A 55,382-nucleotide genomic window follows, 5' to 3' on the forward strand; every position below is an offset into this window, starting at 1 on the left:
GCGGCCGCGAAGCGGCGGGGTGTGGGTGTTGGTGAGACGGGGCCCGCGGTTTGCGCAGCAAAGCGTGGGAGCGGCAGCGCGAATGCGATGACGTGTACCCGCGCCATGGATGGCGCGAAACGAGGCCCGCAGGAGCGGCTCTTGCCGTCCCCCGACCAGCCCCACCGCCCGGCCCAAGCTCAGCTTCAAGCTTCAAAGCCACCCGCGAGGGGGGCCAAACCGTTCGCCCCACCCAACGGCTGCTTCACCCGTGCCGGATTAGGCTGGAAACCCGTATCCCCGTGGAGGAAGCCCCCATGGCCACCGGATGGGCACAGGACGGCGCCGTGCAGGACCAGATCGACGCCACCGTCGACGATGCCATCGCCCGCGCCCGCAGCCAGCTCAAGCAGGGCCCCGGCCTGGAACACTGTGAGGAATGCGACGCCCCGATCCCGCTGGCCCGGCGCAGGGCCGTACCCGGCGTCCGCCTGTGCGTGGCCTGCCAGCAGGCCCACGACGAAGACGAAAGCGCCCAGTCCGGCTACAACCGCCGCGGCAGCAAGGACAGCCAGCTGCGCTGAACCAGGGTCGCGTTACCGCTTTTTCCTTTTCACTTACGCGGCGGCCCCCGGCCTAGATCAAGGCTGTAGCTTGAAAGGCGCCCGCGAGGGGGTTCCTACCCGTTCGACAACCCCTCAACCGTCGCCCTGGATCCCACCCGGCGCCGTGGACGGATCCCGCCACCGCCGCACGGTGCGCTGGAAAAACAGGTTGTTCGGCAACTGCAGCACCGTGCCTTCGTGCCCCTCGCCGGTTTCCTGCAGGGTGGTGTAGATCAGGTTCACATCGATCACCCGGCCCTTCAGCCCCGGCTTCTCGCCGTTCTCCAGTACCTCGATGTAATCGTGCAGGCGGAACGGCCGCGTGGTGAAGATAAGCAGCGTGCAGAAGATGTTCGACAGCACGCTCCAGGCCGCGAAGAACGCCACCGCGCCTACCGCCGCAAAGCCGGTGAAGGCCGTCCACAGCACCGTCCCGGAGGTTCCCAGGATGCGCAGGATCACCAGCAGCGCACCAAAGTAGATGACGAAGGTCGTGATCCGGCGCGCGCCCATCACCATTTCCGGCGGCAGGGTGTAATGCGCAGCGAAGCGGCGGATCAGCCGTCGCAGCACCAGCTTCAGCAGCCACGCGGCCAGCAGCGTGGCCAGTACCAGCAGGACCATTTCTGCCTGTTCCAGCCAGGCATGGGCCCACGGCGGCAGGTACTTTTCCATCGAACAGACATCCGGTAACGCAGGGGGAGGTCGATGTTACCTGCGCCCGGCCCGGGGATCGACCATCGCCATGGCGCCGGGCAGGTCGGCACAGGCCGCCACTACGCCCTGTTGCAGCAGGCAGGCGCGGTTGCCCTGCAGGCGCACCTGCAGTTGCAGGGGATTGCCCTGCAGCAGGCCGCAGACGAGGATGGCAAGCAGGCCGCTGGCGGCGGGGGTGGACATGGGCCTTCTCCGTGGCCGGGGTGGCCGCTGGGTACCGGGCTTGGATGCAGGCGGGCGCCGAAAGGTTTAACGCCACTTCCCACTCAACCGCTTTAAACCTTTTCCGCAGGCGCCGCATCCAAGGGTCATGCTCGACACGCTCACCCCCACACTGGATACAAGCCTGCCTGCCTACGACGAACCGGCGGTGGTGCGGGCTGCCGCCGCAGGCGATGTGGCCGCCTACGAGCAGCTGTACCGGCGGCATGCGCCGCGGCTGTTCGCGGTGGTGTGGCGGTTGTGCGGCGGCCAGCGGGCACGTGCCGAAGACGCGCTGCAGGAAGCGTTCCTGCAGGCTTGGAAAGCGCTGCCGGCCTTCCGGATGGACAGCAGCATCGCCACCTGGCTGCATCGACTGGCGGTCAACGCCGCGTTGATGGAGCTGCGCGCACGCAGCAACCAGGCCCACGACAGCCTGGACGATGCGGGCCTGGACCTGCCGCAAATGCACGTGCATGACCGCTGCGCCGGGACCGAACGCGACCTGGAAAGGGTGCTGGCCACCTTGCCGCCGCGCGCGCGCGCCGTGCTGGTACTGCATGACATCGAAGGCTGGAAACACAGTGAGATCGCCGAACAGCTGCAGATGGCGGTCGGCAGTTCGAAGGCACAGTTGCATCGAGCACGCGGCCTGTTGCGCGCGCGCCTGGGAGACATGACATGAACCACGAAGACCCCCGTATGACCGACCCCACCGACCACACCGACGATGCGCTGCAGCAGCGCCTGCGCGCGCTGCCAAGGGAGCTGGCGCCGCCGGGTGACGGTTGGGCACGGGTGCAGGCTGCGCTGCCGCCGCGGCCGCCGATCGTGGCCGCCCCGCCGCGAATGCTGGGCCACGGCCCCTCCGTAAGGCGCCGCCTGCGCTGGGCAGTGCCAGCCGGCGCGGCATTGGCCGCCAGCGTTGCCTTGTACTGGGTAGCGCCGACGACGATGCAGCTGCCATCGCAGACGCCGGCTGCGCCCAGCGTGCTGCAGCAGCAGGCCAGCGCGATGAGCGCCGATTACCAGCAGGCCATCGCAGCGCTGCCGCGGGTCGATGCGCCGGAGTGGCGCCCGGCGCTGCGCGAGCTGGACGACAGTGCCCACCAGATCCATGCCGCGCTGGCGCAGAGCCCGCGTTCGCGCCACCTGCTTGAACAGCTGCAGCGCACCTATGCGCTGCGGCTTGAACTGACCCGGCAGGCGGCAACGTCTACCGGCCTGCCCAGCTGATCCGATCCATCAGGAGAATCACGACCATGAACGCTTGTTTCCTGCGCCGCCCGCTGCTTTTCGCCGCATTGGCGCTGCTGTCCCTGCCGGCGTGGGCGGACACCCGCGTCGATGAGCGCCATGCCATCGCCAGTGGCGGGCGGGTCGAACTGAGCAACATCGCCGGCAAGGTGATGGTACGCGGCTGGGACCGCAGTGACGTGCAGCTCACCGGCACGCTCGCCGAAGGATTGACGTTGAAGCAGGAAAAAAGCGCGAACCGGGTACGCTGGGAAGTGCAGTACCCGCGGCGCAACAACAGGGGCGGCGCCACGCTGGAACTGCGCGTGCCGCGTGCGGTGGAGCTGCAGCTGGGCACGGTCAGCGCCGACCTGGACATCAGTGCGATCGACGTCAAGCGCCTGCAGGCAAACACGGTCAGCGGTGACCTGCGCGCCGCCGGTCGCAGCGCTGAGAGCACGCTCAACACCGTCAGCGGTGATGTCGACGCGCAGTTGCAGACCCCCCGCATGGACGCGCGGACGGTGAGTGGCAGCATTCGGGCCGGTGGCGGGCTGTCCGGCGAAATCGGCGCCACCTCGGTGTCGGGCCGGGTTGGCGTGGAGGCCGGGCGCACCCAGCGCATGGTCGTGGAGACGGTATCGGGCACGGTCGAGCTGTCCGCGGCGGCCTTGGCGCCGGGCGGGCGGATCAGCGTGGAATCGGTCAGTGCGCCGATCTCCCTGCAGCTGCCGCGCAACGTGTCCGCGCAGCTGTCGGTGAACAGTTTCAGTGGCTCCATCCAGAGTGACGCCGGCAAGGTGGAACGGCCGCGTTACGGCCCTGGCAGCTCGCTGGATACCCGCTTGGGCAATGGAGATGGGGACATCAGCCTGGAATCGCATTCCGGTGGCGTGCGGGTGCGGCTGGATCGCTGACCCGTTGGCAGGGGCCAGCCTTGGCCGGCCGCGGCGGTGATGCCGCCGCGGTCGCCGACGCGGTCAGCTGGCTTTCTTCAGCGACCAGGTGTTGCCGAGGACTTCGATCTTGCCGCCAGCCTTGCGGAACGCGGCCAGGTCGGCGGCGATGCTGTTGCTGCTGGGCGTGGACGATGAACCGCCCTTGCGCTCGTTGCGGATGGTGTTGCTGGCCTTCGCGGGGGTCTTTGCCTTGCGGGGCATGGGTGCTCCTGTCAGGTGGAAGGGTGGGGAGGGTTCCAGGCAAGTGCCTGGTGCTGGTAATCCTGCCGTTCACGCTGGCAGTCATCGCCGCCCATCTCGAACTGGCGACAGATGGCGGGGCGCTGCGTATAGATGGAACAACGCAGGTGATACGGGTCGATGGCTGCGCACCAGCCTTCTTCGTTCTGCGCCATGCGGCGACCGCCGTGGCCGTCGCTTTCAACGAACCAGATGGGGACGTCATCGCCCGGCATCAACCACACCGGCATCCGGCAGCACACCGCGTCACAGCGACGACAGTCGATGGAGGCGGGGGTCTGCTCAGTTTGTAAGGCCTCGTGGGCCTTCGTAATGCCCAAGGATGGTCTCGATCGCGGCTCGGAGCGGGTGCGTGGTCATGGAAGCGCCAAGGCAAGCATGGCCACAGGGCCCGCAAGGGGCGGCTGCGCACTGAAGAGCGCGGCGTGCGCCACAAGGGCGGCACGTCAGCGGTAAGCGCAGGTGAATGTCAAGCCGGTCGAGTTTAACGCGGATCGTGCGAAGATATGTTAATGCGAACCCGCTGCGGCCAGCGCGAGCCCCTGGACGACGCCGAAAGAGGCATCGCCATGGACCTGGCGGGCTTCGGGGAAGGCATCGGCGGCGGCCTGCCGCAGGTAGCCGGCGCGGGACATGCCGCCGGTCATGAACACCGCATCCGGGGCCTGGCCGATGTCCTGGCGGACCTGGTCGAGCAGCTCGCGCAGCTGGCCAAGGTAGCCGTGCGCGGCCTGCCCCAGACCCTCGGCGGAAGTTTCCGTCTGCAGCCCCTTTTCGATGAACGGCAGCGGACTGGCATGTGCGGCAGCGCCACTCAGGCTGATCTTGGCGCGTTCCACCTCACGGTACAGGCGTGCGGTGTTGCCGGTGTCCTGCAGCGCCTGCAGGCGGCTGCCATACGGGTCTTCGACGTGGTCGTAGCGGTGCTGGCGGAAGTCGCGCTGGCGGGTCATGTCCTGCACCATCGCCGCTTCCACGTAGTGGTGGGTCGGCACCCGGGTGATGCCGCGGCCGAACAGTGGCATGTAGGCGGCCAGGCTGAGCGCCAGGTCGATATCGGTACCGCCGCGGGCTATGCCCCAGGCGCGGTGGATGCGCGGCGGCTCGCCCCCGCCCACGCGGGCATGGGCGATGTCGGTGGTGCCGCCGCCGATGTCCACGATGATCGCCTCGTGCGGCTGCCCACTGGTGGCGTGGTAGTGCATGGCGGCCGCGGCGGGCTCTTCCATGAAGGCCACTTCGTCGAAACCGGCGCCCAGCGCAGCTTCGCGCAGGATCGCCAGCGCCTGGTCGTTGCCGGCATCGCCGATGGAACTGCGGAACTGCACCGGCCTGCCCAACAGGGCTTCGCGCACCGGTGCGCCCAGCTGCGCGCTGGCGGTGAGCCGGATGTGTTCCAGGATGTGGGTGGCGATCCCGGTGATGGTCTGCCGCGCGCGCGGGTGCAGGTTGTAGCCGAGCATCGATTTCGGGCTCTGCACCAGGTTGCCTTCGTTCTCCTCGAAGTAGGCTTCCAGCGCGTCATCGCCATACACCGCGTTCTGCAGCAGCTGGCTGGAACTGCGCGGCTCGGCCATGCGCTTTTCCATCCACTGGCGGCGCAGCGACAGCAGTGCTTCGCGGCGCAGGGCTTCGGGCGGGCGCGCCTGACCGTTGGCACGCGCCTGGGCGGCGGCCGCTTCGATCAGCGCCTGCAGCTCATGTTCCTGGCCGGGTTCCAGCTTGAATTCACCGGGGTCCTGCATGATGCCGGGGAAGTACACCGAGGTGCGGAACTGGTCGGCGTCACCGAAGCGGATCGGCTGTACCTGGCCATCGCGGACGATGGCTGCGGCGGAGTTGCTGGTGCCGAAGTCGATGCCCAGGCGCATGGTGGGGTTCCGCTGTTTCGAGGGCCGCGCACTGTAGCGCGCCGGCCCGCCCAGCGGTAGGGCCGGTCCGCCAGGGCGGGCGGTTACAATGGCCGCTGTTGAACTACAGCCAGGTTTCGCCCGATGTCCGCCACCCCCGCCTGCCCGCAATGCACGCTTGAAAACACCTATGCCGATGGCGCCCTGATGATCTGCGCCGACTGCGGCTTCGAGTGGACCGCCGAGGAAGGTGTCGGTTCCGGCGTGGTGGTACGGGACAGCAACGGCAACGTGCTGGCTGCCGGTGACACGGTCACGGTGATCAAGGACCTGAAGGTCAAGGGCTCGTCGATCCCGCTCAAGCAGGGCACGGTGATCCGCAACATCCGCCTGGTGGAAGACGATGCCGAGCACATCGAAGGCAACTCGGACAAGATCAAGGGCCTGGTGCTGAAGACCTGCTTCCTCAAGAAGGCCTGATGCCTCAGCGGCCCAGCCGCGCGCTGGCCTGCTGCCGCCGCCAGCGCTGCAGGCTGTCCAGCTTGTCCTGGTAACGCGACTGCAGGGCTGCACCGCCCAACGCCTGTGCGCGCGCCAGTTCGCCATTGGCGCGCTCCAGCTGGCCGGCCATCAGATAGGCACGGGCCAGCGCGAAGTGGAACTGGTGTGCGCTGTCGTACAGACGCAGCGCACGCCGGTAATAGGTGATGGCTGCATTGGCATCACCGGCACGTTCGGCCTGCGTGCCGAGCACATACTGGAAGAATGGATCACTCTGCCGCACGCTGCGCAGGCGGGCCTGCAGGCGTGCCGCTTCGCTGGTTTCGCCCAGGCGCAGCAAGAGGTTGCTCGCATTGGCCAGGCTGGCCGGATTGCGCGGCGCGATGCGCAGCGCATCGTCGTAATGCTGCCGCGCAAGCGCCAGGTTGCCCTGGCGGGTTTCCAGGACGCCAAGGTTGTTCAGCGCCGAAGGGAAGTCGTTTGCCTGGCCCAACGCGGCGCCGTACCACGCACGCGCGCCTGCCACGTCACCGGCCTCCATCCGCTCGGCACCACGGTTGTTGTAGAAGTGGGCAAGCGCTCGCGCATCACTGATCTGCCGCGGGCCGTCGCGGTCGTACAGCACGTTGCGGTCCAGGTCGACGGTGCCGCGGCGGCCGTTGAATTCGATGCCCGCGTTGACGTGGCCGACGTTGTAGAGCACGCCGGCATCCTGGTACCACGACACCACCTGCGCCACTTCCTGCACCTGCGCCTGGATGCCGATATGGCGTGCCAGGGTGACGAACAGCAGAGTGAAGGACAGGCAGTTGGCGCGACGATGCTGCCATGTCTCTTCGATGGTGTAGGTCGCCCCGGCGTCGTACTGCAGGTCCATGCCATCGCGGTCGAAGATCATTTCCGCCAGTCGAAGCAGCTGCGGACCACGGCCGCCGCCCGGATCGATGACGCGGGCCTGCAGCAGCGCGGACAGTGCCGGCGGGATGGCCGTCACTTCAGCCGGGGAGGGGGGCGGTACAACCGTGGGTGGTACGGTCTGCAACCGGGCGGAAGGGGCCTGCACCGATGACTGCGCCATCGCCGGCGCGGCGACCAGCGCGACCAGGGCAAGCATCACCACGGCATGCAACAGCAGGCGGTTCATCGCCATTCTCCGCAGGCGCGGCACGCGCCATCGGCTTGAGCATAGACCGACCCATGCCCGCCGCCACACCGCTGGTCGGACACATGCCGGTCATCCACAGCGGGTGTGGACCATGCGCGGAGAAAGCTGTGCATAAGTGGCGATGACGCTGTCGTTGCAGGGCGTGTGAAAGGGTGGTGAAAGATTGTCCAGTGCTTGCGTCGCGGCGGCCCGCTGGCACATCCTGAGCCCATGGAATTCCAGCCGATCATCCTGCCCGCCGGGCAGTGGGACGCCCTGCAGGCCAGCTATGCCGCACCGCCGCGGGCCTACCACCACTTCGGCCACGTGCGCGCCCTGCTCCAGCACGCGCAGTGGGTCGCTGCGCAGGCGCCGTGGCAACAGCCGCGCGAGGTCTACCTGGCCGTGCTGTACCACGATGCGGTCTATGAAAGCGGGCGCAAGGACAACGAGGCGCGTTCGGCTGAGCTCGCTGCCGAAGCCATCGCACAGTGGCTGCCCGAACAGGACATCGACGTGGCGCGGGTGCGCGAACTGATCCTGCTGACCGCGCGCCACGGCAGCCTGCAGCCCGGCGACGTCGACGACGAGGCGGCGTTGTTCCTGGACTGCGACATGGCCATCCTCGGCGCGCCCGAAGCGGTGTTCGACGCCTACGACCGCGGCGTGGCCGAAGAGTACGCCGGCAGCGTGCCAGCGTTCCTGTACCGCGCCGGCCGCCGCCGCTTCCTGCGCAATCTGGCGCGGCAGCCACGCATCTACCTCAGCGATCTGTTCCACCAGCATTTCGACGCACCGGCACGGGCCAACCTGCTGCGGGTGGCCGGGTCCTGACAGCGGCCGCTACACTGGCGGCCTGTCCTGTTGGCCTGATTGCGTGACTGATCCCGATCCCCGTCCGATACCGCCGGAAGCGCCCGGTCCGAACGAATGCTGCGGCAGTGGTTGCCCGTTGTGCGTGCTCGACCTGTACAGCGAAGAGCTGCAGAACTATCGGCAGGCGCTGGCGGCGTGGTTGCTGCGGCATCCGGAGGCAGGCGCGCCATGAACCGCGCACGCGACCTTCGCTGTGCCAGTGGCATTGCGATGGTGGCGTTGCTGCTGTTCGTGGCGACCGCCCTGTGGACCCAGTTCGCGCGCGCTGACCTTGACTGGGTCAACGCTACCCTGAGCCTGTATCTGCACGGACCCTGGGGGCTTGCGCTGCGCACGGCGTACTGCCTGCTGGCAGGCGCCATCGTGGTACTTGGGCTTTCGATGTACCGGCAGCTGCGCGGTCCGCGCCGCAGTGGCGCCGCAGCCCTGCTGTTCGTGTGTGCCGGGCTGGGCCTGGCAGGGGTCGCGGTGGGGGACAGCTGGCTGCCCGAGCGGGCCCCGCTTGCGTGGCCGCTGGTGCACGGCCTTTCGGCGATGACCGCATTCCTGTGCGCCAGCGTGGCGATGCTGCTGCAGTCCTGGTACCTGCGCCGCGAACCCGGTTGGAGGCGCGCGGCGGCGGTGCTGTGGTGGTGGGCGTGGCTGGCCTTCGTGCTGTTGTGGCTGCACGTGTTGTGGCGGGGGCCGCCGCGCGGGGCAGGGCAGAAACTGGTGATCGCGGTGATCGTCGGCTGGCTGCTGTGGTTGGCGTGGTCCGGCTGGCGCTACGCGCGCACCCCACGCTGAGCGGGGACCCATTCCGGCACACCCCCTTGGCACCTGCCGGGCGTATCGTGGGCGCAGGTCAGGTCCTGTCGGAGTAGTGCATGCGGTTCAGTGGAAGATGCGCGCGCGCGCTGATGGCGTGGTGCGTGCTGGTGCCATGCGTGGCGGCTGGAGTACCCGTGCAGCAGGCCAGCCATGGACGGTTCCAGCAGGTGCCGCTGGCACAGCCGCATGGCACGGTGCAGCGCGTGGTGCTGTGGTTCCATGCGGCCGGCAAAGCCGACGCCGCGCAGCGCGAACGCAATGCGCTGCGTGACACCGGGGCGCTGGTGGTATCGGTGGACCTGGGACAACTGAAGGACGCGCTGCAGCGCGAAGGCAGTGCTGCCTGCGCGTTCGGTGCGGGCGACGTGGAGAATTTCTCGCGCTGGCTGCAGGCGTGGCTGCACCTGCCCGGTTATCGCCTGCCGTTGCTGGCCGGTGACGGCGACGGCGCCCGGTTCGCCTATGTGCTGGCGGCGCAGGCTGGCGATGGCGTATTCGCTGGCCTGCTGACCACTGGCTTCCAGCCGGGTGTGGCACCGCAGCGGATGGCGTGCGGCGCTGGTATCGTCGATGGCACCCTGAAGCCCGTGCCGCTTGCGCTGCCCTGGCTGGCCGCCGATACCGGCGCGCAGGCGCGTGCGTTCCAGCAGACGATCACTTCGGCACGCACCTTCCGCCGTACCGCTGGCGGCGATGCACTGCCTGGCCTGCTGGCCGCGGCGCGGGTGCTGGGCGAAGCACCCGGGGTCAACGTGGCGCCCGCCCCGAAGGACCTCGATGGCCTGCCCGTGGTGGAGGTGCCTGCGACCGTCCCCGGCGATACCATTGCCATCTTCGTCTCAGGCGACGGCGGCTGGGCGGGACTGGACAAGGACGTTGCCGCAGCGTTGGCCGCGCAGGGCGTGTCGGTGGTCGGAGTGGACTCGCTGCGGTACTTCTGGAGTGCCCGCACGCCGGCCGGCTTCGCCGCCGACCTGACCCGCATCGCCGACTATTACCGGCAGCGCTGGCAGCGTCCGAAACTGATGCTGATCGGCTTTTCCCAAGGCGCCGATGTACTGCCTGCCAGCATCAACCGGCTGGCGCCGGCGCTGCGCGCGCAGGTGGAGCTGATCGCGCTGCTGTCGGTGGGGCGCACGGCCGACTTCGAGTTCCACGTCAGCAGCTGGCTGGGCAGCAATGATGACGGCCTGCCGATCGCACCGGAGATCGCGCGCCTGCCCGCCGAGCGGACCTTGTGTGTTTACGGGCTGAAGGACGCCGACGCCCTGTGCCCGGACCTGCCACCGGGCGTGCGCCTGCTGCCGTTGCCTGGCGACCACCATTTCAACGGTGACCACGACCGCCTCGCCCGGGAGATCCTCAACGCCGCTGCGCGCTAGTGCCGCGGCTCGAGTGAGATCAGGCGCGTGGCATCGAGCAGCGCGGCCGGCAGGTGCACGCCACCGGGCGCGGCCAGGTAGCGCGGCCGCCACTGCGGGGCGAACTTGGATTTGAAGCGGCGCAGTCCGCTGAAGCCATAGAAGCGCTCGCCGTGGCGCGCCACCAGCGAGGCTACGCGTGACCAGCGACCGGCCAGGCGGTGATCGGCCAGCCCGGACAGCGGCGCCATGCCCAGCGAGAAACGGGTATCGCCGCGCTCGCGTCCCCACAGGAACAGTTCGATGAACAGAAAGTCCATCGTGCCCTTCGGGGCATCGGGCAGGTGCCGCATCAGGTCGACCGACAGCTCGTGGCCTGCCGGAGCGTGCCACAGGTTGGCGAAGGCCACGATGCGGCCCTCCGCTTCCACCAGCGCCACCGGGAAACGTGCCAGGTAGACAGGGTCGAAGCTGCCCAGCGAGAAGCCTTTTTCCTCGCCGGCCTTGTCGTCCAGCCAAGCGCTGGAAACCGCCGACAGTTCGGGCATCAGTGCCGGCAGCTCGTCCGCCGCGGCCACGCGGAAGCTCAATCCGCTGCGTTTGCCACGGTTCCAGGCTTGCCGCAGGTCGGCGCGGTCGCGCCCTTCCAGGGTGAACTCCTGCAGCGGCACCATCGCCTCTTCGCCCAGTTTGACCAGCCCCAGCCCCAGGTCGAGATAGGTCTGCCAGTAGGCTTCGCCGACCTGATAGAACACCGGGCGCAGGCCAAGGCGATCCGCTTCTTCGCGGAAGCGCCAGATCAGCGTCCGGGCCACGTCCGGCGGCCCCACTGGGTCGCCCATCGCGATCAGCGAGCCGCCATGCCGCTGCATCATCACAAAGCCCAGCCCGGCCTCGTCGCGCAGCACGGCCTTGTCGGCGGTGAGCACCAGGCAGGCCTGGGTATCGCGTGCGGCCGCCAACACGGGGGCCAGCGCCTGCAGGGTGGCCTCGTCGGCTGCCGGCAGCGGGCCGCGCGTGCTGTGCAGCAGCCGGCCGATGCCGAAGATCGCTACGGCCATCGCCACCACCAGCAGCGCGCGCAACGCACGGGGTGCATTGCCGGACAGCGCGAACTGCCACCACAGCTCATTCTGGTATTCCACATGGCTGTAGACGAAGAACAGCAGCCACACCACTGCCACCAGCACCAGGCCCAGGTTGCGCAACCACGGCCACGACCATGCCTGGTCCAGCAGCGCGCCTTCGCGGTAGAACTCGCGGCGCGCGGTCCACAGCGCCACGGCCACCAGAAGCGCGGCTACCGCGATCAGCACCTGCCCACCGCGCAGCCAGATCGGCAGCGGTGCGGCCACGCAGATCACCAGCGCCAGCACCCAGGCGGCATGGCTGCGCCGCGACAGTCCCTGGCCGATCAGCAGCAGCACCACGCCGGCCAGGCTGCCGAGCAGGTGCGAGGTTTCCAGCAGCGGCAGCGAGGCCGTGTGCAGGTGCCGATGCGGCGCCGGCAGCGTGCCGTCCACGATCAGCGCGGCGCCGACACTGAACACCGCCAGTGCCACGATGTGCGGCAGCCACGGGCGCAGCGCCTTCCAGCCAGCGCGGGTGGCACCGGCGCTGGCACGCAGCGGGCGGCGCAGCGCCGGCGCAGTGGCCAGCAGCGTGGCCAGCAGCAGCGGCAACACGTAGTAAGTAACGCGGTAGACCAGCGCGGCGGCCAGCACCGCACCGGGGGCCACCTGCGGCAGCAGCTTCAGCAGGCTCCATTCGAACACGCCCAGTCCTGCCGGCACGGTGGAGACCAGCCCGGCCAGCACCGCCACCAGGTACATGCCGACGAAGCCGGGCAGGCCGGTGGGCGTGGAATCGGGCAGCAGCACGTACAGCGCGGCAGCGGCGAGCACCAGTTCGACCACGCTGAGCGCGGTCACCGCCAGCATGGTGCGCCGATCCGGCAGCCACAGCGCATGGCCGAACACGGAGAACCTGCGGCCTTCGCGGCCCACTGCCAGGATGGCCACGGCATAACCCAGCCACAGCGCCGCGCCGACCGTCTGCAAGGCGCCGACCTGCAGCGGCAATGCAAGGGCGGCTGCGGCCGGTTCAAGGCACAACGCGGCGCCAAGCAGCACCCAGGCGCCGAACACGAAGCCCAGCGTGCTCATCAGCACCACCTGGCCGATCTGCGCCAGGTCCAGCCCCGCGCTGCGATAACCGCGCAAACGCACCGCGCCACCGGTAAGCGCAGCGAAGCCGACGGTCTGCCCCAGCGCATGGGCGAGGAAGGCGGTTATGCCGATTCGTGCCGGATGCACGCGCACGCCGCTGCGGCGCAGCCCGATCGCATCGAAGCCGACCAGGCACGCGTAACTGGCCAGCCCCAGCAGCACGGCGAGCAGCAGTTGGCCTGTGCCGAGATCGTGGAAGGCCTGGCGCACCGCGCGGTAGCCATGTTCGTCGAAGGCGCCGGCCAGTCCGTGCAGCGCCACTGCCAGCACCAGCAGCGGAAACACCACCGTCAGCAGCCGCTTGGCGCGCTGGCGGGCAGGAGAGGCGAGCGGGGCGGATTCAGTCATGGAAGGAAAGTGGACCCGCACGGGCGATGGGCGCGTCAACGGCGCCAAGCTGCGCATCGTGCGCCCGTGCCGGGGGTTTGGCTAGGGGCGGGCGGTTGCGCTGTTGCACTGCCGTTGGCCATCACCACAAGCCGGTCGCGGTGGGCCAGAATGGGGCTTGTCCACAGAAAGAGGAGCACGCCCGTGTTGGAGCGTTTCGATGTTGGTCCGCGCATGTCCGAGATGACCATCCACAACAAGGTCGCCTACCTGTCGGGGCAGATTCCCGAGGACACCAGCCAGGACATCACCGGGCAGACCCGGCAGGTGCTGGAAGAGATCGACAAGCTGCTGGTGCTGGCGGCCAGTGACAAGCAGCACGTGCTGCGGGCGGAGATTTTCCTGGCCGACATGGCCGACTTCGATGGCATGAATGCGGCGTGGGACGAATGGGTGGTGGCGGGCATGACGCCGGCGCGTGCGACAGTGGAAGCCAAGCTGGCGCATGCAGAGTGGAAGGTCGAGATCGTGGTGACCGCCGCGGTTCCTTGATCGGGTGTTGATGTGTTGCCGGGCTGCGCCCGGCACCTGCTCTTCAAGCAACGGCAACGGCAACGGCGAAAGCTGCAGGGCTGTTGCGTTGGCGGGGCGGGGTGGCTGTGCAGGACACGCCGCAAGTACGTCCCTGTAGGCTCGCTTTTCGCATCCATGCGAAAAGACGGTCCTGCACAGCCACCCCGCCCCACCTTCGACAGGTCCATGGGGGCCATGGGCCCTTCGGTAGTGCCGACCCATGGTCGGCGGATGGTGGGGGAATGGGGTCTGATGGACTCCGCCGACCATGGGTCGGCGCTACCGCTTTTCTCTTTTTTCATACGCGGGTGGCGGCCACCGGAACCTGTCAGGGGCCGGGCGGTGGGGCTGGGCGGGGGCGTAGAGCGCCATGGATGGCGCGAAGCGAGGCACGCAGGAGCGGCTCTTGCCGTCCCCCGCACAGCCCCACCGCCCGGCCCACTCAACGCTGCGGCTTTCAAGCCACCCGCGAGGGGGTATCACCCGTTCGACCCACCAGGTCGATGCAGTCCACCGGACACGGCGGAACACACAACTCACACCCGGTGCAAAGATCGGCAATCACCGTGTGCATGTACTTGGCCCCGCCGACGATCGCATCCACCGGGCACGCCTGGATGCACTTGGTGCAGCCGATGCAGTCGGCTTCCACGATGACCGCCACCTGCGCCGGCTTGTGCTCGCCGCGGCTGCGGTCATACGGCAGCGCCGGCACGCCCAGCACCTGTGCCAATGCACGCGCACCGGCATCACCGCCTGGTGGGCAGCGCTCCACGCCGGCTTCGCGGCGGGCCATCGCCGCGGCGTAGGGGCGGCAGCCGTCGAACCCGCACTGGCCGCATTGGGTCTGCGGCAACAGGCGGTCCAGCCGCTCCACCAGCGGGGGAGGCATAAGGCTCATGCGGGGCGATGGCGGCGCAGGGGAATCATCGTTCCAGTGATTTTCCGCGATACCAGCGGTCATGGGCGAGGGCGAGCATCGCCGCGTCCTCGCGGCTGTCACCGTAAGCATGGATGCGCGTGTAACGGGAGAGATCGAAGCGCTGCCGGATGTGCTGGGCCTTGCGGGGGCCGCAGTCACCGCCGGCATAACGGCCGGTCAAACGGCCCTCGCGGGTTTCCAGCTGGTTGCAGATCAACTGCAGTCCCAACGTGTCACACCAGGGCCGCAGGTACAGATCAAGCGACGCTGACACGATGGCTACGGTGTGGCCCTGGGTCTGGTGCCAGCGGATCTGTTCGAGCATTTCCGGGCGCATCATCTCCGGCAAGGCATCGCGTGCGTAGCTGGCGGCCAGCAGCGCGATGTCATCGGCGTGGCGGCCACTGAACACCAGCGCGGTGACGCGGGCGCGGATGCGCTCGGCGCTGATCAGCCGCAGGCGGAAGGCGGCCAGCCAAGGGCCCACCAACCACCACGCACGCGCCCGTTGTTCCGGTGTGGCCACCCGCCGCAGGAAGCGGCGGTAGCTGTCGGCCGTGGTGACGGTGTCGTCGAAGTCGAACAGCGCCAGCTCCATCGCACCCTCCGGCGTGGCCTGTTGCAGGTCAGCGGACCGGCATGCCTGGCAGCGCCGCACTGTCGGCGTCCAGCAGCGCCAGCGCACCACCGTCGAAGCCGGCCGACAGGATCATCCCTTCGCTCAGGCCGAAGCGCATCTTGCGTGGGGCCAGGTTGGCGATGAACACCACGCTGCGGCCGACCAGCTTTTCCGGTTCGCCGTAGTTGGCACGGATGCCGGAGAAGATCTGCCGGGTGCCCAGCTCGCCGGCGTCCAGTTCAAAGCGCAGCAGCTTGTCCGAGCCCTCCACGAATCCGCAGGCCAGCACCTTGCCGATGCGCAGGTCCAGCCTGGCGAAGTCGTCGATGCCGATGTACGCCGGCGCGGCGTCGCTTTGCGGCGCACTTGCGGCCGGCTTGGCTTCGGCCTTGGCGGCAGGTGCGGCGGCGGCAACGGGGGCGGCAGCGGTCGGCTGCAGGGTGTCCTTGGAGGCGTCGGTCATGGCGTCGATTTTCTTCGGGTCGATTCGGGTGAACAGCGCAACGTAGTCGTTGATGCGATGCGCCAGCAGCGGCTGTGCCAGTGCGGTCCAGTCGCTGACCGGTGCGGCCAGGAAGGCTTCGGCCTGCGCCGAAGTGGCGGGCAGCACCGGCTTGAGCGCGGTGACCAGCACCCGGAACAGGTTCAGGCCCTGGGTGCACACCGATTGCAGCTGCGCATCGGCGCCTTCCTGCTTGGCGATCACCCACGGCTTGACGTCGTCGATGTAGCGGTTGGCTTCGTCGGCCAACGCCATCGTCTGGCGGATGGCGGCGGCCGGATCGTTGCGTTCGTAGGCTTCGCGGATCGGCGCGAGGGCCTCGACGAAACGCTGGTACTGCGCCGGATCGGGCAGCTGCGCGGCCAGCTGGCCATCGAAGCGTTTGCTGATGAAGCCGGCACATCGACTGGCCAGGTTGACGAACTTGCCGACCAGGTCGGCGTTGACGCGGGCGATGAAGTCGCCCAGGTTCAGGTCAAGATCGTCCACCCCGCCGGAGGATTTGGCGGCGTAGTAGTAGCGCAGCGCTTCCGGTTCCAGCCCGGCATCCAGGAACGTCCGCGCCATCACGAAGGTGCCGCGCGACTTGCTCATCTTCGCCCCGTCCACGGTCAGGTAGCCGTTGACGTGCAGTCGGGTCGGCGCGCGGTGGCCGGTGGCATGCAGCACCGCCGGCCAGAACAGACCGTGGAAATTGACGATGTCCTTGCCGATGAAGTGGTGCAGCTCGGTGGAGGTGCCGGCGCGCAGGTGCGATTGGAAATCCACGCCGGTCTTCGCGCACAGCGTCTGGAAGCTCGACAGGTAGCCAATCGGCGCATCCAGCCACACATACAGGAACTTTCCCGGGTGGCCGGGGATTTCGAAGCCGAAGTACGGCGCATCGCGCGAGATGTCCCACGCGCGCAGGCCGCCATCGGCGTTCATCCATTCCATCAACTTGGCCTTGACCCCGGGCAGGGCGACATCACCGCCCAGCCAGTCGCGCAGGAAGCCTTCGAACCTTCCCACTTCGAAGAAGAAATGCTCCGAATCGCGCACTTCCGGGGTCGCCCCGGAGATCACCGATTTCGGCTCCTTCAGGTCGGTCGGGCTGTAGGTGGCGCCGCAGACTTCGCAGTTGTCGCCGTACTGGTCGGCGCTGCCACAGTTCGGGCAGATGCCCTTGATGTAGCGGTCCGGCAGGAACATGCCCTTGGCCGGATCGTAGAACTGCGCGACCGAGCGGCGACTGACATGGCCTTCCGCTTCCAGCTTCAGGTAGAACGATTCGGTCAGCGCCTTGTTGGCAGCCGAGTTGGTCGAATCGTAGTGGTCGAAGTCGACCCCGAAGGCGGCGAAATCGCGCTCGTGGCCAGCCTGGATGCCGGCGATGAACACTTCCGGGGTCAGTCCGGCCTTTTCGGCGGCCAGCATGATCGGGGTGCCATGGGTGTCGTCGGCACAGACGAACCAGGTGGTGCCGCCGCTCATTCGCCGCGCACGCACCCAGATATCAGCCTGGATGTAGCCCACCAGGTGGCCCAGGTGCAGCGGGCCGTTGGCGTAGGGCAGGGCGGTGGTGACGAGCGCGGTACGGGTCATGGTCACGGCGTGCAGCGAGGGGAATCCCGGATTATCGCACAAGGGGGTCGGATGGCCTCCCAGAAAAGGGCGATCCGACCTCCGTGACCGCCTGCGCTTACTCGCGCTGCCAGGTCTGGGCGCGGCAGATGAAAGCCACGCAGCCGGACACGTCCAGACGGGTGCCGCCCGGCTGCAGTTTCATCTTGGATTTGTAGGTCTTGCCGTTGGCCGGGTCCAGGATGGTGCCGCCGGACCAGCTGGCGGTGCCGTCGGACGTCAGGTTCCACAGGATGGTCATGCCACGCACGGGCTTGTCCTTGTTGCTGCCGCTGCAGGCGCTGCAGACCGGGTTCGGCCCTTTGTCCGACTGCAGGATGTCGACCACCTTGCCGCTCAGCGTGCCGTTGCCGGCCTGGGTGATCTCCACGATCGACTTCACCTTGCCGGTCTTGTCATCGATGGTCTTCCAGCGGCCCACCGCCGAATCGGCGGCGTTCGCTGAAAGCGCGGCCACGCACAGCGGCAGCGCCAGCAGCAGGGTCTTGAAGGTGTTGCGCATGGTCCCCTCCCAGGGCTTTGGTTCACTGCCAGCGGCAGTGCCGGCATGTGCCGACTGTATACCCATCCGGCCGGGTATGGTGCAAGCAAGGGGCGGGAGAGCGTGACGACCAACGGTCGTCACCCACCAACAGCGGCCGTCACTGCCCCGTTTCGTACAGCTCCAGCGGCAGGTCATCCGGATCGGCGAAGAAGGTGAAGCGGCGGCCGGTGTACTCATCCACGCGGATCGGCTCGCACTCTACGCCGTGCCGGGCGAGGTGCGCGATGAACGGTTCCAGCGCCTCCACCCGGAAGGCCAGGTGGCGCAGCCCCTGCGCTTCGGGCCGGCTGGGGCGCGGCGGCGGGGAAGGGAAGGAGAACAGCTCCAGCTGGCTGCCATCAGGCAGGGCCAGGTCCAGTTTCCAGGAGTCGCGGGCAGCACGGTGATGCTCGGCGATGACCGCCAGGCCGAGCACGTCGACGTAGAACGCCCGCGAACGGGCATAGTCGGCGCAGATCAGGGCGACGTGGTGGATGCCTTGCAGGCCAAGGGACATGGGCGTGCGCCGGGTCGGGCAGGCCATGATCGCAGATCACACCGCGCAGCGTGATGGACTCCGGGTGCCGCATGGACGAAATGCGAAAGCGCCTGGGCCATGCCGCGTGCAGCCTTGGGCCTCCTCCGCATGCAGAGAGTGCCCTCCGTGACCGAACCTATCAGCGAATCTCCCGTCACGTACACCTCGTTCATTTCCGTACAGCTTGAGTCCAAGCCTTCCGTGCCGAGGGCGCTGTCGACCCTGCGATCGCTCGGCAATCCCGCGCGCGACGAACTTCCCTCCAGCTCGAACCGCACGCCGGTGGCTGCGCATACTGGACCGGATCTTTACTCTGCAGTGGCAGCTTCCTCGCCCAACGCAGCGGCCGGTGCCAGCGACTGGAAGGATTACGTCGGTCATCTGCAGCAACGGGACAAGGTGCCCGGCGCAGGACTCTCAGACCCTGATCAGGGCGTGGTGACACCGTCCAATATCAGCGTGAAGCAGATGCTGGCGTATCTTCGCAACCAACCGCCGGCAACGCCCGCCGGTGTGGCGCAGGTGGTGCGCCCGCCAACGCCCGCGCCCGCAGCGGCGGCGGCGGCCGTGCACGTTGCCGCCGTCGCGGAGTCGGCAACCGTGCCGTCGGTGTCCGTGCTGCAGACTGACGATCCGGTGTCGGTCGATGGCCCGTGGGAACTGACGGCGCTGCTGGACCAGATGGAACACCCGCATCGAGCCGCCGAAGCGGAGACCGCATCGATCGACGCGCAGCTGCCGGAAGAGGAGCGCGCACTGGATGAGGAAGTCGGCGCGCTCGCTGAAGCGCAGCATCCGCGTGCTGCCGAGCTTCCGATGATCCTCGAGAAGAAAAACGAGAATCCCTTCCACGCGCCCGAGCTCTTCGGGACGACACCGCGCCGGGAGCAGGCCAGGCTGCGCAGTGAAGCGATGCTGCGCGGGAACGCAGCGCTGGAAGAAGAGGATGCAGAGCCGGTGTTGCGTTCGCCCGGGCGCCGGGGAAATGTGAAATTTGACCAGGTCGAAACCAGCCGGGTGCTTGAGGTTGACGCCGAGTCGGGCGAGTCGGTTTCAGTGACAGACGCGTTCTTCCTGATCAAAGAGCACGACGGAAAATGGAAGCCGAATCAGTCCAAGCAGTCGATATCACCGGACCAGATCAGCGAGAACCCAGGCAGCGGCCCACGCGTGGCCGCCTTCGCAATGCCACGCGTCCCGACGGCTGCCGATGACAGCGGCTTCGTCGTGCATTCGGTGTTCCACGAAGATCGGTACGACCAGCCGAACCATGCCGAGATCGGTGAAACCTTCTGGGCCGATCTCGGCCGGGACGACGAGCCGGCTGGGCCGGGCGCGGGCGCGGGCGCGGCGTTCCTTCAGCTGCAGCGGCTGCAGGAGCTGCATCGCAAGTTGGAAGCCGCCCTGCGCAACAACCAGCAATTGAAAGAGGAGGTCGGCGTCTACTTCTGACCTTCGGACTGTGCCGGATCCCGTGCCCTGCGGCAGCGGGATCCGGCCCCATCAGCTGCCGGGCTGCGCCTGCCAGCGGCTCATCCGCTGTTCCAAAATGTCCAGCGGCATGGAGCCGTCCTTCAACAGTTCGGCATGGAAGGCGCGCAGGTCGAAGGTCCCGCCCTGCGCCTGCCGGGCGCGGTCGCGCAGCTCCACGATCTTCGCCTCGCCCAGTACGTTGGACAGCGCCTGTCCGGGCTGGGCCATCATCCGTTCCACTTCGGCGTTGGCATCGTCGACGGCCATGCCGGTGTTCTGCTCCAGATACTCCACCGCGCGCTTTTTGTTCCAGCCCTGCGCGTGGATCCCGGTATCGGCCACCACCCGTGCCGCGCGGGTCAGCGCGGCGTGCAGGTAGCCGATATGGTCGTAAGGATCGGCATACAGCCCCAGCGGCTCGCCCAGCGATTCGGCATACAGGCCCCAGCCTTCAACGAAGGCCAGATCGCCGCCGAGACGTCGGAAACGGGGCAGCTTTTCGATTTCCTGCTGCAGTCCCAGCTGTACGTGATGGCCCGGCACGGCCTCATGCAGGTACAGCATGGGCACGCTCCAGCGCTTGCGTGCGGGCAGGTTGCTGGTGTTCACCGACAGCACGGCGGGGCGGCTTCCGTTGACGCCGGGCTGGTAGGACGCCGCTGCCGAAGAAGCGGCGCGGTCGGCTTCGACCGGCTGGATCTCCAACGCGGCCTTGGGCAGGGTCTGCAGCACGCTGGGCAGTTTGGCGGCCACCTGTTGCTGCACCTGCCGGTAGCGGCCCAGCAGCGCATTGGCATCGCTGTACTGGAACTGCCTGTCGCTGCGCATGCGCTGCAGCAGCTTGGCTTCGCTGCCGCGCAGCTTGTTGTCCTTCATCACCGCGGCGATCTGTGCATGCAGGGCCTGTACGCGCTGTTCGCCCCAGGCATGCAGCTGGGCCGGGTCCTGGGCGGTGGCGGTGGCCTGGCGCAGCGTGCCGGCATACCACGCCGCGCCGCTGGGCAATGCGCCCAGGCCCGCGGTTTCGCGCGTGGCCGGCAGGTATTCGGTGGCGATGAACCCACGCAGCGCGCGGTAGGCGGGCATGATGCGGAACTCGATCATGCGCTTGTACTCGGCGCTGATGCGGGTTTTCTCTTCAGCCGGGATGGTCTCCGGCATGGTCCGGATCGGGGTCCAGAAAATGCTCTCTTCGGCAGTCGGCTTGATCACCGCATCCAGCTGCGGCAGCACTTTTTCCATCAGGTCGCGCGGCTGCACCACACCGGCCGCCATGCCCTGGCGCATGTTCGCAGTGGCCTGTTCGAACAGGGCCGGGATGCCCAGCGAACGCTTTGACCAGTCATCGTAGTCCTTGACCGTATTGAACGGCTGCGCCCCCGCGCCGGCGCCGAGGATGGCCATGATGCTGCCCAGGTTGTAGTACTGGCTGATCGGCAACATCCAGGAGGGATACTGCTCGGCTGCCAGCGATGCCCTGGCGTCGCGGACGAAGATCTCGTAGCTCAGCAGATCCTGCCCCTGCAGGCCGCTGCTGCCGATCTTTTCCACCTTGCCCAGCCATTGCGTGGTGAAGTCATGCGACTGCTGGCGCCAGGCCGCAGACAGGATGTTCGGTAGCTCGCCGTTGTAGCGCGCGTCGCCCTGGAACGTGGCCTGCAGGGGATTGAGCCGCATCGAGGCGTCCCAGTACTCGTCGTACAGCCGCTCCAGCTGGACCGCCTTGCTGGCGGGTGCAGCGGCGGCCTGCCGGCCTGCCGCAGCTGCCGGGCGTGCACGCGGCCTGGCCTTGGGCTTGGTCGCCTGGCGGGTCTGCGCGGCTGCAGGGCGGGTGGCTTTCTTCTTGGCGGCTTCGGCCGGCGGCGCGGCGCTGAACAGCATCAACGAGGCAAGTGCGACTGCCAGGGCGCGGGCAAGCTGGGGCATCGGACATTTCCGTGGAACACAGACCGTGGAGCTTGCACGATCCAGACGCATACGGCCAGCATCGGGAGCCCAGTCAGGAAATGCCGCGTTGTCGCTCAGTCAGCTGCCGCGTCGGCCCGTAGCTGTCGTGCCCTCTCCGCACCCAGGTACCGCGTGATCGCATGCCGCATCAGGTACAGCAAGGGAATGAGGGCAATGGCGAAGGCCATTTTGTAAACGTAATTGACACTGCTGACCGCCAGGAACAGCGACGTCGGCCACTGCTGCGGCCCCAGCACGAAGGCGATCCAGATCACCACGAAGCTGTCGATCAGCTGGGACACCGCGGTCGATCCGGTGGCGCGCAGCCACACATGTCGCTCGCCGGTAGCACGGCGGATGCGGTGGAACACCGCCACGTCGATCAGCTGGCCGCCCATGAACGCGACCAGCGAGCCGGTGATGGTCCACATGCCCTGGCCGAACACCACGGCAAACGCCGCCTGGTAGTCCGGCACGCCGTGCGCGCTCATCGAGCCGACCCACCAGCTGGCCGGGGCCAGCGAGATGGCGGCATAGGCGAACAGGAAGCCGTAGCAGATCAGGGCCGCCGCCAGCCACGAGATGAGGCGCACGCCGCGTTTGCCGAAGAACTCATTGATGGTGTCGGTCATGACGAACACCACCGGCCACAGCAGCGTGCCGGCGGTGAAGCTCAGCGAACCGGTCTGGCCGAACAGGTTCCAATCCAGCGGTGCGATGCCGAGGGTGTCTTCCAGCGCAAAGATCTTCACCCCGATCAGCTCGGCCAGCAGCGCGTTGGCGCAGAAGAATGCGGCCAGCCCGATGAACAGCAGGACCGCACGGTCCTGGAGCGGCCGCGCGCTCATCAGCCGCGTTCGCCGGCGCGGGTGAAGGGCACGGTTTCCGGCGCGACGGCACCGCCGGAGATGATGAAGCTCATCGCCTGGTCCACGGTCCAGTCGGTCGGCGTCAGCAGTTCCACCGGCACGATCTCCAGATAACCGGAGGTCGGATTGGGCGTGGTCGGCACGTACACCGCCGCCAGCTCGCGGCCGGTGCCCTGTTCGCGGATGACCCGGGTGACCAGGCCCACCGCCTTCATCTCACGGTGCGGGAAGTCGATCAATACCACGCGCTGGGTGGTGCCCGGCTCGGTCTGCAGCATGTCCAGCAGCTTCTTGGCGCTGTCATAGATGATGCTGGCCAGCGGAATCCGTTTGATCACCGCGCCGACCCATCGCAGCAGGCGCTGGCCGACCACGCGGCGGCTCAGCACGCCCACGGCCAGGATCACCAGAAGGGTGGCCAGCAGCGCCACCACGTTCTGGATCCATTCGACGTGGACCCAGCCCAGGTAGTGCGGGAACCGTGTGGCGATGGGTTCGGACATCGCCACCACCAACGGGCTGGATATGCCGGACAAAAGCACGAAGACGAACTTCACCACGACCCAGGTGAGCCAGATCGGCAGCAGGGTCAGCAGGCCGGTCAGGAACAGCCGTTGCAGGGAAGGGCGGGGGGTGAGCGTGGGGGCTGGGAGTGACATCGGCGCATTGTAGCGGTCGCGTGGCGCCGGTTAGGCTCTGCTGTGTCATAGGACGTGGCAGGGAGGGGGTTGCGATGGTGTCGAGGATGGCAAAGGGTGTGAGGTGGTCGGTGGTCGGCGTGCTGGGTGTGGTGGCAGCGGTGGTGTTGCTGTGGTGTGCATCGCATTTCTGGCCGATGCCTGACAAGCAGCGCCGTGCGTTGGCGCTGATGCGCACGCAGGTCCCGGCCGAAGGCCGCAACGGCTATGCATTGCTGTGGATGCTGGACTTCGATGGCATGGACGACCGCTCCCGCGCGGCGGCGATGGCGGTGGACGCCGCGCGCTGGCAGGCCGATCCGGACCTGGCCGGCGGCGTGCGGATGAGTGCCGAAGGCGATCATCCACGCGTGGCCTATCCACAAGGACGCCACTGCAGCGGGCCCACCGGCGCCTGCCTGGAGCAGGTGCGCAGCGACCCGCAGCGGTTCGCCCGGGCCCACGCCGGGCATGCAGGCCTGCATGCTCGCGTGGCGCAGGCGGCGGCATACGGGCACTTCACCAGCCCATGGGACAGCCAGGTCGCCGCGATCATGCTCCCTTTCCCTGCGTTGAATGGAATGACAGATCCGGTCACCGCGCACGCATTGGCCTATGTCCAGGGCGATACCGCCGGTGCCTTGCAGGGGCTGTGCAGTGGCCTCCTCGCTGGCCGCAGCCTGCTGTCCGGCAGCGATACCCTGCTTGCCAGCAGTGTCGGCATGGCCATGGTGGAACGCAATGGTGGCGTGCTGGGCGAGGTGCTGGCCGAACTGCCGCGCGACGCCTCCCTCCCCGCTGCCTGTACGGCGGCGCTGCGGCCGATGACGGCGGCGGAAACCAGCCTGTGCCGACCGCTGCAGGGCGAGATGCGCTACGCCGAAATGGCCACGCGTTACTCCGCACGTTCGCCGGGTTCAGTGCTGGTGCTGGATACCGAACGCTCCCTGGCGCGCACCGCTACGGCGCATGCATGGGCGTGCGACCCCGCACAGCAGCAGCGATTGGGCGAGGACAGGCAGATCGAGGCTCCCACGCCGGCCACGCGCGGATTCGACTGCGTGGCCAACCTGGCAGGCTGCACGATGAGCGATATTCCCGCGCAGCTTTACCTGCGTCATGCCGGCCGCAGCCAGGACGCCGCCGCGATGGTGCGGCTGCTGGCGGCGCAGCAGTGGCTGCGCACGCAGTCGGGTTCCCCCGCCGACGCGCTGGCCAGGCTGCCGGTGGCGTTCCGTTCGGCAACCCGCGCCCCCCATGCGGATGCCGAGGGGCGCTGGCTTCAGGTCGCGCGGCGTGAGACCTCGCGCGGGCCCGACGACCGCCTGCTGAGGGTGCCGCTGCGTCGGGATCCAGAACCCTCACGGCAAGCTGCGAAGTGAGGCAAACCCTGCGCAGCCGTCAGCCGGTGGCGAGCACCACCGTCCACTCTGCTTCCAATGGTTCATCCTCCCCCGCGCTGCGCGGCAGCAGGGTAACGGTCTCGCGATCTTCGGCAGATAGCGCCTGGTAGAGCAGGTCGCTGTCATTGAGGGGCTCGCCACTGAAATAGATCTGTGTCACCAGGCGATCATGCTGGCCGCGGATGTCGAAGTGGATGTGCGGCGTGCGGAACTGATCCGGGCCGGTCCCGATCGGATACGCTCCGGGGACGATGGTCAGGAAGCGGAACCTCCCCTCCGCGTCGGTTTCCTGTCGTCCAAACCCCTGGAACGCAGGGTCAAGCGGCGCAGCCTCGTTGGCGTCGGTGGCATGCGCGTAGCGCCCGTGGGCGTTGGCCTGCCACATCTCGATCCAGGCGCCTGCCACCGGCTGGCCCAGGGTGTCGACGACGCGTCCACGCAGGTCGATCCGGGTGCCCTGTGCAACGCCCGGCTGTCCGTCGACGCGGGTAAGGTCCGCGTCCTCGTCCAGCGGTCGCTGGATGGGATAGTACGGACCCATGATGTCCTCCACGGTGATCCGGCGTTGCTGCTGCGCCGCGGCGGTGGTGGTGAACAGGGCGGTGGCCGCCCACCCGGCGGCCTGCAGGGCGTGGCGTCTGCTGATCGTTGCTGACATTTCGTTTCTCCGATGAGGATCGGCGCACCGTATGTGCGCCGCACTTCATCATCGATATGCCGCGATGCGGTGCCGTGTGGTCCATCTCGGTATAAGGACAAGCAATCGATTCGGAGGCACTCGCCTCAATCGACAATTGCACTGACGCGGGCCTGCGGCTTGAGCCGGATGTAGACCTGCTTGCGCACGCGCGCGACCACCTCTCCTGAAGCATCCCGTACGTCGTTGCTGTACCAGCGCAGTTGCTTGCTGCCATCGGCAGCGGCCGAGCGGATTTCCGCGAGCATTGCGTCATCGATGCGGAAGGTCGCGCGCACCGTACCGCGGCCGGGCTTGAGGAACTCGATCTCGCCGGTGCGATCCCACACGTAGTAGTCGCGGCCCAGGTTGTGCATCAGCCCCAGCATCCAGAACGGATCGGTCATGGCGAACAGGCTGCCGCCGAAATGGGTGCCGACATAGTTGCGGTTCCACGGACGCATGCGCAGTTCGACGTCGATGTCCCGGTAATCCGGTGACACCCGGGTTACGTGGATGCCGGCGAACAGGAACGGCGGCCACAGGTTGATGCCGTGGCGGAACAGGCTGGCTTTCATGGTGGACCGGCGCCGGAATGGGGAGGCCAGTGTAACCATGCGGGTGCGTATGGAAAAGTCCAGCGGGCAGGACCGATCTCTTACGGCGACGCCTCCGGGATCGTCAGGGAAAAAGTACCGTTCTGCTGCGCAATGGCTTCACCGGTGTCGGTGATCGCGTTCTGCACGAACAGGCCGCTGCCCTGGTCGGTGCCTGTGATGAAGGTCAGCTGATGGTAGGCGGTGCGATTGCCCCAGTCCGGCGATGGCAGCGATACGTAACGGATCGTGCTGCTCTGGTCACCGACGTTGCCCTGGGCGACGTAGACGCCGTAATGATCCTCGCCTTCAGAGGTGATCCGATACACGCCGTTGGCGTAGTGCGTCAGAGTCGCATTTGGGAAAGGCTTGGCGTCGTAGAGCTTCCGATAGTGAAGGTGATAGGTCGCCACCTGTGCGGCAGGCTGGACGGTGATCGGGGCCGGTGCGCCGGCAACGGCGACGTTCGCCGGAAGGGCGGTCGCGGCGAGCGAGGTGAGGAGGAAAAAGGCTGGGACGGAAGCCATGGCGTCGCGCTCGAGGGATGGGCCATTCACATTGTTGGCTGCAATGACGCAGGGCAAGTGGCAGATCCGTCGGCTCAGCCTGCTTCCAGCACGTACCCATCGCCGCCATTCGCCCTGGCTTGGTGCAGTGCCACCTCGGCTCCGTGCAGGAATGCATCTGCGGGCACGCCCGGCCCCGGCACCCGGCAGTAGACCCCGATGCTGAGGGTGGGGCGGGCGTTGCCGGCGTCGGCCGCCCACGGCAGCCGACGCACGTCGGCGACCAGGTCTTCGACCACCTGGCACGCGCCGCTGGGCGGCGTTTCGGGCAGGATCATCGCAAAGCCGCCGCCAAGGTGGCCGGCGGTATCGCGTGGTCGCCTGGCATGGGCGGCAATCAGCCGCGCGACCGCCACCTGCAGTGGGTCGCCTGCCTGTGGACCTGGTTGGTCATCGAGACCGCCGGCGTGGTCCAGCTCGACCCGAACCAGCGCCAACGGGCGACATTCGCCGCTTCCGATGCAGGTCTCCTGCTGCAGCGCCTGCTCGAAGCGCGGCCGGCTGACCAGCCCGCTGAGGGGGTCCCGGTCTGCCCGGCGTCGCCAGCAGGCGATCCGCCACGCGGCCCAGATGGCGGTGGCCAGCAGTGCTGTCCCCAGCGTGGCGCAGGGCGCCCACCACAGGTTGGCGCCGCGCAGCAGGGACCAGGAGAGCAACAGCGGCAGTGGCAGTCCCACGCTGATGGCCAGTATCGTGGCCGCCCGCCCACCGCACAGCCCTGCAACGCACAGCATCACCAGCATCGCGCCCAGGGCGTGCTGCCACATCGGCGCCATCCCCCGCAGCGTGCGCGACTGCAGCAGCATCGAGGCGACGCTGGCGTGGTACTCGATGCCACTCATGGGGGCGTGGCGGCGGGTCGGTGCCAGCAGTTGCGGGGCGAGGCCTGCGGCCGTCGAGCCCACCAACACGCGCCGGTTGTGCAAGCTCGCAGGCGCGATCCGGCCTTCCAGTACGTCCACATAGGCGACCTGCGGCACGCTGCCCGGCGGCCCCGGGTAGCGAAGTCGGACATAGCCGTCGCGTACCCATTTATCCGCACCTGCGTGTACTTCTGCTGCCGGCAACCCCTGCGCGCGCTCGGGCAGATCCGCCAGGGCCAGTCCCAGCGCCGGCCAGTGCGCTGATCCGATGCCGGCCTGCAGGAAAATACCGCGTGCCACCCCATCGGCGTCTACGTGCACCTCTGCGTGGCCCAGTGCGGCCGCATTGGCGGTCATCAGTGCGATGGGTAGACGTTCTTCGGCCAACCGGCCGTCGCGGGCCGGTACCGCCAGCACCGGCAACACCACCTGGCCGTTGCGCGCGATCGCCGCCGCCAGGGCGGCGTCGGCGCCCGGATGACGGTCAGGTTCGGACAACGGCAGGTCCAGCAGCACCCGCTTGCTGCCGGCCCGGGTCAGCCGGTCCAACAGGCGCGCGTGCACGCTGCGGGACCAGGGCCACGGGCCGATCTGCTGCAGGCTTGCCTCATCGATGGCGACGATCAGCAGGCTGGGGTCGGCCGGGTAGCTCCAGCGGGCGACGTAGCGGTCGAAGATCGCCTCGTCCACTGCGCCCAGCCATCGGCCATGGCTGGCGGCAGCAGCGGCCAGCCCGGCAAGCAGCGCCAGCAGCAGCCGATAGCGCCAGGCCAGTGGCTGCCGCTTCATCGCCGCCGCCAGCCGCATGGGGTCACCCCTTCAGCAATCACGCGATCCTCCCCCGGGAAAGATCGGTGGAGCGATGCCCTCGGCCGGGTGGCCGGGTTTCATTCCCCCGAATGAACCGTGACGCCTTACGACGCCACCGGATCAGTATCGCGTGCCGGTTGCACGGGTGTTCTGAACGTATTTACCTTCAGAACAGCAGCGCGGCCATCTTCCGCCGGTACTGGCTGACCAATGCGGGGTCGGTGATCACGTTGAAGGCATCGATCAGCGCCTTGCGCGGCAGGCCATCATCGAAACTGCGATCCACCCGCAGCATCTCCAGGAACTGCTCCAGTGCCGCCGCGTCTTCCCCTGCCAGCAGCAACTGCACGCCGCGCAGGTGGCGGGCGGCGAGGTCGCCGCCATCGGCTGCGATGCGCGCTTCCAGGGCTTCCGGGGCCGGTGCATCCTTCAGGGCCGAAGCGAACGAAAGGCGCGCGCGGGCGCGCACGGCGCGGTCATCGGTGGCCAGGTTGGCCGGCAGTCCGTCGATCAGGGTGCGGGCTTCGTCCACCCCGCCGATCTGCAGCAGGGCCACGGCCAGGTCCAGACGCAGCTCGTCCTTGCCCGGTTCGGCCGCGATCTGCGCGCGCAGCACGTCGACCTGCGCCTGCGCATCCAGCGGCTCCGGCTCGGCTTCGGCCACCGGCTCGGCCGGGGCGATGCCGTGCTGGGCCAGGAACTCGCGCAACTGGCCTTCGGTCACTGCGCCGGGGAAACCATCCACCAGCTGGCCGCCCTTGACCAGGAACACGGTCGGCACCGAACGGATCTGGAACGCCGCGGCGATCTGCTGTTCCTTGTCCACGTCCACCTTGGCCAGCTGGAAGGCACCGTTGTATTCACCGGCCAGCTTTTCCAGCAGCGGTCCGAGGGTCTTGCAGGGCTCGCACCAGGTCGCCCAGAAATCGACCAGTACCGGCGTCTGCAGGGATTTCTGCAGCACTTCGGCTTCGAAGGTTTCGGTGACAGCGTCGAATACGTTCGGCAGTTCGCTCATGGAAACTCTGGATCTACGGCGGGAGACCGATTCTATGGTGGCGGACGCTTGCGGCTTCAACCCACCGCCGGTTCGATGTTCCACAATAGGGTCCCCGATTTCCCGAGTGCCGCTCCATGCCAACCCTGCTTCCGCGCCGTCTCGAGAACCTGCTCGGTCCTGCCGCGGCGGTGGGGTGGGTGCTGTCCGTGGCCGGTTTCGGCGTTGCGCTGGACGGCTTCGAGCAGGGGCGCCATCCCGTGGCGCTGCTTGGGGCGGGCGGCATCGCCCATGCCCTCGGCTTCAACCTGCTGGGTTGGGTGCTGCCGGGCCTGCTCGCCACGGCGATGGCGCTGTGCCTGCTGGCGCGCCTGCCGGCCGGCAGCAGCTGGCTGCTGCGGGTGGCCGGCCAGCTGCTGGTGTTGGCCGGACTGGCCTTTGCCGGCATGGGCCTGTTCCCGTTGGATGTGCAGGACCTGGACGGCCCGGCCAGCCAGGCGCATGCCAGCGCATGGATGGTGTGGGCACTGGCGTTCATTGCCGGCACGCTGATGCTGGGCGTCGGCAGCTGGCGCAGATCGCCGCCGTTGGCGCGGCTGGCGCTGGGCTGCGGGCTGGTCGCGGCGGTCACCGCTTTCGCCCTGCAGGGGGTGGTGCCGGCGCCGCTGGCGCAGCGGCTTACCTTTGCGGCGTGGGCGTCATGGCTGCTGCTGGGGCTGCGCCTGCTGGGCCCGGCCGATACCCGCCGGTAAGCGGCCGGGAGCGGGCGGCGGGCCGCCTGTCGACCGGATTGGAGGCTTTTGCCGCACTGCGGTACCCTGTGCCGCTTTGCCGCCGCACTTGTGTGTTCCATGACCAGCGTCGAACCCAACGCCTACGACCCGCAGCAGGTTGAATCCGCCGCCCAGCAGTTCTGGGACGGTACCCGTGCCTTCGAAGTCAACGAGACCTCGGACAAGCCGAAGTACTTCTGCCTGTCGATGCTTCCGTACCCGTCGGGCGCGCTGCACATGGGCCATGTGCGCAACTACACCATCGGTGACGTGATCAGCCGCTACAAGCGGATGACCGGGCACAACGTGCTGCAGCCGATGGGCTGGGACGCGTTCGGCCTGCCCGCCGAGAATGCCGCGATCAAGAACAAGACCGCGCCGGCCAAGTGGACCTACAAGAACATCGACCACATGCGCAGCCAGCTCAAGTCGCTGGGCTATGCCATCGACTGGTCGCGTGAGTTCGCCACCTGCAACCCGGACTACTACGTCCACGAGCAGCGCATGTTCACCCGCCTGATGCGCAAGGGCCTGGCCTACCGCCGCAACGCGGTGGTCAACTGGGATCCGATCGACCAGACCGTGCTGGCCAACGAGCAGGTCATCGACGGCCGCGGCTGGCGCTCCGGTGCGCTGGTGGAGAAGCGCGAGATCCCGCAATGGTTCCTGCGCATCACCGATTACGCCCAGGAGCTGCTGGACGGACTGGACGAACTGGATGGCTGGCCGGAATCGGTCAAGACCATGCAGCGCAACTGGATCGGCCGCTCGGAAGGGCTGGAGATCCAGTTCGCCGTACGTGATGCCGAGGGCAACACGCTGGACCCGCTGCGCGTGTTCACCACGCGGCCGGACACGGTGATGGGCGTGACCTTCGTGTCCATCGCCGGCGAACATCCGCTGGCGCTGCATGCAGCCAGGAACAACCCGCAGCTGGCTGAACTGCTGGCCGGGCTGAAGCAGGGCGGGGTGTCCGAAGCGGAACTGGAAACCCAGGAAAAGCGCGGCATGGATACCGGCCTGAAGGCCATCCATCCGGTGACCGGCGAGCAGGTGCCGGTGTGGGTGGCCAACTTCGTGTTGATGGGCTACGGCACCGGCGCGGTGATGGCCGTGCCGGGCCATGACCAGCGCGACAACGAATTCGCCAACAAGTACGGCCTGCCGATCCGCCAGGTCATCGCGCTGAAATCGCTGCGCAAGGACGAAGCCGCGTACGACGCCAGCCGTTGGCAGGACTGGTACAGCGACAAGAGCCGCGAAAGCGAGCTGGTCAATTCGGGCGAGTTCGACGGCCTGGATTTCCAGGGCGCCTTCGAAGCCCTGGCCGAACGCTTCGAGCGCAAGGCCCAGGGCCAGCGCCGCGTGAACTACCGCCTGCGCGACTGGGGTGTCAGCCGCCAGCGTTACTGGGGCTGCCCGATTCCGGTGATCTACTGCGACAAGTGTGGCGCGGTGCCGGTGCCGGAAGAACAGCTGCCGGTGGTGCTGCCGGAAAACGTGGCCTTCTCGGGTACCGGTTCGCCGATCAAGACCGATCCGGAATGGCGCAAGACCACCTGTCCGGACTGCGGCGGCGCGGCCGAGCGCGAGACCGACACCTTCGATACCTTCATGGAGTCGAGCTGGTACTACGCCCGCTACACCTCCCCGGGCGCACGCGATGCGGTGGACAAGCGCGGCAACTACTGGCTGCCGGTGGACCAGTACATCGGTGGCATCGAACACGCGATCCTGCACCTGATGTATTTCCGCTTCTATCACAAGCTGCTGCGTGACGCGCGGATGGTAGACAGCAACGAGCCGGCGCGCAACCTGCTGTGCCAGGGCATGGTGATCGCCGAAACCTACTACCGCGCCAACCCGGACGGGTCCAAGGACTGGATCAACCCGGCCGACGTGGACGTGCAGCGCGACGAGCGTGGCCGCATCACCGGCGCCACCCTGGTGGCCGACGGCCAGCCGGTCGTCGTCGGCGGCACGGAGAAGATGTCCAAGTCCAAGAACAACGGCGTGGACCCGCAGACCATGGTCGGCAAGTACGGCGCCGACACCGTGCGCTTGTTCTCGATGTTCGCCGCACCGCCGGAACAGTCGCTGGAGTGGAACGAAGCCGGCGTGGACGGCATGGCGCGCTTCCTGCGCCGGTTGTGGGCGCAGGTGCACAAGCATGCGGCCGATGGGGCGGCCCCGGCGCTGGACGTGTCCGCGTTGGACGCCGGCCAGAAGACCTTGCGCCGCAAGACCCATGAAACCATCGGCAAGGTCGGCGATGACTATGGCCGCCGCCACAGCTTCAACACCGCCATTGCCGCGGTGATGGAACTGATGAATGCGCTGGCCAAGTTCGATGACGCCACGCCGCAGGGCCGGGCGGTGCGCCACGAAGCCCTGCAGGCGATCGTGCTGATGCTCAACCCGATCACCCCGCATGCCAGCCATGCGCTGTGGCAGGTGCTGGGCCATGGCCAGACGCTGCTGGAAGACCAGGTTTTCCCGCAGGCCGATCCAGGTGCCCTGGTACGCGATGCGCTGACCCTGGCGGTTCAGGTCAACGGCAAGCTGCGCGGCACGATCGAGGTCGCCGCCGACGCGGCGCGCGAGCAGATCGAAGCGCTGGCGGTGGCCGAACCGAACGCGGCCAAGTTCATGGAAGGCCTGACCGTGCGCAAGATCATCATCGTGCCCGGCAAGATCGTGAACATCGTCGTCGGCTGACCCCGGCCTCGCCACCGCGGTGGGTGGCGCCAAGCCCTGGTGGGTGACGACCGTTGGTCGTCACCGCCCTCCCAGGCCCCGATGATCAACCGTCATTCACGCCTCATCGGGCAGGCTGTATTGCCGCAGCCGCCCGGCTACTACAGACTGTGTCCATGACCCGAATCCTGCTTGCCCTTCTCTTCGCCCTCGGCCTGGCCGGTTGCGGCTTCCACATGCGCAACAAGCTGATGCTGCCGGCCGACACGGCAGCAGTGAAGGTGGTCTCCACCGCGCCCTACAGCGAACTGGCCAAGCTGCTGCGACGCAGCCTGCTGGCGTCTGGGGCGACCCTGGCCGATGACGACTCGACCGCGCCGGCCGCGCAGCTGCAGGTGCTGTCCGAGCGCTGGGGTGACCTGCCGATCGCCATCGACGCACAGGGTCGTGCGCAGGAATACAGCCTGCGCTACGCGGTGATCTTCATCTTCCGCCGCGAAGACGGCAGCGAACTGGTGCCGCAGCAGGTGATCGAGCTGTCGCGCGATTACGTGTCCCCGCCGACCGACGCCACCGGTACCACCACCGAGCGCGAGATCCTGGCCGATGAGCTGCGCCGTGAAATGTCGGCCTCGATCATCCGCCGCATCGACAGCGTGGTGCGCAATGAACTGCGCGAAGGCCGCAGCATCTCGGCCCCGGTCGAGGCGGGCGACGGCCAGGTGATTCCGGCAGGCCCGGCGCCGGCCGGCGTCCCCGCCATCAAGACCACCATCCCGACCGCCAAGCCTGTCCCCGAACCGGCCGCCCCGCCGGTGCAGGACTGAGCCGGTACCCGGATGGAACTGCGCCCGGAGCAGTTGGCCAGCGCTGCTGGCGGGCAGCCGCTGGCGCCCGTCTACCTGGTTGCCGGGCCTGAAACCCTGCGCGTGCTGGAAGCGGCCGATGCGGTGCGGGCAAAAGCGCGCGCGGAGGGCATCAGCGAACGCGAAGTATTCGATGCCGATGGGCGCGATTTCGACTGGGGACGGTTGCAGGCGGGCTTCAACGCGCCCAGCCTGTTCAGTGCGCGCCGCCTGATCGAAGTGCGGCTGCCCAACGGCAAGCCGGGCAAGGAAGGCGCCGAAGTAATCAGTGACTTCTGCGCCTCGCCGCCACCGGACGTGGTGCTGTTGATCACCGCCAATGAATGGAGCAAGTCGCACCAGGGCAAGTGGGCCGATGCCGTAGGCCGTGCCGGCGTGATTTCGGTAGCGTGGGCGATCAAGCCGCACGAGCTGCCTGAGTGGATCGAGCGCCGCCTGCGTGGCAAGGGCCTGCGTGCCGATCCACAAGCGGTGCAGCGGCTGGCCGAGCGGGTGGAAGGCAACCTGCTGGCTGCCGCGCAGGAAATCGACAAGCTGGCGCTGCTGGTCGAATCCGGCCAGGTGCTGGACGTGGACAAAATGGACGCGCTGGTCGCTGATGCGGCCCGCTATGACGTGTTCCGGCTGGTGGAGTCGACCTTCTCCGGCCAGCCCACCGCGGTGCTGCGGATGGTGGCCGGGCTGCGCGCCGAAGGCGAGGCGGTGGCCGCCCTTATGCCGATCGTCATCCGTGAACTGCTGGCTGGCGCTGCGTTGGCCCAGGTGCAGCCGCGGGGCGGCAACCTGGCCGCGGAAATGAAATCACGCGGCATCTGGGAGTCCCGCCAGGCGCCGTACAAGCGCGCGCTGCAGCGGCACCCGGAAGCCAAGCGCTGGGAGCGCTTCGTTGCCGAAGCCGGGCTGGTGGATCGCATTGCCAAAGGGCGCGCCGACGGTGACCCGTGGCTGGCGCTGGAACGCCTGCTGGTGGCGGTGTCCGAAGCACGCGCGGTACGCCTGCTGGCGCGCGCCTGAGCGCTGGCCATGGGCCTTCGCATCTATTACGGCGGCACGTTCGATCCGGTGCACAACGGGCATCTTGCCATTGCCCGTGCCGCACGCGATGCCTTGAACCTGCCGATTCGGCTGCTGCCGGCGGCCGACCCGCCGCATCGTCCGGCACCCGGCGCCAGCGCCGAGCAACGTTGCCGGATGCTGCAGCTGGCGCTTGCCGATGAAACCGGATTGCTGCTGGACCGCCACGAACTGGAGCGCGCCGCCCGCCATCCGCAACGTCCGTCCTACACCGTGGATACCCTGGCCGAACTGCGCCAGGCGTTCGGCCCGGAAACGCCGCTGGCGTGGCTGATGGGGGCGGACAGCCTGTTGTCGCTCGCCACCTGGCATCGCTGGCAGGACCTGTTCGGGCTGGCGCATTTCATCGTCGCCGAGCGCCCCGGCAGCCGCTTGCCGCAGGTGGTGGAGGGCGTGCTGGGCCAGGCACTGCACGGCCGCTGGACCGACCAGCCGCAGGACCTTGAGGATGCAGCGGCAGGACATGTGCTGCGCCTGCATCAGCCGCTGCGCAGCGAGTCGGCCAGCGAGGTCCGCGCCCGCATCGCCGCCGGCGGGCCGTGGCAGCCGCTGGTGCCACCGGCGGTGGCGGGTTACATCGCCGAACATCGGCTTTACGGTGTGTGATCCTGGGGCTTGGCAGCTGTCATCCGCCCGTCGTGGTGCAGGTCACCGACGCGGGAACCTCGCCGCCGAAGGTGGCGCGGGTATGCTCGTAAATGGCACGCAGGACGGCCTGTTTGTGATCGGGTTCATTCACTGCCAAGGGTAGGTGGACGCTTCCGCGCGTATCGCACCGCCAGGCAACGCAACCCGGGCAGGGATCCCCTTCAGGACCTACTGGCGCCTGGACGGGCGCTGCAGCGCTACCAAGCGCGATACCCGAGGCGACGACGAAGGTGGCAAGCAGGCTCATGGTGATGCTCCAGTCAATGGAAAGGGCGCGCAACCGGCGCGCCACCATCATCGGCTCGTCCTACCTGGCCCGTTATCAGGCATAGCCGGCGGCGCGGGTCAGGTCAGCGGCCTTTCCGCCTGGGGGCTGAACCCGGTGAATGCCTCCCGCGCCGGTCCCACGTATAATCCCCCCTACGTTTATCGAGTCGACCCGCTTTGAGCAACCAGCCCCAACCCCAGACCATCAAGGTCGAACTGCCCAACCCGCCGCCCTCCGTGGAGCAGCTGTTGGCCTGCGTGACCGACGCCACCGAAGAGCTGAAAGCCAAGGACGTGGTCACCATCGACGTACGCGGCAAGTCCAGCGTCGCCGATTACTTCGTGATCGCCTCGGGCACCTCGTCGCGTCACGTGAAGTCCATCGCCGAGGAAGTGGTCCGCTTCGCCAAGAAGCTGGACATGATGCCGCTGGGCGTTGAAGGCGAGCGCGAAGCCGAATGGGTGCTGGTCGACCTGGGCGATGTCGTGGTCCACGTCATGCTGCCGCGCGTGCGCGAACTGTATGCACTGGAGCGCCTGTGGACGGTGGGTGACCAGCGTCGCCAGCACGAAGAAGAAGAAGGCCAGGACGACGAGGTCTGATCGACCTGCTGCCTGTGCTGTACCCCCGACGGCGCCGATGGCGCCGTTGGACGTTATGAGGATGCCTGATGAAAGCGCGACTGATCGCCACCGGTGAACGCGCCCCCAGCTGGGTGGCGCAGGGCTTTGCCGAATACCAGAAGCGGTTGTCGCACTGGCTGCCGTTCGAGCTGGTGGAGATCGAGCCGGGCCTGCGTGGCAAGGGCCGCGATGCGCGCCGTGCGACCGATGACGAAGGCAAGCGGGTGATCGCCGCGCTGCCGAAGAATGCCTACGTGGTGGCGCTGGACGTGCCCGGCCGACAGCTCAGCTCGGAACAGTTGGCGCAGCGGTTGGAGCACTGGCGCGGGCAGGGCAGGGACCTGGCGTTCCTGATCGGCGGGCCGGAAGGGCATTCGTCGGAGGTGTCGGCGCTGGCGGATGAAAAATGGTCGATCGGCCCATTGACCCTGCCGCACATGCTGGTGCGCCTGGTCGTCGCCGAACAGCTGTATCGCGCTGCGGCGATGTTGGCCAACCACCCCTACCATCGCGCGTGAAGAGTCGTTATACTGGTCGTCTGCCCGAATAGCTCAGCCGGTTAGAGCACTTGACTGTTAATCAGGGGGTCGTTGGTTCGAGTCCAACTTCGGGCGCCATTTTGAAAACCCGCATCGTGAGATGCGGGTTTTTTTTGTGTGGCATGCTGCGCCCATCCTTGGCCGGAGCGTCACGATGGGTGAGATCATCACAGCGGGTATCGTCTTCGCCTGCCTGAGCGCGGCGTCGATCGGCATGATGTACCTGTATCCGCGGCTCTCGGCCCGGCACCGGGATGACGAGACCAATACGGTCCTGCGGTTGGTGGCCAATATCTTCGTGGTGATGACTTCGCTGGTGTTCGGCCTGCTGATCAATTCGTCGAAGAACACCTTCGAAACCATCGATTCTAACGTGCACGGTTTTTCGACCAGCCTGATCATGTTCGACCGCTCGCTGCGGACGTACGGGGTGGAAACCGAGGAGACCCGACGGCGGCTCAGGGAGTACATCGAGACCGCCATCGCCCATCCCGCGCGCAGCGACGATGCCCTCGTCCACCACCACGACCCGGCGGCCAACGCACTGGACCAGGTCGGTGGCGCGCTGGATCGTATCGCGCCAGCGGATCGTTTCCACGAAGGGTTGCTGGCCGATGCGCGACAGCAGTACCAGACCGTCGTGCTGCAACGATGGAGCATCGTCGAACAGTCCGAAGCCAGCGTGCCGCGCCTGATCATCTGGATGCTGATGGCGTGGATGACGCTGATCTATGGAAGTTTCGGCTATCGTGCCCCGCACAACCCGATGGTGGTCGGCATGTTCCTTGTATCGGCCGCTTTGATCGCGACTTCGGTGTACTTCGTGCTGGACATGAGCGTGCCGTTCCATGGGCCGATCCAAGTGTCGGCCGCGCCGTTGCACCGCGCGCTGGCCGAGATCCAGCCCTGAGGTAACCCAGCGCATGTGCCCGCCCTGGTAGCGCCGAACCGTGCTCGGCGGTAGGCTTCAGCGGCCAGCAGCCAGCAGCCAGCAGCACGGCTCCCGGCGACGTCGATGACAGCCCTCGGCAGCCACGAGCGTGTTCGCCGAGCATGGCTCGGCGCTACCGGGGCACGCGCCGATGCACGCAGAAAAAAGCCCGGGCACGAGGCCCGGGCTTGGTCACATCACGCGATCCGATCAGTTGAACGTGTACTTCGCGCCCACCGTGAAGTAGCGGCCGATGGCGCCGCTGAAGTGCAGCGGGTTGTAGTTGATGCCGCCGTAAGTGGCCGGATCCAGCGGTGCGGTGCGGTCGAACACGTTGGCCACCGAGCCGAAGATCTCCAGTCCATCCATGGCCTTCCAGTTGGCCGACAGATCAAACGTGGTGAACGAAGCGACCTTGCAGTCGCCCGGGGCCGGGCTGCCATCGGCGCGGAAGTTCAGGCAGTCGTCTTCCTTGGTGCCGCCGGTTTCGGCCAGGTTGTCCATCGAACTGATGTAGTTGACGATGCCGCTGACCGACCAGTCGTGGTAGTTCCAGGTGGCACCGAAGTTGATGCGGTCCTTCGGCGTGCCGATGCAGTTGGTGACATCGCAGTTGCCGTGGGTGCCGGCATATTCGTGGGTGGTGTCACCCTCGGTACGCTCGAACTTGCTGGTGTGGCTCCACTGCAGGTCCAGACGCAGGTCGCCGGCAGTACCCAGCGGGATGTCCTGGCGGATATCGGTGTCGATACCTTCAACCTTCGACGCGCTGGCATTCACGTAGTTCGTGTTGATGGCCAGGATCGAGCCGGTGCCCGGCACGCCATTGAGCAGGTCGGTATCGCGCAGCACGTTGCCCGATGCGATGGCATCAGCCGTTGAACCCTGTGCGATTTCATTGGTGCGCTTGATACGCCATGCGTCCACTGTGATCGACGTAGTGCGGGTCGGCTGCAGCACGATGCCCAGCGAATAGCTCTTGGACTCTTCGGCTTCCAGCAGCGGGTTGGGGCGGGTGATGATCGCCACCGGCTGCTGGCCGCAATCATCCTGCGTGCCACCCGGGGCCGGCGTGCCACCCGGGCAGCGGACCGGGTCGAGCGCATTGGAGAAGGCGGCCAGGCCACCGTCGCCGTTCTCGGCCGGGTTCGGCGCACGGAAACCTTCGGCGTAGGTGCCGCGCAAAGCGATCCAGTCGATCGGGGTCCACTTGAAGCCGACCTTCGGGGTCACCGAATCATCGCCACTTTCGTATTTGTCATAGCGCGCAGCGGCGGTGAGCTCCAACGATTCCAGCACCGGCGCGGCCAGTTCGGCATAGGCGGCGTAGACGTTCTGGGTACCGTCGTAGGACGAGAAGCCCAGCCCGATGATGTCGCCGGCATCGGTGTACGTCTGCGGCGACAGGCTGTTGGTGGTACGACGCCACTCGGTGCCCAGCGCCAGCCCCAGCGGACCGCCGGCCAGGTCCATCAGCGACCGGTTCACCTTGAAGTCGAACATGTCCAGACTGCTCTTGGCGGTGGCCTGGATGGTCGGGGAAATGTAGTCGTACAGGCTCTGCGGATTGCCTTCCGAGCCGGCACCGATGTTCCATGTGCCAGCCGGGCAGGCCAGGTCGCCCAGCACGCACTGCACCGCGCTGTAACGCAGGAAGCCGTCACGCTTGTTGACCAGGTTGGTGGACGAATGCAGGTAGCCGGTGTCGTAGCTCCACTCGCCCCAGGTGCCCTTTACCCCGGCCAGGAAGCGGATGAACTCGTTGTCGTTGTTGGTCACGCGCGGGCCGACGTCGAAGGCGTTGTAGCGCACGCGCACCGGTTCGCCGTAGGGGTTGTCGGGATGCCCGACCGCCAGCACGGTGGCGCCGGGGCCACTGTTGGCATTGACCGGGCCACCCGGATAACCCCACGCGCCGGACACGTTGGACGGGGTGTTGTTGAAGGTGGTTTCCTTCTTGGAGTAGCCCATTTCCACATAGGCTTCGGTGCTGTCGTTGAAGGCGAAGGTCGCACGTCCGAACACGTTGACGTATTTCTCTTCCGGGCTCAGGTCACGATAGTCGGCCATGTCCCACAGGCAGCCGCCGCCCGGATCCTGCGGGGCGACACTGGAAAGGCCTGAACAACCGGGCAGTGATTCCAGCAGGCCGGTGGTCGGGTTGAAGATGCTGCCGGTCGGCGAGTTGCCGCCGCCGCTGCCGTTGCCGGTGATCGCCCCGCCAAGGAACTGGCTGCCGCCGGCGCTGTAGCCCCAGCGACGCAGGTCACCGGTGCCGATCCAGTCGCGGTTGCGACGGTCGCTGACGCGGATGCCATCGGACTTGCCGACGTCGATGCTGGCGAAGGCATTCCAGCCATCTTCGGACAGATTGCCGGTACCGGCGGTCAGGGTTGCCTTGCGCGCATCGCCGTCGCTGTCGCCGGACAAGCCATAGGAGCCGCGCAGGATCACGCCTTCGAAGTCACTGCGCAGGATGATGTTCACCACGCCGGCGATGGCATCCGAGCCGTAGGTCGCCGACGCGCCGTCCTTCAGGACTTCCACGCGCTCCACGGCATCCAGCGGGATGGTGCTGAGGTCGGTGAAGACCTTCTGTCCGTCATCGGCCAGGCCATAGGTGGCCATGCGCCGTCCGTTCAACAGCACCAGGGTGGAACCGGCGCCCAGGCCGCGCAGCGAAATGCCGGCGCCGCCGCCGGCGAAGCCGTTGCCGAAGGTCTTGGGGATGGAGCCGGAGCCGTCCGAAGTCAGGGTCTGCAGGTATTCGGCGACCGTGGTCTTGCCGGTACGGTCGATCTCCTGGCGGGTGACCACCTGCACCGGTGAGGGGGTTTCGGTATTGGTGCGCGGGATGTTGGAGCCGGTGACGGTGATCCGGTCCAGGTTGGTGGCGGGGTCCTGCGCGAAGGCCGTGGTGGATCCGGCGGCCGCGATCAGCAGCGCGCTGCCAGCAAGGACGTGGGTGATGGACGTGGCAAGCGACGTGCGGCGGCTGGCACGTGGAAGGGTCGGGTATTTCACAGCTCTCTCCTGACTGGGAATACGTAGTGGCGTGTCCTACCGCAGGCCCCCTTGCCCCGCGATGTCGCCAATCTAGGTTTCTTTCAGGTGACGCAAGAGTGAAATTTTGCTTAATCGGGACCGCTTTGTGACGTCGGTCAGGGAGCTGGACAGGGGGTGATATCCGTCACCCCCTGTCGCGCCTTACTCTGGCAAGGAGAACTCGATCGGCACCAGGCCCACCGAGGACATGGCCACGCCGTCCTGCACGGACGGTTCGAAACGCCACTGGCGCAGTACCTGCTGGCGCGCAGCAAGGTCCAGCGCACGCGAACCGCTGCTGCGTTCGATGGAGACCGCTGTGGGGCGGCCCTCGGCACTGACTTCCACCCGCAGCAGGACGGTGCCCTGCTCACGGCCACGCAGGGCCGCGATCGGGTACGTCGGCGGCGGGGCGGAGCGGTACCGCAGCTGTGCGCCAGGGCCGCTGCGGGTGGGGGTAGCGGTCTGCAGCGGCACGTTCGGAACGGGGGCGGGCTGCGGTTCGGCGGCGGGCACGGCGTAGGCCGGGACCTGCTCGGTGACGGTGGTGGGGGTCGGCAAGGGCGTGGGCCGGGGTTTCACCACGGTCTGCGGCGGTGCGACCTGCTGGACGACTTCCGGCGGAACCGGCGTGGGCGGCAGTGGCTTGTCCGGGGTGATCCAGCGGATCTGCGGGGCCTCACGTGGCAGGGGCGCGGCCACGTAGGCGGCGGGGATCACCAGCAGCATGAAGGCCAGTACGTGCAGCGCGATCGCGGTGCTCCATGCAGCGATGCGGGCGGGGTCGAAGCGGAGCGGGACTACCGGGTACGTAAGAACCATGGTTCACCTCCATGCAAGCCAGCAGGGGGACGTCATCGGGGCCGGTGGATGCCGGCGGACCAGCAATAGCGCGGCCAGCGCGGCGTGCCCAGCGGGGCACGCGCGGTCGTTTGGTTACGAGTCAGGTAAGGGCGGTGGCGCTTCGTAGTGACGACCTTGGTCGTCACCTACAAGTTGGCACCCGGGCAGAGGCGACGACCAACGGTCGTCACCCACCAAGGGCGGTCGGCACCCACCAAGGGCGGTCGGCACTCACCAAGGGCGGTCGGCACTCACCTGCGAAGGCCTCAGCGGCCGAGTTCGAACACCACGTCCAGGTTCACCGACACGGTGGTTTCACCGGCGGCCACCGGGGTGCTGGCCATGTCGGCAGCCATCGGCGCGGCGGCCGCGCGCATCATCACCGGGCGGAAGCCGCCGCCGCTGCTTTCGGAAATGCTGACGATGCGGCGCACCTGCAGGCCCAGCGACTTGGCGTAGGTCTGCGCACGGGCCTGGGCCTTCTTCAGTGCGGCCAGGCGGGCTTCGTCATACACCGGTTCCGGCTGGTCGATCTCGAAGCTGGGGCCGTTGATCTGGTTGGCGCCCTGTGCGGCCAGCGCGTCCAGCACCTTGCCCAGCTTGGCGATGTCACGCACCTTCAGGCTGACCGTGTTGCTGGCCTGGTAGCCGGTGATCTTCGGTGCCTCGTTGTCAGCGTAGCGATACTGCGGGCTCAGGTTCACTCCGCTGGTCTGCACGTCGCGCTCGGCGATGCCGGCGGCCTTGATCGCGGCCAGCACGGTGTCCATCTTCTGCGCGTTCTCGCGCATCGCGGTGTTGCCGTCCACGGCCTGGGTAACCACGCCGGCGGAGAGCGTGGCGATGTCCGGCACGCGGCTGGCTTCGGCGTTGGCCGATACGTTGAGCAGGGTGCCTTCCACCGGGGCGATGGCAGGGGCCGGTACGGCGGCTTGAGCGGTCACGGAAGCTCCCAGGGCGAGGGACAGGGCGAGCAGCAGGGGCGAGAGGACAGGGCGACGCATGGAGATCTCCTTGAAGGCCATCGAGGTTGCTGGCGAAGGGATGAACGCGTTGTGAGCCGGAACGGGGTTGCGCATGGCCGCGGCACGTTGCCTGCGATTCAGGCCCTGCGCGCAGGGTATGCTGTGTCGATGCTCTATCTTGCCTCCCGCTCGCCCCGCCGCAGTGAATTGCTTGCCCGCCTTGGCCGTCCGTTCCAGACCCTGGACCTGGACGTGGCCGAAGTGCGCGCGGCTGGCGAAACGCCGCGCGACTACGTGCAGCGGGTAGCCGTCGACAAGGCCCGCGCAGGACTGGCCCACGTGCTGGCCGCCGATCCCGCAGCGGTGGTGGTCGGCTCGGATACCGAAGTGGTGCTGGGTGAGCGCGTGTTCGGCAAACCGGCCGATGCCGAGGATGCCGCCGCCATGCTGGCCGCGCTGTCCGGCCGCACCCACCAGGTGATGACCGCCGTGGTGCTGGCTTCTGCCGGCGGCCTGTCGGTGGACCTGGTGGTGTCCGAGGTCACCTTCGCCGCGCTGGAGCAGGCCCACATCGCCGCTTACGTGGCCACCGGCGAGCCGTTCGGCAAGGCCGGTGCGTATGCCATCCAGGGAGAAGCAGAGCGCTTCATCACCCATCTGGCCGGGAGCTATTCCGGCGTGATGGGATTGCCGCTGTACCAGACCGACCGGCTGCTGGCCGGCGCCGGCTTGCCTTCCTACCCTGTTGCCGCCACGGAGGCTGCCGTACATGTCTGAAGAAATACTGGTCAACGTAACCCCCCGCGAAACCCGGGTGGCGGTGATCGAGAACGGCATGCTGCAGGAGCTGCACATCGAACGTGGCTGGCGGCGCGGCGTGGTCGGCAACATCTACAAGGGAAAGGTGCAGCGGGTGATGCCCGGCATGCAGGCCGCGTTCGTTGAAGTGGGCCTGGAGCGCGCCGCGTTCCTGCACGCCAACGACGTGGTGCGGCCGGCCCCGGTGGCCAGCCCGGACACCGATGGCACCACCCTGCCGCCGCCCTCCAGCGTGCCGATCGTGGAGCTGCTGCGCGATGGCCAGGACATCGTGGTGCAGGTGGTCAAGGACCCGATCGGGACCAAGGGCGCACGCCTCACCACCCAGATCAGCATCCCCTCGCGTTACATGGTGCTGCTGCCGCAGTCCAAGGTGGTCGGCGTTTCGGCGCGCATCGAAGACGAAGGCGAGCGCGCAAGGCTGAAGGCGCTGGTGACCGAACTGTCGGCCCAGCACGGCGGCTACGGTTACATCGTGCGCACCAACGCCGAAGGCCAGCCGGCCGAAGCGATTGCCGAAGACGTGGCCTACCTGTCGCGGGTATGGAACGTGGTCGAGCGGCGCGGCCGCGAGGCCGCTTCGTGCAGCGTGATCTATGAAGACCTCAGCCTGCCGCTGCGTTCGGTGCGCGACCTGATCCGCAAGGACGTGGACAAGGTGAAGGTCGATTCCAAGGAAACCTTCGTGCAGCTGCAGGCCTTCGTGGCCAAGTACATGCCGGTGCTGGCCGAGAAGCTGGAGCTGTACGCCGGTGACCGCCCGATCTTCGACATGTTCGGGGTGGAGGACGAGATCGGCCGTGCGCTGGACAAGCAGGTGCCGCTGAAATCCGGCGGCTACCTGGTGATCGACCAGACCGAAGCGATGACCACCATCGACGTCAACACCGGTTCGTTCGTCGGCCAGCGCAACCTGGAAGAAACCGTCTACCGCACGAATCTGGAAGCGGCGCAGGCCGTTGCCAGGCAGCTGCGCCTGCGCAATCTGGGCGGCATCATCATCATCGATTTCATCGACATGGTGGACGCCGAGCACCGTCGCCAGGTGCTGCGCACGCTGGAAAAAGCACTGGCCCGCGACCATGCCAAGACCACCGTGTACGACTTCTCGCCGCTGGGCCTGGTGGAGATGACGCGCAAGCGCACCGTGGAGAGCCTGGAGCGCCAGCTGTCGGAAACCTGCCCGCAATGCAGTGGCCGTGGCAGCATCAAGACCACCGAAACGGTCACCTACGAAATCTTCCGCGAGATCACCCGTGCGGTGCGCCAGTTCGAAGCGGCGCGCCTGCTGGTGATCGCCTCCTCGAAGGTGGTGGCCCGCATCACCGACGAGGAATCGACCGCCGTTGCCGAGCTGGAAGAATTCCTCGGCAAGAGCATCCGCTTCCAGGCGGACGACCAGTACCTGCAGGAACAATTCGATGTGGTCCTGCTCTGATCTTTACCGGCCGGTTGCCGGCCAGGGCCGATGAGCGCGCCGCCGCGCCTGCGACTGCGAAGGATCCGCCGTCTTGCCCTGTACGCGTCCGCCATCACCCTGGTGGCGGTGGCGTTGCTGGTGGGTACCTTCAGCCAGCTGCTTCCGCTGGCTGAGCGGAACCCGGAACAGATTGCCGCATGGTTGACCGCACGTGCCGGCCAGCCGGTGCGCTTTGATGACCTGAAAGCGCAGTGGACCCGCCGTGGCCCACTCCTGCAACTCGATGGCCTGCGCATCGGGGCCGGCGATGGCCTGCGCGTGGGCCAGGCCGAAGTGCAGGTGGCGATGTACGCCGGCCTGCTGCCAGGGCGCTCGTTGACCGAACTGCGCCTGCGCGGACTGGCACTCACTCTGCAGCGAGCCGACGACGGGCGCTGGAGCGTGCGCGGCCTGCCGGGCCGGCCGGGTAGCGATCCGCTGGAGGCGCTGCGGCGCCTTGGTGAACTGCAGGTCGAACGCGGTCGCTTGACCGTGGACGCGCCTTCGCTGGGGCTGCAGGCGACCCTGCCGCGGCTGGACGTGCGGCTGCGGGTCAACGGTGACCGCCTGCGCGTGGGGGTGCGGGCGTGGGCCAGGGAAGACGCGCTGCCGCTGTCGGCGGTGCTGGACGTGGACCGCCGCAAGGGTAACGGCGAGGCCTGGCTGGGCGGGGATCCGGTGGACCTGCAGGCGTGGTCGTCGCTGTTGTCCGGTGCCGGCGTGCAGGTGCTGCAGGGCCGCGGTGAACTCAATGCCTGGGTGGCCCTGCGTGACTTCCGCCCGGTGATGGTCACCACCGATTCCGACCTGACCGCGCTGCACCTGGCCGGCGCGCCCACGGCCCATGTGGCGCGGCCTACGCTGGACGTGGAGCGCCTGCAGATGCGCGCGCGCTGGCGTTACAGCGAAGGTGGCTGGCGCGCACAGGCGCCGTTGCTACGGGTGCGTGCCGAGGGCCGCGAACAGGTGCTTGATGGCCTGCTGGTCGGTGCCGGGCAGCACATGGCGCTGGTCGCCGACAACGTGGATGGCAACGTGCTGCTGCGCGGACTGGCACTGACCGATCGGGTCGACGCCGGGCTGCGCGACTGGCTGTACCGCGCCCACCCGCAGGTGCGCGTGCGTTCGCTGCAGGCTCACGGCGAACGCAACGGTGCGCTGTGGGTGCAGGGTGATCTGGAAACACTGGCGTTTTCCAGCGTGGACGGCGGGCCGGGACTGGCCGGCGTAGGCGGCCGCTTCCAGGGCGACGCCGAGGGTTTTTCGCTGCAGCTGCAGCCGCAGCAGCAACTGCAGTTCGACTGGCCGAAGGGCTTCGGCGTGCGTCACGACGTGCGCCTGGCCGGTGAAGTGGTGGGCTGGCACGACGAAGCCGGTGGCTGGCGCATCGGCACTCCGGCGCTGCGCGTGCAGGGCACCGATTACGCCGCCGACGTGCGCGGCGGGTTGTGGTTCCAGGGCGACGGTACGCGGCCGTGGATGCAGCTGGCGGCGAAGATCGACGATGTGCCGATGACCGCCGCCAAGCGCTTCTGGATCCGTTCGAAGATGAGCGCAAACGCGCGCGATTGGCTGGATACCGCGCTGCAGTCCGGCCGCGTGCGCAACGGCATCGGGCTGGTCACCGGTGACCTGGACGACTGGCCGTTCGACCGCAACAACGGCCGCTTCGAGGCCACCGGCCATATCGAGGACGGCACCATCCGCTTCCAGAAGACCTGGCCGGACATGACCCAGGTGGATGCGGACATCGCCTTCATCGGCCCGGGCTTTTCGCTCAAGGGCCGCGGCGACCTGGCCGGGGTCAACGTGGATGCGATGGAAGCGGGGATCGAGGACTTCGGCCAGACTCCGCTGTACGTGCGCGCGCAGAGTCGCAGCGAAGCCAGCCGGTTGTTGGCCGTGCTGCGGCGCAGTCCGCTGCACGGCCAATACGGCGACACCCTGGATGCGCTCAGCGCCAGCGGCCCGGCGAATGTGGATTTCGACCTGCTGCAGCCGCTGCATCCCGGCCAGCCCGGGCACCTGCAGGGCAGCGTGGCGCTGGATGGCGTGAAGCTGTCCGACAAGCGCTATGCACTGGATTTCGAGGACGTGCGCGGCAGCGCCAGGTACGCCGGTGGCGGCTTCGGGGCCGACAACCTCAGCGTGCGCCACCTTGGCGCGCCGGGCACGTTGAGCCTGCGCGCCGGTGGCTTCGTGCGTGATCCGCAGCTGGCCTTCGAATCGGAACTGGTCGCCAACCTGGACGCCGGCACGCTGCTGGACCGCGCTCCGGAAATGGCCTGGCTGAAGCCTTACATCGAAGGCCGTTCGGACTGGAAGATCGGCGTGGACATGCCCAAGGCGGTGGCTGCGACCGCGGCAGCCGGCGGCCAGGCAGCGCCGACCCCGCCGGCACGCCTGCACCTGCAGTCCGCCCTGGTGGGCACCACGCTGAGCCTGCCGGCGCCGCTGGACAAGCCAGCCGCCGAGGCGCTGGATACCCGCGTGGCGGCGCAGCTGCCGATGGGCGATGGCCGCATCGACGTGGCCTTCGGCGAGCGCTTGGCACTGGCCGCGCGCACGCACCAAGGCCAGACCGGCGTGCAGGTCACGCTGGGCAGTGCCCGGGTGGACCGCGATCCGCCGGCCAGCGGACTGGCGGTCAATGGCCGAAGCGGCTCGCTGGATGCGCTCGAATGGATATCCCTGGCGCGTGGTTCGGCCGGCGATGGCAAGGACGACGGCACGCCCAGCGACCCGATGCCGCTGCGTTCGGTGGATGTGCAGGTGGCACAGCTGCTGCTGATCGGCGGGGTGTTCGAACAGACCCGCCTGCAGCTGCGGCCGACCGCCGAGCACCTGGACGTGCGTCTGGACGGCCCCTCGCTGGCCGGCCAGCTGCAGGTTCCCAACGCCAGCGGCGGCACCATCAGCGGCGCCCTGCAGCGCGTGCACTGGAAGTCACTGCCGGGCCCGGCGCAGCCGCGTCCGCGCGATGGCGCGCCGATCGTGATGCCCGATGGTGAAGTGATGGCGGCGCGCGTCCAGGCCAGCGCCAACGACACCGATCCAGCCGCCATTCCGCCGCTGTCGCTGGACATCGCCGACCTGCAGTTCGGCAAGATCAACCTCGGCCAGGCGGTGGTGCGCACCCAGCCCATTGCCAACGGCCTGCGCGTGCAGCAACTGGATTTCCGTTCGCCGAAACAGGCCATCGATGTCCGTGGCAGCTGGTTGGGCAAGGGGCCTGCCGCACGCACCGAGCTCACCGCGCAGGTGCGCAGCGAAGACCTCGGCGACCTGCTGCGCGACCTGGATTACGGTGGCCAGCTGCGTGGCGGGCAGGGCAGCATCGACCTGCAGGCCGGCTGGGCCGGTGGGCCGTCGGACTTCCAGCTGGGCAACCTGCAGGGCAGCATGAAGGTCGATGCACGCAACGGCCAGCTGCTGGAACTGGAGCCCGGTGCGGGGCGCGTGCTGGGCCTGCTGAGCATCACCCAGCTGCCGCGCCGGCTGATGCTGGACTTCCGCGACTTCTTCTCCAAGGGCTTTGCGTTCAACCAGATCGCCGGCACGCTGGCCTTCGCCGATGGATCGGCCACCACCGACAAGGTGATGATCGAAGGTCCAGCCGCCAACATCCGTATCCGCGGCCGTACCGACCTGCGCGCGCAGCAGTTCGACCAGACCATCGACGTCAACCCGCGCTCGGGCAACCTGCTGACCGTGGTCGGCGCAGTGGCCGGCGGCCCGGTGGGCGCCGCGCTCGGCGCGGCCACCAATGCGGTGCTGTCCAAGCCGCTGGGCGAAATCGGGGCCAAGACCTACCGCGTCACCGGCCCCTGGAAAGACCCGAAAGTGGAGGTGGTGGAGCGCGATGCGTCCGTGCCGCCGCCGCCCAAGCCGACCGCGCGCTGAGCGCTCGGCACTCCCCCCGCGTGACGCGGCTTGCCATGGCCGCGTTCTGCCCCCAGATTGAAGCTCATGACCGATAACGCCCTAACCCTCGCGACCGACCGCCTGCTGCAGCCCGCTGGGCTGGATGCAGGCACCCTGGAAAACACCTTCGGCCACCTGCTGGGCCCGGGCATCGACTTCGGTGACCTGTACTTCCAGCACGCCCGCCGCGAAAGCTGGAGCGTGGAAGATGGCATCGTCAAGGACGGTGCGCATTCCATTGAACAGGGCGTCGGCGTGCGCGCGATTTCCGGTGAGAAGACCGGCTTCGCCTACTCCGATGACATCCACCGCGACGCGCTGTCCAACGCGGCGCACTCGGCCCGCGCGATTTCGCGCGAGGGTGGGGCGCAGACCGGCAAGTCCCTGCTGCGCGGTGATGCGCGCGCGCTGTACCCGGCGCTGGATCCGGTGGACAGCATGGGCAACGAAGCCAAGGTGGAAGTGCTCAAGCGGCTGGATGCCTACCTGCGTGCCGCCGACCCGCGCGTGAAGCAGGTGATGGTGAGCCTGTCCGGCGGCGTGGACACCATCCTGATCGCACGCAGCGACGGCGTGCTGGGCGCGGACATCCGCCCGCTGGTGCGCTTGAACGTGCAGGTGATCGTGGAGCAGAACGGCCGTCGTGAATCCGGTTATTCCGGTGGCGGTGGTCGCTATGACTACACCGAACTGTTTGCCAGTGGCCGTCCGGAAGCCTTCGCCCGCGAAGCGCTGCGGCAGGCCCTGGTGAACCTGGACGCGGTACCCGCACCGGCCGGCGTGATGCCGGTGGTGCTCGGCCCGGGCTGGCCCGGCGTGCTGCTGCACGAAGCGGTCGGCCATGGCCTGGAAGGCGACTTCAACCGAAAGGGTACCAGCGTGTATGCCGGTCGCCTGGGCGAGCGGGTGGCCTCGCCGGGGGTGACCATCGTCGATGACGGCACGCTGGAAGGCCTGCGCGGTTCGCTCAACATCGATGACGAAGGCCAGCGCACCCAGTGCACCACGCTGATCGAAGACGGCATCCTGGTCGGCTACATGCAGGATTCACTCAACGCGCGCCTGATGGGCATGGCACCGACCGGCAACGGCCGCCGCGAATCGTTCGCGCACTTGACCATGCCGCGCATGACCAATACCTACATGCGCGCCGGGCAGCATGACCCGGAAGAGATGATCCGCTCGGTCAAGAAGGGCCTGTACGCGGTGAACTTCGGCGGCGGCCAGGTCGATATAACCAGCGGCAAATACGTGTTTTCGGCCACCGAGGCCTACCTGATCGAAGACGGTCGCATCACCGCGCCGGTGAAGGGCGCCACGATCATCGGCAACGGCCCGGAGACCATGCAGAAGGTGCGCATGATCGGCAACGACCTGGCGCTGGACCAGGGCGTCGGCATCTGCGGCAAGGACGGCCAGAGCGTACCGGTCGGCGTGGGCCAGCCGTCGCTGCTGATCGATGGACTCACCGTGGGTGGCACCCAGGCGTGATGCCGGCGGTGCCCCTGCCCGGCAGCGCCGCAGGCTTCCCGGCGGCATCCCTGCCCGGTAGCGCCGAGCCATGCTCGGCGGCATCCCTGCCCGGTAGCGCCGAGCCATGCTCGGCGGCTTTTCCGGCAGTGCAGGCCTCAGTCCTGGCTGTCGTCCGCGTCGTCTTCCACCGCTTCGGCGTCTTCGCCGCTGTCGGCCACGATCAGCCCCAGCGCGGCCGGCAGCATCAGCGTACGCAGCACCTGGAAGATTTCCCGGTAGGCGCGCGGCGGCTTGTTCTTGGCTTTCTCGGCCTGGGCGTTGCGCACCAGCGTGCGCAGCTCCTGACGGTCGGCCTGCGGGTATTCGTCCAGCAGCTTGGACAACGCGGCGTCGCCATCGCTCATCAGCTTTTCGCGCCAGTCTTCGGCCCGGTGCATCATCGCCACTTCGCGGCGGCCGGTATCGCTGTTGGCGTCCAGCGCCTCGCGGATGGCATCCAGCGTGGACTCTTCTTCCCGGCGCATGTGCTTGGCCAGGAACGCCAGCTGCCGCTTGTGCGCGATGTGGGCGGTGATCCGCTTGCATTCGGCGATGTGCGGCAGCAGGTCTTCCGGCACCGGCAGGCGCGCCAGCTGCGCGGGAGTCAGCGAAACCAGCTTTTCGCCAAGCGCAAGCACGTCCAGCGCTTCATTGCGCTTCTGCTTGCGGCTTTTATCGTGGAATTCACCGGTTTCTTCGTCGCGTCCGCGCATCGTCTTTCCTACTTTCGTAAATACGTCGCCTGGCGCAGTGCCGGGCCCAACCTGTACAGGATAAAGCATTGAACGTCATCGCCCCTGAAGCGGCCGCTGCCGCTGGCACCGAGGCCCGGCTGGAACAGCTGGCCGATATCTCCCAGCAGCTGCTGGACCACGCCCGCCGGCTGGGGGCCAGCCAGGCTGAAGTGTCCTGCAGCGAGGACCGCGGGCTGGACGTGAACGTGCGCCTGGGCGAGGTGGAGACGGTGGAATCCACCGCCGACCGGGGGATCGCGGTCACCGTCTACTTCGGCAAGCGCAAGGGCAGCGCCAGCACTGCCGACCTGCAGCCGTCCAGCCTGGTGGCCACGGTGGAGCAGGCCTGCGCGATCGCCCGGCATACCGAAGACGATGCCGCCGCCGGCCTGGCCGACGCCGAGCTGATGGCCCGCGAATTCCCGGAACTGGACAGCTGGCACCCATGGGCGCTGCAGGCCGACCAGGCCATCGACCTGGCGCTGGCCTGTGAGGCGGCCGGCCGCGACAGCGATGCGCGCATCAGCAACACCGATGGCGCCTCGGCATCGACCGGGCAGAGCCTGTCGGTGTATGCCAACTCGCACGGCTTCTTCGGCCGCGAGCGTGGCACTCACCATTCAATCAGCGTGGCGCTGATTGCCGGGCAGGGCGACGGCATGCAGCGCGATGGCTGGTATACCAGCGCGCTGGCCCGCGAGGACCTGGAAGACCCGGCCGCGGTGGGCCGCAAGGCCGCCGAGCGCACCATCGCCCGGCTGCAGCCGCGTTCGATGGCCACCAGCAGCATGCCGGTGCTGTTCGCACCGGAAGTGGCGCGCAGTCTGGTCGGCCACCTGCTGTCGGCGATTTCAGGCGGCGCGCTGTACCGTCAGTCCAGCTTCCTGCTGGACAGCCTGGGCACCTCCCTGTTCCCGGCATGGATGCAGATCGACGAGCTGCCGCACCTGCGTCGTGGCCGCCGCTCGGCCGCCTTCGATGGCGACGGCGTGGCGACCCGGACCTCGGCGATCGTGCGCGATGGCGTGCTGCAGCGCTACATCCTGGGCAGTTATTCGGCGCGCAAGCTGGGCCTGCAGACCACCGCCAACGCCGGTGGCGTGCACAACCTGCAGGTGGCCGCCAGCGCACCGGGGCTGGACCTGCATGCCATCGCCCGGCAGATGGGCAACGGGCTGCTGGTGACCGAGCTGATGGGGCAGGGCGTCAATGGCGTGACCGGCGATTACTCGCGTGGTGCCGGCGGCTTCCGCATTGAGAATGGCGAGATCCTGTACCCGGTGGACGGCATCACCATCGCCGGCAACCTGCGCGACATGTTCCAGTCCATCGAGGCGATCGGCAGCGACGTGGACGTACGATCGCACATCGCCATCGGCTCGCTGCTGATCGGCAAAATGACGGTCGCCGGTAACGACTGACGTCGTTATTGGCGTACTCTTGCCGGGCTGCGACGGCCCACGGGGAGTGGGTCGCGCCGACCCTATACCTTAAAAGGAGTTTTCCGTGAGCGAATTCGACAACGTCACCGCCCCGCCGCCGCCGCCGTCCAGCGTGGAGCCGGCCCCGGCCGACCAGCGCACCATGGCACTGGCCGCGCACCTGCTGGGCATCTTCACCTGGTTCATCGGCGCGCTGGTGATCTGGCTGATCAACAAGGACGACGCCAGCAAGGCCTTTGTCACCGACCAGGCCAAGGAAGCGCTGAACTTCCAGATCACCATCGCCATCGCCATGGCGATCTGCGTGGTGCTGATGATCGTCTTCATCGGCGCGCTGCTGATGCCGGTGGTCGGCGTGTTGAACGTGGTCTTCTGCATCATCGCCGCAGTGAAGTCCAACAACGGCGAAGCCTACCGCTACCCGTTCACCCTGCGCCTGATCAAGTAATTGATCCGACGCGGAATCGGTGGGTGACGATTCCTCGCCCCGGTGGGTGACGACCGTTGGTCGTCACGCGCTGCACAAAATGCCCGGCCATGCCGGGCATTTTTTTTAGCAATGTCGCGCTGCGCGCTCGCCGAGCATGGCTCGGCGCTACCGGTTTCCCGCATCGGATCGCGGTGTATCAACCCGCGCTCGGCGGCACCGGCGTGTTGAGCAGCTGCTGTTCCCACAGGTAGGCGATTCCGCTGCCGGTGGCGTGCTGCTTGAGCACTTCGGTCAGTTCGGCGGCGTGCTCGGTGCGCGCCCAGTCGCGCTGCCATTCGGCAGCCAATGCCATCCAGGTCATCATGTTGGCGCCGGCCGCGATCATGCGCTGGATCGCCACCTGGTGGGCCTCCACCGAAACTGCGCCGGAGGCATCGGTGATCACGGTGACATCCCAGCCTTCGCCCAGCGCCTGGATCACCGGCATCGCCACGCAGATTTCGGTCCACAGGCCGGCGATGATCAGCTGCTTGCGGCCGGTGGCCTTTACCGCATCGACCACCTTCGGGTCTTCCCAGGTATTGATGAAGGTGCGGTCGATGACGTCCTGGCCGGGGAAAACATCGGTGATGTGCGGGAAGATCAGCCCGCCGCGGTCGGCGATCACGCTGGTCAGGATGGTCGGCACCTTGAAGGCCTTGGCTGCCTTGGCCAGCGCCGTCGCGTTGTTCACCACGGCATGCGGGTCGTGGCTGTTGAGGTTTGCCAGCTGGTAGGGCTGGTGGTCGATGAGCACCAGCACGGAATCTTCTGGGCGGAGCAGCGAGGAAAGGCCGTTGCGGAAGGTCATGGAGTCATCCTGTTGCAGAGGGGTGTGCAGCGAACCCGAACCTTGTCATCCCCTCGTCCGGGGCGGTAGAACCCTTTACTGCCAAGCTGTGTCGCACAATGCGGAACGCGGGATGGGCCCGGCGTGTGTCAGGCTGGCGAGTGGATCCGGGAGGTCACGGTGGATATCGAAGAACTGCGCACGTTCGTGGAAGTGGCCAACGCAGGGGGCGTTTCGCCTGCCGCGCGCCGGTTGAATGTGTCCAAGTCGATCGTCAGCCGGCGGCTGGCCCGGCTGGAGGCGGAGCTGGGTGTGCAGCTGCTGGCACGCACCACGCGCGGTGCGGCGCTGACCGAAGCCGGTGCCACCTTCCGCGATCATGCGGCGAAGGCCTGCGCGGAGATCGATGCGGCGCGCGATGCGATCCTGCCCAGTGGTGACCTGCGCGGCCGCCTGCGGGTTGCCGCTCCGCTGACGTTTGGCCCGACCCACTTCGCTTCGGTGTTCGCCGAGATGGCGCGGCGCCATCCGCAACTGCATGTGCACGCGTCCTACAGCGACCGCTTCGCAGACCTGGTGGCGGAGGGATTCGACTGCGCGATCCGCGTGGGTTACCTGCCCGATTCCAACCTGATCGCCCGCTGCGTGGGACCGCTGTACGGGAGGCTCGTCGCCAGTCCGGCGTATGTGGCGGCGCATGGCGCGCCGGAAACGCCGGACGAAGTGTTGGCCCACGAGGCGCTGATGCAGGGCACCGAAGCCTGGCAGTTCAGCGATGGCGATGCCGTGGTGACCGTGCATCCGCGTGGGCGCTTCAAGGCTGACAACGGCACTGCGCTGATTGCCGCGGCGGTGGCCGGGCTGAGGCATCGCCTGGCTGCCCGATGGACTCACCCAGCCGTACCTGGATGCGGGCACGCTGGTGCCGGTGATGCCGCGTTATCCGCCGCCGGCAGCCGGTATCTACGTGATCCGTCCGCCGGGCCCGCACCCCTCGCTGAAGGTGCGGGCGCTGACCGAACTGCTGGTTTCCTGCTTCGACGACGGGGCGCAGGAAGCAGCGTTTCGCCGCTAGCTGCTGCGCCAGCCGCGGGTCAGGATGAAATCGAGCACGCCGATGACCAGCAGCGACAGCCCCATCAGTGGGAACAGCATGCCGCCGATGCACAGCAGCGCGAACACGATGGCGACCGTGCGTTTCGCATGCGGCAGGGGAGGGATGCCGATGCCACCGGCGGGACGGCGTTTCCACCACATCACCGCACCGCTGACGCACAGCAGGAAGATCGCCGCGCAGGCCAGCAGCAGCACCAGCCGGTTGAAGGTGCCGTATTGCTGGCCCAGGTGCACGTTGATGCCCCATTCCAGTCCCCGACCGAGCGCGCCGTAGTCGGCGTACCCCATGTCCAGCAGGATGCGCCCGCTGTACTGGTCCATGTGCACCACACGCTGCAGGCTGACCCGCTCTGGATAGACCGACGCGGAGTACACCCCCATCGGGCCACGCGGCAGCGCCACGCTGTAACCGGGTGCCATGCCCATCCCGTTGAAGCGCTCCAGCGCGGCATCGATGCCGATGGCTCCGGGCTGCGGGGCGAGATCCCCGGACACCCTGCCGCCGTGACCTTCATGGCCCTCGTGCGCCTGCTGCTGTGGCGGCGCGGCGTGCTGCGCATGGGCGTGCTGCGAGGTGGGCAGCCTTGCCTGCTCCATCGACCAGCTGGTGGCGGTGGTATCGGCCAGGCGCTGG

Annotated in this window: 54 protein-coding genes, 1 tRNA gene and 1 pseudogene (1 of these 56 running past the window's edge); 29 read left to right on the plus strand and 27 right to left on the minus strand. The window is 67.7% G+C overall.

Annotation, left to right across the window (positions count from 1 at the left end; all coding sequences use genetic code 11):
- Positions 1–296 precede the first annotated feature (296 nt).
- Positions 297–563, plus strand: a complete 267-nt coding sequence (locus ACI2JH_RS15730; RefSeq protein WP_182657076.1) for a DksA/TraR family C4-type zinc finger protein — start codon at positions 297–299, stop codon at positions 561–563.
- 114 nt (positions 564–677) lie between these two features.
- On the opposite strand, the gene ACI2JH_RS15735 is transcribed toward ACI2JH_RS15730, so the two are convergent.
- Together ACI2JH_RS15735 and ACI2JH_RS15740 are read right to left on the minus strand one after the other, a co-directional pair.
- Positions 678–1,259: a mechanosensitive ion channel family protein gene (locus tag ACI2JH_RS15735; RefSeq protein WP_042615092.1), complete on the minus strand. Its 582-nt coding sequence runs from the start codon at positions 1,257–1,259 to the stop codon at positions 678–680.
- Between the two features lie 36 nt (positions 1,260–1,295).
- A complete protein-coding gene (locus tag ACI2JH_RS15740; protein ID WP_101100372.1) occupies positions 1,296–1,484 on the minus strand; it encodes a hypothetical protein in 189 nt (62 codons plus the stop codon).
- A gap of 127 nt (positions 1,485–1,611) precedes the next feature.
- On the opposite strand from ACI2JH_RS15740, the gene ACI2JH_RS15745 reads away from it, so the two are divergent.
- Genes ACI2JH_RS15745 through ACI2JH_RS15755 form a run of 3 tightly spaced genes read left to right on the plus strand, consistent with a single transcriptional unit; the run spans position 1,612 to position 3,655 of the window.
- The gene (locus tag ACI2JH_RS15745; RefSeq protein WP_404736658.1) at positions 1,612–2,187 is read left to right on the plus strand and encodes an RNA polymerase sigma factor; all 576 of its coding nucleotides are present in this window, start codon (positions 1,612–1,614) and stop codon (positions 2,185–2,187) included.
- Positions 2,184–2,738 carry a hypothetical protein gene (locus tag ACI2JH_RS15750; protein ID WP_404736659.1) on the plus strand — a complete coding sequence of 185 codons (555 nt, stop codon included), beginning with the start codon at positions 2,184–2,186 and terminating at the stop codon, positions 2,736–2,738. The genes ACI2JH_RS15745 and ACI2JH_RS15750 overlap by 4 nt, the downstream gene beginning before the upstream one ends.
- Before the next feature lie 26 nt (positions 2,739–2,764).
- Positions 2,765–3,655 (plus strand): DUF4097 family beta strand repeat-containing protein, encoded by an 891-nt coding sequence (locus tag ACI2JH_RS15755; RefSeq protein ID WP_404736660.1) that lies wholly within the window; start codon positions 2,765–2,767, stop codon positions 3,653–3,655.
- A 63-nt stretch (positions 3,656–3,718) separates the two neighbouring features.
- On the opposite strand, the gene ACI2JH_RS15760 is transcribed toward ACI2JH_RS15755, so the two are convergent.
- From ACI2JH_RS15760 to ACI2JH_RS15770, 3 genes are all read right to left on the minus strand, one after another.
- Positions 3,719–3,898: a hypothetical protein gene (locus tag ACI2JH_RS15760; protein ID WP_042615088.1), complete on the minus strand. Its 180-nt coding sequence runs from the start codon at positions 3,896–3,898 to the stop codon at positions 3,719–3,721.
- A gap of 11 nt (positions 3,899–3,909) precedes the next feature.
- A complete protein-coding gene (locus tag ACI2JH_RS15765) occupies positions 3,910–4,203 on the minus strand; it encodes a YkgJ family cysteine cluster protein (RefSeq protein WP_083492053.1) in 294 nt (97 codons plus the stop codon).
- Between the two features lie 243 nt (positions 4,204–4,446).
- On the minus strand, positions 4,447–5,808 hold the full coding sequence (locus ACI2JH_RS15770) for an Hsp70 family protein (RefSeq protein ID WP_182657079.1): 1,362 nt from the start codon (positions 5,806–5,808) through the stop codon (positions 4,447–4,449).
- Between the two features lie 123 nt (positions 5,809–5,931).
- Here ACI2JH_RS15770 and ACI2JH_RS15775 point away from each other — a divergent pair, with 123 nt between their 5' ends.
- On the plus strand, positions 5,932–6,267 hold the full coding sequence (locus tag ACI2JH_RS15775; protein ID WP_042615086.1) for a zinc ribbon domain-containing protein YjdM: 336 nt from the start codon (positions 5,932–5,934) through the stop codon (positions 6,265–6,267).
- Between the two features lie 4 nt (positions 6,268–6,271).
- Here ACI2JH_RS15775 and ACI2JH_RS15780 read toward each other — a convergent pair whose 3' ends face one another.
- Positions 6,272–7,432: a tetratricopeptide repeat protein gene (locus tag ACI2JH_RS15780; RefSeq protein ID WP_404736661.1), complete on the minus strand. Its 1,161-nt coding sequence runs from the start codon at positions 7,430–7,432 to the stop codon at positions 6,272–6,274.
- 231 nt (positions 7,433–7,663) lie between these two features.
- Here ACI2JH_RS15780 and ACI2JH_RS15785 point away from each other — a divergent pair, with 231 nt between their 5' ends.
- The 4 genes from ACI2JH_RS15785 to ACI2JH_RS15800 all read left to right on the plus strand — a co-directional run bounded on the left by ACI2JH_RS15785 (position 7,664) and on the right by ACI2JH_RS15800 (position 10,500).
- Positions 7,664–8,266 (plus strand): hypothetical protein, encoded by a 603-nt coding sequence (locus ACI2JH_RS15785; protein WP_182657081.1) that lies wholly within the window; start codon positions 7,664–7,666, stop codon positions 8,264–8,266.
- Positions 8,267–8,309: 43 nt separating this feature from the next.
- Positions 8,310–8,480 carry an oxidoreductase-like domain-containing protein gene (locus ACI2JH_RS15790; protein ID WP_182657082.1) on the plus strand — a complete coding sequence of 57 codons (171 nt, stop codon included), beginning with the start codon at positions 8,310–8,312 and terminating at the stop codon, positions 8,478–8,480.
- On the plus strand, positions 8,477–9,094 hold the full coding sequence (locus tag ACI2JH_RS15795; RefSeq protein ID WP_404736662.1) for a DUF998 domain-containing protein: 618 nt from the start codon (positions 8,477–8,479) through the stop codon (positions 9,092–9,094). Before ACI2JH_RS15790 ends, ACI2JH_RS15795 begins: the two co-directional genes overlap by 4 nt.
- An 80-nt stretch (positions 9,095–9,174) precedes the next feature.
- Positions 9,175–10,500 carry a virulence factor family protein gene (locus ACI2JH_RS15800; RefSeq protein WP_404736663.1) on the plus strand — a complete coding sequence of 442 codons (1,326 nt, stop codon included), beginning with the start codon at positions 9,175–9,177 and terminating at the stop codon, positions 10,498–10,500.
- On the opposite strand, the gene mprF is transcribed toward ACI2JH_RS15800, so the two are convergent.
- Positions 10,497–13,055 carry a bifunctional lysylphosphatidylglycerol flippase/synthetase MprF gene (gene mprF / locus ACI2JH_RS15805; protein ID WP_319277112.1) on the minus strand — a complete coding sequence of 853 codons (2,559 nt, stop codon included), beginning with the start codon at positions 13,053–13,055 and terminating at the stop codon, positions 10,497–10,499. The two genes, ACI2JH_RS15800 and mprF, sit on opposite strands and share 4 nt — an antisense overlap.
- A gap of 183 nt (positions 13,056–13,238) precedes the next feature.
- Between mprF and ACI2JH_RS15810 the strand changes: the two genes are divergently transcribed.
- Entirely contained in the window at positions 13,239–13,586 is a 348-nt protein-coding gene (locus tag ACI2JH_RS15810; RefSeq protein ID WP_042615079.1) for a RidA family protein, read from the plus strand.
- Between the two features lie 478 nt (positions 13,587–14,064).
- Here ACI2JH_RS15810 and rnfB read toward each other — a convergent pair whose 3' ends face one another.
- The 5 genes from rnfB to ACI2JH_RS15835 all read right to left on the minus strand — a co-directional run bounded on the left by rnfB (position 14,065) and on the right by ACI2JH_RS15835 (position 18,313).
- Entirely contained in the window at positions 14,065–14,508 is a 444-nt protein-coding gene (gene rnfB / locus ACI2JH_RS15815) for an Rnf electron transport complex subunit RnfB (protein ID WP_404736664.1), read from the minus strand.
- A 25-nt stretch (positions 14,509–14,533) separates the two neighbouring features.
- Complete coding sequence (locus tag ACI2JH_RS15820) at positions 14,534–15,127, minus strand: HAD family hydrolase (RefSeq protein ID WP_404736665.1); 594 nt, start codon at positions 15,125–15,127, stop codon at positions 14,534–14,536.
- A 28-nt stretch (positions 15,128–15,155) separates the two neighbouring features.
- On the minus strand, positions 15,156–17,234 hold the full coding sequence (gene metG, locus ACI2JH_RS15825; RefSeq protein ID WP_404736666.1) for a methionine--tRNA ligase: 2,079 nt from the start codon (positions 17,232–17,234) through the stop codon (positions 15,156–15,158).
- A gap of 97 nt (positions 17,235–17,331) precedes the next feature.
- The gene (locus tag ACI2JH_RS15830; protein ID WP_182657089.1) at positions 17,332–17,775 is read right to left on the minus strand and encodes a DUF2147 domain-containing protein; all 444 of its coding nucleotides are present in this window, start codon (positions 17,773–17,775) and stop codon (positions 17,332–17,334) included.
- Positions 17,776–17,914: 139 nt separating this feature from the next.
- Positions 17,915–18,313, minus strand: a complete 399-nt coding sequence (locus ACI2JH_RS15835) for a VOC family protein (protein WP_404736667.1) — start codon at positions 18,311–18,313, stop codon at positions 17,915–17,917.
- A gap of 147 nt (positions 18,314–18,460) precedes the next feature.
- On the opposite strand from ACI2JH_RS15835, the gene ACI2JH_RS15840 reads away from it, so the two are divergent.
- Positions 18,461–19,786 (plus strand): hypothetical protein, encoded by a 1,326-nt coding sequence (locus tag ACI2JH_RS15840; protein WP_404736668.1) that lies wholly within the window; start codon positions 18,461–18,463, stop codon positions 19,784–19,786.
- Positions 19,787–19,837: 51 nt separating this feature from the next.
- Here ACI2JH_RS15840 and ACI2JH_RS15845 read toward each other — a convergent pair whose 3' ends face one another.
- The 3 genes from ACI2JH_RS15845 to ACI2JH_RS15855 all read right to left on the minus strand — a co-directional run bounded on the left by ACI2JH_RS15845 (position 19,838) and on the right by ACI2JH_RS15855 (position 23,282).
- Complete coding sequence (locus ACI2JH_RS15845) at positions 19,838–21,733, minus strand: DUF885 family protein (RefSeq protein WP_182657092.1); 1,896 nt, start codon at positions 21,731–21,733, stop codon at positions 19,838–19,840.
- Positions 21,734–21,828: 95 nt separating this feature from the next.
- Entirely contained in the window at positions 21,829–22,602 is a 774-nt protein-coding gene (locus ACI2JH_RS15850) for a queuosine precursor transporter (RefSeq protein WP_182657093.1), read from the minus strand.
- Positions 22,602–23,282, minus strand: coding sequence for a DUF502 domain-containing protein (locus ACI2JH_RS15855; protein ID WP_182657094.1), 681 nt, complete (start codon positions 23,280–23,282; stop codon positions 22,602–22,604). The genes ACI2JH_RS15850 and ACI2JH_RS15855 overlap by 1 nt, the downstream gene beginning before the upstream one ends.
- An 86-nt stretch (positions 23,283–23,368) precedes the next feature.
- Here ACI2JH_RS15855 and ACI2JH_RS15860 point away from each other — a divergent pair, with 86 nt between their 5' ends.
- Complete coding sequence (locus ACI2JH_RS15860) at positions 23,369–24,682, plus strand: hypothetical protein (protein WP_404736669.1); 1,314 nt, start codon at positions 23,369–23,371, stop codon at positions 24,680–24,682.
- Between the two features lie 19 nt (positions 24,683–24,701).
- Here the strand turns inward: ACI2JH_RS15860 and ACI2JH_RS15865 are convergent, their stop codons facing one another.
- The 5 genes from ACI2JH_RS15865 to trxA form a co-directional block, all read right to left on the minus strand.
- Positions 24,702–25,361 (minus strand): protocatechuate 3,4-dioxygenase, encoded by a 660-nt coding sequence (locus ACI2JH_RS15865; protein ID WP_319277129.1) that lies wholly within the window; start codon positions 25,359–25,361, stop codon positions 24,702–24,704.
- Between the two features lie 125 nt (positions 25,362–25,486).
- Positions 25,487–25,957 carry a DUF4442 domain-containing protein gene (locus ACI2JH_RS15870; RefSeq protein ID WP_319277131.1) on the minus strand — a complete coding sequence of 157 codons (471 nt, stop codon included), beginning with the start codon at positions 25,955–25,957 and terminating at the stop codon, positions 25,487–25,489.
- A gap of 80 nt (positions 25,958–26,037) precedes the next feature.
- Positions 26,038–26,559, minus strand: coding sequence for a hypothetical protein (locus ACI2JH_RS15875; protein WP_404736670.1), 522 nt, complete (start codon positions 26,557–26,559; stop codon positions 26,038–26,040).
- Positions 26,560–26,576: 17 nt separating this feature from the next.
- On the minus strand, positions 26,577–28,211 hold the full coding sequence (locus ACI2JH_RS15880) for a CHASE2 domain-containing protein (protein WP_404736671.1): 1,635 nt from the start codon (positions 28,209–28,211) through the stop codon (positions 26,577–26,579).
- 169 nt (positions 28,212–28,380) lie between these two features.
- Positions 28,381–29,232, minus strand: a complete 852-nt coding sequence (trxA, locus tag ACI2JH_RS15885; protein ID WP_319277136.1) for a thioredoxin — start codon at positions 29,230–29,232, stop codon at positions 28,381–28,383.
- Positions 29,233–29,348: 116 nt separating this feature from the next.
- Here trxA and ACI2JH_RS15890 point away from each other — a divergent pair, with 116 nt between their 5' ends.
- From ACI2JH_RS15890 to nadD, 5 genes are all read left to right on the plus strand, one after another.
- Positions 29,349–29,963, plus strand: coding sequence for a DUF998 domain-containing protein (locus ACI2JH_RS15890; protein WP_101100394.1), 615 nt, complete (start codon positions 29,349–29,351; stop codon positions 29,961–29,963).
- Between the two features lie 99 nt (positions 29,964–30,062).
- Positions 30,063–32,702, plus strand: a complete 2,640-nt coding sequence (gene leuS / locus ACI2JH_RS15895; RefSeq protein ID WP_182657100.1) for a leucine--tRNA ligase — start codon at positions 30,063–30,065, stop codon at positions 32,700–32,702.
- A 155-nt stretch (positions 32,703–32,857) separates the two neighbouring features.
- Complete coding sequence (gene lptE / locus ACI2JH_RS15900) at positions 32,858–33,508, plus strand: LPS assembly lipoprotein LptE (protein ID WP_404736672.1); 651 nt, start codon at positions 32,858–32,860, stop codon at positions 33,506–33,508.
- A 12-nt stretch (positions 33,509–33,520) separates the two neighbouring features.
- On the plus strand, positions 33,521–34,561 hold the full coding sequence (holA, locus tag ACI2JH_RS15905; protein ID WP_404736673.1) for a DNA polymerase III subunit delta: 1,041 nt from the start codon (positions 33,521–33,523) through the stop codon (positions 34,559–34,561).
- Between the two features lie 9 nt (positions 34,562–34,570).
- Positions 34,571–35,227, plus strand: coding sequence for a nicotinate-nucleotide adenylyltransferase (gene nadD / locus ACI2JH_RS15910; RefSeq protein ID WP_404736674.1), 657 nt, complete (start codon positions 34,571–34,573; stop codon positions 35,225–35,227).
- A gap of 19 nt (positions 35,228–35,246) precedes the next feature.
- Here nadD and ACI2JH_RS15915 read toward each other — a convergent pair whose 3' ends face one another.
- The gene (locus tag ACI2JH_RS15915) at positions 35,247–35,567 is read right to left on the minus strand and encodes a hypothetical protein (RefSeq protein WP_182657104.1); all 321 of its coding nucleotides are present in this window, start codon (positions 35,565–35,567) and stop codon (positions 35,247–35,249) included.
- Between the two features lie 146 nt (positions 35,568–35,713).
- On the opposite strand from ACI2JH_RS15915, the gene rsfS reads away from it, so the two are divergent.
- From rsfS to ACI2JH_RS15935, 4 genes are all read left to right on the plus strand, one after another.
- Positions 35,714–36,139 carry a ribosome silencing factor gene (rsfS, locus tag ACI2JH_RS15920; RefSeq protein ID WP_042612238.1) on the plus strand — a complete coding sequence of 142 codons (426 nt, stop codon included), beginning with the start codon at positions 35,714–35,716 and terminating at the stop codon, positions 36,137–36,139.
- Between the two features lie 68 nt (positions 36,140–36,207).
- Positions 36,208–36,678 (plus strand): 23S rRNA (pseudouridine(1915)-N(3))-methyltransferase RlmH, encoded by a 471-nt coding sequence (gene rlmH / locus ACI2JH_RS15925; protein WP_057508755.1) that lies wholly within the window; start codon positions 36,208–36,210, stop codon positions 36,676–36,678.
- Between the two features lie 22 nt (positions 36,679–36,700).
- Positions 36,701–36,777: transfer RNA gene (locus ACI2JH_RS15930), tRNA-Asn, on the plus strand.
- A 76-nt stretch (positions 36,778–36,853) separates the two neighbouring features.
- Complete coding sequence (locus ACI2JH_RS15935; protein WP_101100400.1) at positions 36,854–37,609, plus strand: DUF4239 domain-containing protein; 756 nt, start codon at positions 36,854–36,856, stop codon at positions 37,607–37,609.
- A gap of 231 nt (positions 37,610–37,840) precedes the next feature.
- Here the strand turns inward: ACI2JH_RS15935 and ACI2JH_RS15940 are convergent, their stop codons facing one another.
- The 3 genes from ACI2JH_RS15940 to ACI2JH_RS15950 form a co-directional block, all read right to left on the minus strand.
- Positions 37,841–40,654 carry a TonB-dependent receptor gene (locus ACI2JH_RS15940; RefSeq protein ID WP_404736675.1) on the minus strand — a complete coding sequence of 938 codons (2,814 nt, stop codon included), beginning with the start codon at positions 40,652–40,654 and terminating at the stop codon, positions 37,841–37,843.
- A 183-nt stretch (positions 40,655–40,837) separates the two neighbouring features.
- On the minus strand, positions 40,838–41,497 hold the full coding sequence (locus ACI2JH_RS15945; RefSeq protein ID WP_404736676.1) for an energy transducer TonB: 660 nt from the start codon (positions 41,495–41,497) through the stop codon (positions 40,838–40,840).
- 287 nt (positions 41,498–41,784) lie between these two features.
- Positions 41,785–42,522: an SIMPL domain-containing protein gene (locus ACI2JH_RS15950; protein WP_101100439.1), complete on the minus strand. Its 738-nt coding sequence runs from the start codon at positions 42,520–42,522 to the stop codon at positions 41,785–41,787.
- A gap of 129 nt (positions 42,523–42,651) precedes the next feature.
- On the opposite strand from ACI2JH_RS15950, the gene ACI2JH_RS15955 reads away from it, so the two are divergent.
- The 4 genes from ACI2JH_RS15955 to tldD all read left to right on the plus strand — a co-directional run bounded on the left by ACI2JH_RS15955 (position 42,652) and on the right by tldD (position 50,176).
- Positions 42,652–43,260, plus strand: coding sequence for a Maf-like protein (locus tag ACI2JH_RS15955; RefSeq protein WP_349999569.1), 609 nt, complete (start codon positions 42,652–42,654; stop codon positions 43,258–43,260).
- Entirely contained in the window at positions 43,253–44,740 is a 1,488-nt protein-coding gene (rng, locus tag ACI2JH_RS15960; protein WP_042612244.1) for a ribonuclease G, read from the plus strand. Before ACI2JH_RS15955 ends, rng begins: the two co-directional genes overlap by 8 nt.
- 30 nt (positions 44,741–44,770) lie before the next feature.
- Positions 44,771–48,664: a YhdP family protein gene (locus tag ACI2JH_RS15965; RefSeq protein ID WP_404736677.1), complete on the plus strand. Its 3,894-nt coding sequence runs from the start codon at positions 44,771–44,773 to the stop codon at positions 48,662–48,664.
- Positions 48,665–48,730: 66 nt separating this feature from the next.
- On the plus strand, positions 48,731–50,176 hold the full coding sequence (tldD, locus tag ACI2JH_RS15970) for a metalloprotease TldD (RefSeq protein WP_319277156.1): 1,446 nt from the start codon (positions 48,731–48,733) through the stop codon (positions 50,174–50,176).
- A 137-nt stretch (positions 50,177–50,313) separates the two neighbouring features.
- On the opposite strand, the gene yjgA is transcribed toward tldD, so the two are convergent.
- Entirely contained in the window at positions 50,314–50,910 is a 597-nt protein-coding gene (gene yjgA, locus ACI2JH_RS15975) for a ribosome biogenesis factor YjgA (RefSeq protein WP_042612247.1), read from the minus strand.
- Positions 50,911–50,978: 68 nt separating this feature from the next.
- Between yjgA and pmbA the strand changes: the two genes are divergently transcribed.
- Entirely contained in the window at positions 50,979–52,352 is a 1,374-nt protein-coding gene (gene pmbA, locus ACI2JH_RS15980) for a metalloprotease PmbA (protein WP_404736678.1), read from the plus strand.
- Between the two features lie 85 nt (positions 52,353–52,437).
- Positions 52,438–52,821: a DUF4870 domain-containing protein gene (locus tag ACI2JH_RS15985; RefSeq protein WP_042612249.1), complete on the plus strand. Its 384-nt coding sequence runs from the start codon at positions 52,438–52,440 to the stop codon at positions 52,819–52,821.
- A 178-nt stretch (positions 52,822–52,999) separates the two neighbouring features.
- Here the strand turns inward: ACI2JH_RS15985 and ACI2JH_RS15990 are convergent, their stop codons facing one another.
- Entirely contained in the window at positions 53,000–53,653 is a 654-nt protein-coding gene (locus ACI2JH_RS15990) for an isochorismatase family protein (protein ID WP_182657113.1), read from the minus strand.
- 192 nt (positions 53,654–53,845) lie between these two features.
- Between ACI2JH_RS15990 and ACI2JH_RS15995 the strand changes: the two are divergent.
- Positions 53,846–54,436: pseudogene (locus ACI2JH_RS15995) on the plus strand (LysR family transcriptional regulator); the annotation flags it as partial.
- Positions 54,437–54,554: 118 nt separating this feature from the next.
- Positions 54,555–54,707, plus strand: a complete 153-nt coding sequence (locus ACI2JH_RS16000) for a hypothetical protein (RefSeq protein WP_404736679.1) — start codon at positions 54,555–54,557, stop codon at positions 54,705–54,707.
- Here ACI2JH_RS16000 and ACI2JH_RS16005 read toward each other — a convergent pair.
- Positions 54,704–55,382: the 3' portion of a PepSY-associated TM helix domain-containing protein gene (locus ACI2JH_RS16005; protein WP_404736680.1), read on the minus strand. 746 nt of this gene lie beyond the right edge of the window; only the last 679 of its 1,425 coding nucleotides appear in the window; its start codon lies beyond the right edge, outside the window; the stop codon is at positions 54,704–54,706. The two genes, ACI2JH_RS16000 and ACI2JH_RS16005, sit on opposite strands and share 4 nt — an antisense overlap.

This window comes from Stenotrophomonas sp. NPDC078853, assembly GCF_044901215.1.
GTDB lineage: Bacteria > Pseudomonadota > Gammaproteobacteria > Xanthomonadales > Xanthomonadaceae > Stenotrophomonas > Stenotrophomonas lacuserhaii.

Excerpts from the sequence above, each read along its gene's own strand:
- ACI2JH_RS15730 (WP_182657076.1), top strand. The coding sequence starts at position 297 with ATGGCCACCGGATGGGCACAGGACGGCGCCGTGCAGGACCAGATCGAC.
- ACI2JH_RS15735 (WP_042615092.1), bottom strand. The coding sequence starts at position 1,259 with ATGGAAAAGTACCTGCCGCCGTGGGCCCATGCCTGGCTGGAACAGGCA.
- ACI2JH_RS15740 (WP_101100372.1), bottom strand. The coding sequence starts at position 1,484 with ATGTCCACCCCCGCCGCCAGCGGCCTGCTTGCCATCCTCGTCTGCGGC.
- ACI2JH_RS15745 (WP_404736658.1), top strand. The coding sequence starts at position 1,612 with ATGCTCGACACGCTCACCCCCACACTGGATACAAGCCTGCCTGCCTAC.
- ACI2JH_RS15750 (WP_404736659.1), top strand. The coding sequence starts at position 2,184 with ATGAACCACGAAGACCCCCGTATGACCGACCCCACCGACCACACCGAC.
- ACI2JH_RS15755 (WP_404736660.1), top strand. The coding sequence starts at position 2,765 with ATGAACGCTTGTTTCCTGCGCCGCCCGCTGCTTTTCGCCGCATTGGCG.
- ACI2JH_RS15760 (WP_042615088.1), bottom strand. The coding sequence starts at position 3,898 with ATGCCCCGCAAGGCAAAGACCCCCGCGAAGGCCAGCAACACCATCCGC.
- ACI2JH_RS15770 (WP_182657079.1), bottom strand. The coding sequence starts at position 5,808 with ATGCGCCTGGGCATCGACTTCGGCACCAGCAACTCCGCCGCAGCCATC.
- ACI2JH_RS15775 (WP_042615086.1), top strand. The coding sequence starts at position 5,932 with ATGTCCGCCACCCCCGCCTGCCCGCAATGCACGCTTGAAAACACCTAT.
- ACI2JH_RS15780 (WP_404736661.1), bottom strand. The coding sequence starts at position 7,432 with ATGAACCGCCTGCTGTTGCATGCCGTGGTGATGCTTGCCCTGGTCGCG.
- ACI2JH_RS15785 (WP_182657081.1), top strand. The coding sequence starts at position 7,664 with ATGGAATTCCAGCCGATCATCCTGCCCGCCGGGCAGTGGGACGCCCTG.
- ACI2JH_RS15795 (WP_404736662.1), top strand. The coding sequence starts at position 8,477 with ATGAACCGCGCACGCGACCTTCGCTGTGCCAGTGGCATTGCGATGGTG.
- ACI2JH_RS15800 (WP_404736663.1), top strand. The coding sequence starts at position 9,175 with ATGCGGTTCAGTGGAAGATGCGCGCGCGCGCTGATGGCGTGGTGCGTG.
- mprF (WP_319277112.1), bottom strand. The coding sequence starts at position 13,055 with ATGACTGAATCCGCCCCGCTCGCCTCTCCTGCCCGCCAGCGCGCCAAG.
- rnfB (WP_404736664.1), bottom strand. The coding sequence starts at position 14,508 with ATGAGCCTTATGCCTCCCCCGCTGGTGGAGCGGCTGGACCGCCTGTTG.
- ACI2JH_RS15820 (WP_404736665.1), bottom strand. The coding sequence starts at position 15,127 with ATGGAGCTGGCGCTGTTCGACTTCGACGACACCGTCACCACGGCCGAC.
- metG (WP_404736666.1), bottom strand. The coding sequence starts at position 17,234 with ATGACCCGTACCGCGCTCGTCACCACCGCCCTGCCCTACGCCAACGGC.
- ACI2JH_RS15830 (WP_182657089.1), bottom strand. The coding sequence starts at position 17,775 with ATGCGCAACACCTTCAAGACCCTGCTGCTGGCGCTGCCGCTGTGCGTG.
- ACI2JH_RS15835 (WP_404736667.1), bottom strand. The coding sequence starts at position 18,313 with ATGTCCCTTGGCCTGCAAGGCATCCACCACGTCGCCCTGATCTGCGCC.
- ACI2JH_RS15845 (WP_182657092.1), bottom strand. The coding sequence starts at position 21,733 with ATGCCCCAGCTTGCCCGCGCCCTGGCAGTCGCACTTGCCTCGTTGATG.
- ACI2JH_RS15850 (WP_182657093.1), bottom strand. The coding sequence starts at position 22,602 with ATGAGCGCGCGGCCGCTCCAGGACCGTGCGGTCCTGCTGTTCATCGGG.
- ACI2JH_RS15855 (WP_182657094.1), bottom strand. The coding sequence starts at position 23,282 with ATGTCACTCCCAGCCCCCACGCTCACCCCCCGCCCTTCCCTGCAACGG.
- ACI2JH_RS15860 (WP_404736669.1), top strand. The coding sequence starts at position 23,369 with ATGGCAAAGGGTGTGAGGTGGTCGGTGGTCGGCGTGCTGGGTGTGGTG.
- ACI2JH_RS15865 (WP_319277129.1), bottom strand. The coding sequence starts at position 25,361 with ATGTCAGCAACGATCAGCAGACGCCACGCCCTGCAGGCCGCCGGGTGG.
- ACI2JH_RS15870 (WP_319277131.1), bottom strand. The coding sequence starts at position 25,957 with ATGAAAGCCAGCCTGTTCCGCCACGGCATCAACCTGTGGCCGCCGTTC.
- ACI2JH_RS15880 (WP_404736671.1), bottom strand. The coding sequence starts at position 28,211 with ATGCGGCTGGCGGCGGCGATGAAGCGGCAGCCACTGGCCTGGCGCTAT.
- trxA (WP_319277136.1), bottom strand. The coding sequence starts at position 29,232 with ATGAGCGAACTGCCGAACGTATTCGACGCTGTCACCGAAACCTTCGAA.
- ACI2JH_RS15890 (WP_101100394.1), top strand. The coding sequence starts at position 29,349 with ATGCCAACCCTGCTTCCGCGCCGTCTCGAGAACCTGCTCGGTCCTGCC.
- leuS (WP_182657100.1), top strand. The coding sequence starts at position 30,063 with ATGACCAGCGTCGAACCCAACGCCTACGACCCGCAGCAGGTTGAATCC.
- lptE (WP_404736672.1), top strand. The coding sequence starts at position 32,858 with ATGACCCGAATCCTGCTTGCCCTTCTCTTCGCCCTCGGCCTGGCCGGT.
- holA (WP_404736673.1), top strand. The coding sequence starts at position 33,521 with ATGGAACTGCGCCCGGAGCAGTTGGCCAGCGCTGCTGGCGGGCAGCCG.
- nadD (WP_404736674.1), top strand. The coding sequence starts at position 34,571 with ATGGGCCTTCGCATCTATTACGGCGGCACGTTCGATCCGGTGCACAAC.
- ACI2JH_RS15915 (WP_182657104.1), bottom strand. The coding sequence starts at position 35,567 with ATGATGGTGGCGCGCCGGTTGCGCGCCCTTTCCATTGACTGGAGCATC.
- rlmH (WP_057508755.1), top strand. The coding sequence starts at position 36,208 with ATGAAAGCGCGACTGATCGCCACCGGTGAACGCGCCCCCAGCTGGGTG.
- ACI2JH_RS15935 (WP_101100400.1), top strand. The coding sequence starts at position 36,854 with ATGGGTGAGATCATCACAGCGGGTATCGTCTTCGCCTGCCTGAGCGCG.
- ACI2JH_RS15945 (WP_404736676.1), bottom strand. The coding sequence starts at position 41,497 with ATGGTTCTTACGTACCCGGTAGTCCCGCTCCGCTTCGACCCCGCCCGC.
- ACI2JH_RS15950 (WP_101100439.1), bottom strand. The coding sequence starts at position 42,522 with ATGCGTCGCCCTGTCCTCTCGCCCCTGCTGCTCGCCCTGTCCCTCGCC.
- ACI2JH_RS15955 (WP_349999569.1), top strand. The coding sequence starts at position 42,652 with ATGCTCTATCTTGCCTCCCGCTCGCCCCGCCGCAGTGAATTGCTTGCC.
- rng (WP_042612244.1), top strand. The coding sequence starts at position 43,253 with ATGTCTGAAGAAATACTGGTCAACGTAACCCCCCGCGAAACCCGGGTG.
- ACI2JH_RS15965 (WP_404736677.1), top strand. The coding sequence starts at position 44,771 with ATGAGCGCGCCGCCGCGCCTGCGACTGCGAAGGATCCGCCGTCTTGCC.
- tldD (WP_319277156.1), top strand. The coding sequence starts at position 48,731 with ATGACCGATAACGCCCTAACCCTCGCGACCGACCGCCTGCTGCAGCCC.
- yjgA (WP_042612247.1), bottom strand. The coding sequence starts at position 50,910 with ATGCGCGGACGCGACGAAGAAACCGGTGAATTCCACGATAAAAGCCGC.
- ACI2JH_RS15990 (WP_182657113.1), bottom strand. The coding sequence starts at position 53,653 with ATGACCTTCCGCAACGGCCTTTCCTCGCTGCTCCGCCCAGAAGATTCC.